Annotated in this window: 50 protein-coding genes, 1 tRNA gene and 1 pseudogene (1 of these 52 only partly in view); 23 read left to right on the top strand and 29 right to left on the bottom strand. The window is 71.4% G+C overall.

The window, feature by feature from the left end:
• Positions 1-2,474, top strand: partial view of a DEAD/DEAH box helicase gene (locus tag ACIBK3_RS27990; RefSeq protein WP_399369928.1) — the 3' portion only. The gene continues 76 nt to the left of window position 1, outside the view; the window shows 2,474 of its 2,550 coding nt (coding positions 77-2,550); the start codon falls outside the window, past its left edge; the stop codon is at positions 2,472-2,474.
• Positions 2,475-2,665: 191 nt separating this feature from the next.
• On the opposite strand, the pseudogene ACIBK3_RS27985 reads toward ACIBK3_RS27990, so the two are convergent.
• The 7 genes and pseudogenes from ACIBK3_RS27985 to ssd form a co-directional block, all read right to left on the bottom strand.
• Positions 2,666-3,049 (bottom strand): annotated as a pseudogene (locus tag ACIBK3_RS27985) (Rv3654c family TadE-like protein); the annotation flags it as partial.
• 26 nt (positions 3,050-3,075) lie between these two features.
• Complete coding sequence (locus ACIBK3_RS27980; RefSeq protein WP_399369926.1) at positions 3,076-3,501, bottom strand: TadE family type IV pilus minor pilin; 426 nt, start codon at positions 3,499-3,501, stop codon at positions 3,076-3,078.
• Positions 3,488-3,697 carry a DUF4244 domain-containing protein gene (locus ACIBK3_RS27975; RefSeq protein ID WP_399369924.1) on the bottom strand — a complete coding sequence of 70 codons (210 nt, stop codon included), beginning with the start codon at positions 3,695-3,697 and terminating at the stop codon, positions 3,488-3,490. Before ACIBK3_RS27975 ends, ACIBK3_RS27980 begins: the two co-directional genes overlap by 14 nt.
• Before the next feature lie 166 nt (positions 3,698-3,863).
• The gene (locus ACIBK3_RS27970) at positions 3,864-4,667 is read right to left on the bottom strand and encodes a type II secretion system F family protein (protein ID WP_399369922.1); all 804 of its coding nucleotides are present in this window, start codon (positions 4,665-4,667) and stop codon (positions 3,864-3,866) included.
• Positions 4,664-5,524, bottom strand: coding sequence for a type II secretion system F family protein (locus ACIBK3_RS27965; protein WP_399370016.1), 861 nt, complete (start codon positions 5,522-5,524; stop codon positions 4,664-4,666). Before ACIBK3_RS27965 ends, ACIBK3_RS27970 begins: the two co-directional genes overlap by 4 nt.
• 144 nt (positions 5,525-5,668) lie before the next feature.
• Complete coding sequence (locus ACIBK3_RS27960) at positions 5,669-6,943, bottom strand: TadA family conjugal transfer-associated ATPase (RefSeq protein WP_399369920.1); 1,275 nt, start codon at positions 6,941-6,943, stop codon at positions 5,669-5,671.
• 107 nt (positions 6,944-7,050) lie between these two features.
• Positions 7,051-8,163, bottom strand: a complete 1,113-nt coding sequence (gene ssd / locus ACIBK3_RS27955) for a septum site-determining protein Ssd (protein WP_399369918.1) — start codon at positions 8,161-8,163, stop codon at positions 7,051-7,053.
• A gap of 617 nt (positions 8,164-8,780) precedes the next feature.
• On the opposite strand from ssd, the gene ACIBK3_RS27950 reads away from it, so the two are divergent.
• Complete coding sequence (locus ACIBK3_RS27950; RefSeq protein ID WP_399369916.1) at positions 8,781-9,614, top strand: HAD family hydrolase; 834 nt, start codon at positions 8,781-8,783, stop codon at positions 9,612-9,614.
• Between the two features lie 393 nt (positions 9,615-10,007).
• On the opposite strand, the gene ACIBK3_RS27945 is transcribed toward ACIBK3_RS27950, so the two are convergent.
• Complete coding sequence (locus ACIBK3_RS27945) at positions 10,008-10,832, bottom strand: oxidoreductase (RefSeq protein ID WP_399369914.1); 825 nt, start codon at positions 10,830-10,832, stop codon at positions 10,008-10,010.
• A gap of 101 nt (positions 10,833-10,933) precedes the next feature.
• On the opposite strand from ACIBK3_RS27945, the gene ACIBK3_RS27940 reads away from it, so the two are divergent.
• Positions 10,934-11,914: an ATP-binding protein gene (locus ACIBK3_RS27940; protein WP_399369912.1), complete on the top strand. Its 981-nt coding sequence runs from the start codon at positions 10,934-10,936 to the stop codon at positions 11,912-11,914.
• Positions 11,915-11,917: 3 nt separating this feature from the next.
• Here ACIBK3_RS27940 and ACIBK3_RS27935 read toward each other — a convergent pair whose 3' ends face one another.
• On the bottom strand, positions 11,918-13,195 hold the full coding sequence (locus ACIBK3_RS27935) for a hypothetical protein (RefSeq protein ID WP_399369910.1): 1,278 nt from the start codon (positions 13,193-13,195) through the stop codon (positions 11,918-11,920).
• Between the two features lie 284 nt (positions 13,196-13,479).
• On the opposite strand from ACIBK3_RS27935, the gene ACIBK3_RS27930 reads away from it, so the two are divergent.
• The 7 genes from ACIBK3_RS27930 to ACIBK3_RS27900 all read left to right on the top strand — a co-directional run bounded on the left by ACIBK3_RS27930 (position 13,480) and on the right by ACIBK3_RS27900 (position 22,205).
• Positions 13,480-15,879 carry a bifunctional SulP family inorganic anion transporter/carbonic anhydrase gene (locus ACIBK3_RS27930; RefSeq protein WP_399369908.1) on the top strand — a complete coding sequence of 800 codons (2,400 nt, stop codon included), beginning with the start codon at positions 13,480-13,482 and terminating at the stop codon, positions 15,877-15,879.
• Between the two features lie 27 nt (positions 15,880-15,906).
• Positions 15,907-16,086 (top strand): hypothetical protein, encoded by a 180-nt coding sequence (locus tag ACIBK3_RS27925; protein ID WP_399369906.1) that lies wholly within the window; start codon positions 15,907-15,909, stop codon positions 16,084-16,086.
• A gap of 612 nt (positions 16,087-16,698) precedes the next feature.
• Positions 16,699-18,660 carry an acetate--CoA ligase gene (gene acs / locus ACIBK3_RS27920; protein ID WP_399369904.1) on the top strand — a complete coding sequence of 654 codons (1,962 nt, stop codon included), beginning with the start codon at positions 16,699-16,701 and terminating at the stop codon, positions 18,658-18,660.
• Between the two features lie 261 nt (positions 18,661-18,921).
• Positions 18,922-20,373, top strand: a complete 1,452-nt coding sequence (gene nhaA, locus ACIBK3_RS27915; RefSeq protein ID WP_399369902.1) for a Na+/H+ antiporter NhaA — start codon at positions 18,922-18,924, stop codon at positions 20,371-20,373.
• Positions 20,374-20,452: 79 nt separating this feature from the next.
• Entirely contained in the window at positions 20,453-20,944 is a 492-nt protein-coding gene (locus ACIBK3_RS27910) for a phage holin family protein (RefSeq protein WP_399369900.1), read from the top strand.
• Entirely contained in the window at positions 20,941-21,891 is a 951-nt protein-coding gene (locus tag ACIBK3_RS27905; RefSeq protein ID WP_030940648.1) for an alpha/beta fold hydrolase, read from the top strand. The genes ACIBK3_RS27910 and ACIBK3_RS27905 overlap by 4 nt, the downstream gene beginning before the upstream one ends.
• Positions 21,892-22,019: 128 nt before the next feature.
• Complete coding sequence (locus ACIBK3_RS27900) at positions 22,020-22,205, top strand: hypothetical protein (RefSeq protein WP_399369898.1); 186 nt, start codon at positions 22,020-22,022, stop codon at positions 22,203-22,205.
• Positions 22,206-22,229: 24 nt separating this feature from the next.
• Here the strand turns inward: ACIBK3_RS27900 and ACIBK3_RS27895 are convergent, their stop codons facing one another.
• From ACIBK3_RS27895 to nth, 3 genes are all read right to left on the bottom strand, one after another.
• Positions 22,230-23,429, bottom strand: coding sequence for a MarP family serine protease (locus ACIBK3_RS27895; protein ID WP_399369896.1), 1,200 nt, complete (start codon positions 23,427-23,429; stop codon positions 22,230-22,232).
• A gap of 48 nt (positions 23,430-23,477) precedes the next feature.
• Entirely contained in the window at positions 23,478-24,173 is a 696-nt protein-coding gene (locus ACIBK3_RS27890; protein ID WP_399370014.1) for an NUDIX hydrolase, read from the bottom strand.
• 88 nt (positions 24,174-24,261) lie between these two features.
• A complete protein-coding gene (nth, locus tag ACIBK3_RS27885; protein WP_399369895.1) occupies positions 24,262-25,323 on the bottom strand; it encodes an endonuclease III in 1,062 nt (353 codons plus the stop codon).
• A 334-nt stretch (positions 25,324-25,657) separates the two neighbouring features.
• Here nth and ACIBK3_RS27880 point away from each other — a divergent pair, with 334 nt between their 5' ends.
• Both ACIBK3_RS27880 and ACIBK3_RS27875 read left to right on the top strand, forming a co-directional pair.
• Positions 25,658-26,332 (top strand): Crp/Fnr family transcriptional regulator, encoded by a 675-nt coding sequence (locus ACIBK3_RS27880; RefSeq protein ID WP_030668030.1) that lies wholly within the window; start codon positions 25,658-25,660, stop codon positions 26,330-26,332.
• Positions 26,333-26,383: 51 nt separating this feature from the next.
• Positions 26,384-27,199 carry a nucleotidyltransferase domain-containing protein gene (locus ACIBK3_RS27875; protein WP_399369893.1) on the top strand — a complete coding sequence of 272 codons (816 nt, stop codon included), beginning with the start codon at positions 26,384-26,386 and terminating at the stop codon, positions 27,197-27,199.
• Positions 27,200-27,217: 18 nt separating this feature from the next.
• Here the strand turns inward: ACIBK3_RS27875 and ACIBK3_RS27870 are convergent, their stop codons facing one another.
• The 4 genes from ACIBK3_RS27870 to ACIBK3_RS27855 all read right to left on the bottom strand — a co-directional run bounded on the left by ACIBK3_RS27870 (position 27,218) and on the right by ACIBK3_RS27855 (position 29,679).
• Positions 27,218-28,048: an MBL fold metallo-hydrolase gene (locus ACIBK3_RS27870; protein WP_399369892.1), complete on the bottom strand. Its 831-nt coding sequence runs from the start codon at positions 28,046-28,048 to the stop codon at positions 27,218-27,220.
• On the bottom strand, positions 28,045-28,914 hold the full coding sequence (locus ACIBK3_RS27865; protein ID WP_399369890.1) for an NUDIX hydrolase: 870 nt from the start codon (positions 28,912-28,914) through the stop codon (positions 28,045-28,047). Before ACIBK3_RS27865 ends, ACIBK3_RS27870 begins: the two co-directional genes overlap by 4 nt.
• A gap of 139 nt (positions 28,915-29,053) precedes the next feature.
• On the bottom strand, positions 29,054-29,524 hold the full coding sequence (locus tag ACIBK3_RS27860) for a RidA family protein (protein WP_399369888.1): 471 nt from the start codon (positions 29,522-29,524) through the stop codon (positions 29,054-29,056).
• Positions 29,521-29,679 (bottom strand): DUF4177 domain-containing protein, encoded by a 159-nt coding sequence (locus tag ACIBK3_RS27855; RefSeq protein WP_003967454.1) that lies wholly within the window; start codon positions 29,677-29,679, stop codon positions 29,521-29,523. Before ACIBK3_RS27855 ends, ACIBK3_RS27860 begins: the two co-directional genes overlap by 4 nt.
• Positions 29,680-29,774: 95 nt before the next feature.
• On the opposite strand from ACIBK3_RS27855, the gene ACIBK3_RS27850 reads away from it, so the two are divergent.
• Both ACIBK3_RS27850 and ACIBK3_RS27845 read left to right on the top strand, forming a co-directional pair.
• Complete coding sequence (locus ACIBK3_RS27850) at positions 29,775-30,752, top strand: ArsA family ATPase (protein WP_399369886.1); 978 nt, start codon at positions 29,775-29,777, stop codon at positions 30,750-30,752.
• A complete protein-coding gene (locus ACIBK3_RS27845) occupies positions 30,749-32,251 on the top strand; it encodes an ArsA family ATPase (protein ID WP_399369884.1) in 1,503 nt (500 codons plus the stop codon). Before ACIBK3_RS27850 ends, ACIBK3_RS27845 begins: the two co-directional genes overlap by 4 nt.
• Positions 32,252-32,361: 110 nt before the next feature.
• Here ACIBK3_RS27845 and wblA read toward each other — a convergent pair whose 3' ends face one another.
• The gene (wblA, locus tag ACIBK3_RS27840) at positions 32,362-32,700 is read right to left on the bottom strand and encodes a transcriptional regulator WblA (RefSeq protein WP_030940634.1); all 339 of its coding nucleotides are present in this window, start codon (positions 32,698-32,700) and stop codon (positions 32,362-32,364) included.
• 408 nt (positions 32,701-33,108) lie between these two features.
• Here wblA and ACIBK3_RS27835 point away from each other — a divergent pair, with 408 nt between their 5' ends.
• The gene (locus tag ACIBK3_RS27835; RefSeq protein WP_399369882.1) at positions 33,109-35,403 is read left to right on the top strand and encodes a transglycosylase domain-containing protein; all 2,295 of its coding nucleotides are present in this window, start codon (positions 33,109-33,111) and stop codon (positions 35,401-35,403) included.
• A gap of 214 nt (positions 35,404-35,617) precedes the next feature.
• On the opposite strand, the gene ACIBK3_RS27830 is transcribed toward ACIBK3_RS27835, so the two are convergent.
• The gene (locus ACIBK3_RS27830; RefSeq protein WP_399369880.1) at positions 35,618-36,082 is read right to left on the bottom strand and encodes a GatB/YqeY domain-containing protein; all 465 of its coding nucleotides are present in this window, start codon (positions 36,080-36,082) and stop codon (positions 35,618-35,620) included.
• Between the two features lie 115 nt (positions 36,083-36,197).
• On the opposite strand from ACIBK3_RS27830, the gene ACIBK3_RS27825 reads away from it, so the two are divergent.
• From ACIBK3_RS27825 to ACIBK3_RS27810, 4 genes are all read left to right on the top strand, one after another.
• Positions 36,198-37,124: a metallophosphoesterase gene (locus ACIBK3_RS27825; protein WP_399369879.1), complete on the top strand. Its 927-nt coding sequence runs from the start codon at positions 36,198-36,200 to the stop codon at positions 37,122-37,124.
• Between the two features lie 113 nt (positions 37,125-37,237).
• Positions 37,238-38,044 carry a Pr6Pr family membrane protein gene (locus tag ACIBK3_RS27820; RefSeq protein ID WP_399369877.1) on the top strand — a complete coding sequence of 269 codons (807 nt, stop codon included), beginning with the start codon at positions 37,238-37,240 and terminating at the stop codon, positions 38,042-38,044.
• A 42-nt stretch (positions 38,045-38,086) separates the two neighbouring features.
• Positions 38,087-38,160: transfer RNA gene (locus tag ACIBK3_RS27815), tRNA-Pro, on the top strand.
• 573 nt (positions 38,161-38,733) lie between these two features.
• On the top strand, positions 38,734-39,339 hold the full coding sequence (locus tag ACIBK3_RS27810; RefSeq protein ID WP_399369875.1) for a DNA-binding response regulator: 606 nt from the start codon (positions 38,734-38,736) through the stop codon (positions 39,337-39,339).
• Here the strand turns inward: ACIBK3_RS27810 and ACIBK3_RS27805 are convergent.
• The 11 genes from ACIBK3_RS27805 to ACIBK3_RS27755 all read right to left on the bottom strand — a co-directional run bounded on the left by ACIBK3_RS27805 (position 39,317) and on the right by ACIBK3_RS27755 (position 52,570).
• On the bottom strand, positions 39,317-40,522 hold the full coding sequence (locus ACIBK3_RS27805; RefSeq protein ID WP_399369873.1) for a sensor histidine kinase: 1,206 nt from the start codon (positions 40,520-40,522) through the stop codon (positions 39,317-39,319). The genes ACIBK3_RS27810 and ACIBK3_RS27805 overlap by 23 nt on opposite strands.
• Before the next feature lie 94 nt (positions 40,523-40,616).
• A complete protein-coding gene (locus ACIBK3_RS27800) occupies positions 40,617-42,092 on the bottom strand; it encodes a SagB family peptide dehydrogenase (protein ID WP_399369871.1) in 1,476 nt (491 codons plus the stop codon).
• A gap of 43 nt (positions 42,093-42,135) precedes the next feature.
• Positions 42,136-44,412 (bottom strand): TOMM precursor leader peptide-binding protein, encoded by a 2,277-nt coding sequence (locus ACIBK3_RS27795; RefSeq protein ID WP_399369869.1) that lies wholly within the window; start codon positions 44,410-44,412, stop codon positions 42,136-42,138.
• Between the two features lie 56 nt (positions 44,413-44,468).
• A complete protein-coding gene (locus tag ACIBK3_RS27790; RefSeq protein ID WP_399369867.1) occupies positions 44,469-44,618 on the bottom strand; it encodes a hypothetical protein in 150 nt (49 codons plus the stop codon).
• Between the two features lie 162 nt (positions 44,619-44,780).
• Entirely contained in the window at positions 44,781-46,088 is a 1,308-nt protein-coding gene (locus ACIBK3_RS27785) for a sulfate adenylyltransferase subunit 1 (RefSeq protein ID WP_399369865.1), read from the bottom strand.
• Between the two features lie 2 nt (positions 46,089-46,090).
• Positions 46,091-47,032, bottom strand: coding sequence for a sulfate adenylyltransferase subunit CysD (gene cysD, locus ACIBK3_RS27780; RefSeq protein ID WP_399369863.1), 942 nt, complete (start codon positions 47,030-47,032; stop codon positions 46,091-46,093).
• Positions 47,029-47,649: an adenylyl-sulfate kinase gene (cysC, locus tag ACIBK3_RS27775; RefSeq protein ID WP_399369861.1), complete on the bottom strand. Its 621-nt coding sequence runs from the start codon at positions 47,647-47,649 to the stop codon at positions 47,029-47,031. Before cysC ends, cysD begins: the two co-directional genes overlap by 4 nt.
• Positions 47,634-49,505, bottom strand: a complete 1,872-nt coding sequence (locus ACIBK3_RS27770; RefSeq protein ID WP_399369859.1) for a M20/M25/M40 family metallo-hydrolase — start codon at positions 49,503-49,505, stop codon at positions 47,634-47,636. Before ACIBK3_RS27770 ends, cysC begins: the two co-directional genes overlap by 16 nt.
• A 299-nt stretch (positions 49,506-49,804) precedes the next feature.
• On the bottom strand, positions 49,805-50,575 hold the full coding sequence (locus ACIBK3_RS27765; protein ID WP_399369857.1) for an SDR family NAD(P)-dependent oxidoreductase: 771 nt from the start codon (positions 50,573-50,575) through the stop codon (positions 49,805-49,807).
• Positions 50,572-51,645 (bottom strand): sulfotransferase, encoded by a 1,074-nt coding sequence (locus tag ACIBK3_RS27760; RefSeq protein ID WP_399369855.1) that lies wholly within the window; start codon positions 51,643-51,645, stop codon positions 50,572-50,574. Before ACIBK3_RS27760 ends, ACIBK3_RS27765 begins: the two co-directional genes overlap by 4 nt.
• A gap of 34 nt (positions 51,646-51,679) precedes the next feature.
• The gene (locus ACIBK3_RS27755; RefSeq protein WP_399369853.1) at positions 51,680-52,570 is read right to left on the bottom strand and encodes a family 3 encapsulin nanocompartment shell protein; all 891 of its coding nucleotides are present in this window, start codon (positions 52,568-52,570) and stop codon (positions 51,680-51,682) included.
• A gap of 280 nt (positions 52,571-52,850) precedes the next feature.
• Between ACIBK3_RS27755 and ACIBK3_RS27750 the strand changes: the two genes are divergently transcribed.
• The 4 genes from ACIBK3_RS27750 (at position 52,851) to argC (ending at position 56,026) form a co-directional block, all read left to right on the top strand.
• Entirely contained in the window at positions 52,851-53,774 is a 924-nt protein-coding gene (locus ACIBK3_RS27750; protein WP_399369851.1) for a LysR substrate-binding domain-containing protein, read from the top strand.
• Positions 53,775-53,894: 120 nt separating this feature from the next.
• Complete coding sequence (locus ACIBK3_RS27745) at positions 53,895-54,077, top strand: lysine biosynthesis protein LysW (RefSeq protein WP_399369849.1); 183 nt, start codon at positions 53,895-53,897, stop codon at positions 54,075-54,077.
• 63 nt (positions 54,078-54,140) lie between these two features.
• On the top strand, positions 54,141-55,004 hold the full coding sequence (locus ACIBK3_RS27740; protein WP_399369847.1) for a RimK family alpha-L-glutamate ligase: 864 nt from the start codon (positions 54,141-54,143) through the stop codon (positions 55,002-55,004).
• Positions 55,001-56,026, top strand: coding sequence for an N-acetyl-gamma-glutamyl-phosphate reductase (gene argC / locus ACIBK3_RS27735; RefSeq protein WP_399369845.1), 1,026 nt, complete (start codon positions 55,001-55,003; stop codon positions 56,024-56,026). The genes ACIBK3_RS27740 and argC overlap by 4 nt, the downstream gene beginning before the upstream one ends.
• Positions 56,027-56,051 lie beyond the last annotated feature (25 nt).

Genomic DNA, 56,051 nt, shown 5'->3' with positions numbered 1-56,051 from the left:
TGCCAATGGCCAAGAATCACCAATCCGATCGACCCTCGGCGCAGCCCGTCTCCCGGCTCACGCCGAGCACGGTCCTGGACCGGCTCGCCGCGGGGCCGAACCGGGCTTCGCGCATCACTCATACGGAGCACTTGCCCCCGCGTGCGGGTCGCCATGCCGTTTGGCCGGACCGGATCCGCTCCGAGGTCATCGCAGCCGTGCAGGCCTGCGGTATCGAGCATCCCTGGGCCCACCAGGCACGCGCGGCCGAGCACGCCCTGGACGGCGAGTCGGTGGTCGTCGCCACCGGCACGGCCTCGGGCAAGTCCCTGGCCTACCTCATGCCGGTCCTGTCCACCCTCCTGGACGGCTCCGAGGCCCCGAACGGCCGCGGCACCACCGCCCTCTACCTGGCGCCCACGAAGGCACTCGCGGCGGACCAGTGCCGCTCGGTGAAGGAATTTTCACAATCCCTGGGCCATTCCGTCCGACCCGCGGTCTACGACGGCGACACGCCGGTGGAAGAACGCGAATGGGTCCGCCAGTACGCCAACTACGTGCTGACCAACCCGGACATGCTGCACCGGGGCATACTCCCGTCCCACGCCCGCTGGTCCTCCTTCCTGCGGTCCCTGAAGTACGTCGTCATCGACGAGTGCCACACCTACCGGGGCGTGTTCGGCTCGCACGTCGCCCAGGTGCTGCGCCGGCTACGCCGCCTCTGCGCCCGCTACGGCGCCTCTCCGGTGTTCCTGCTGGCCTCCGCGACCGCCGCCGAGCCCTCGGTGGCCGCCGGCCGCCTCACCGGCCTCCCCGTGCTCGAGGTCGCGGACGACGCCTCTCCCCGCGGTGAACTGGTGTTCGCCCTCTGGGAGCCCCCGCTCACCGAGATGCAGGGCGAGAAGGGCGCGCCGGTCCGCCGCACGGCCACCGCTGAGACGGCCGACCTGCTCACCGATCTCGCCGTCCAGGGCATCCGTACGGTCGCCTTCGTACGCTCCCGGCGTGGCGCCGAGCTGATCTCGGTGATCGCCCAGGAACGCCTCGCCGAGGTCGACCGCTCCCTGGCCCGGCGTGTCGCGGCCTACCGCGGCGGCTATCTCCCCGAGGAACGCCGCGCCCTGGAACAGGCGCTCCACTCCGGCGAGCTCCTCGGCCTCGCCGCGACGACGGCCCTGGAACTCGGCATCGACGTCTCCGGCCTCGACGCCGTACTGATCGCCGGTTACCCGGGCACGCGCGCCTCCCTGTGGCAGCAGGCGGGCCGCGCGGGCCGCGCCGGCCAGGGCGCCCTCGCCGTATTGATCGCCCGCGACGACCCCCTGGACACCTTCCTCGTCCACCACCCCGAGGCCCTGTTCGACCAGCCCGTCGAGTCCACCGTCCTCGACCCCGACAACCCGTACGTCCTCGCCCCGCACCTGTGCGCGGCCGCCGCGGAAGTCCCGCTGACGGAGGAGGACCTTGAGCTGTTCGGCCCGGCGTGCGAGGAGCTGCTCCCGCAGCTGGAGGCCGCGAAACTGCTGCGCCGCCGTACGAAGGCCTGGCACTGGACCCGCCGGGAGCGGGCCGCCGACCTCGCCGACATCCGCGGCGGAGGCGGCCGGCCGGTCCAGGTCGTCGAGGCCGGGACGGGCCGCCTGCTGGGCACGGTCGACGAGGGCGCCGCGCACTCGACCGTCCACGAGGGCGCGGTCCATCTGCACCAGGGCCGCACCTACCTGGTCCGCTCCCTGGACCTGGAGGACTCGGTCGCCCTGGTCGAGCAGGCCAGCCCTTCGTACGCCACGGTCGCCCGCGACACCACGGCCATCTCCGTCCTGGAGACCGACATCGAGGTCCCCTGGGGCGCCGGACGCCTGTGCTACGGCTCCGTCGAGGTCACCAACCAAGTGGTCTCCTTCCTGCGTCGGCGGCTCATCACCGGTGAAGTGCTCGGCGAGACGAAACTCGACCTCCCTCCTCGTACGCTGCGCACACGCGCCGTGTGGTGGACGGTCACCGAGGATCAGCTGGACGAGGCCCGGATCAACCCGGAGATCCTCGGGGGCGCCCTGCACGCGGCCGAACACGCGTCGATCGGCATGCTGCCCCTCTTCGCGACCTGCGACCGCTGGGACATCGGCGGCGTGTCCATTCCCCTGCACCCCGACACGCTCCTGCCGACCGTCTTCGTCTACGACGGCCACCCCGGCGGCGCGGGCTTCGCGGAGCGCGCCTTCCACACCGCCCGCGCCTGGCTCACCGCCACCCGCCAGGCCATCGCCTCCTGCGAGTGCGAGGCCGGCTGCCCCTCCTGCATCCAGTCCCCCAAGTGCGGCAACGGCAACGATCCGCTGCACAAACGGGGGGCCGTACGACTGCTCACGGTGCTGTTGCGGGCCGCACCGGAGGAGCAGCCGGAGGGGGTGGCCCTGACGCGTCCGGAGGGGACGCCGGGGGAGCGGGAGGACGGGACGGCGCTGGTCCGTCCGCAGGGGGCGTCGGAGGGCTAGGGAGGGCCAGAGAGACTAGGGCTAGGGAGGGCCAGAGAGACTGGGGGCAGCCCTGCTGTGCCTGCGGGGTGCAACAGGGCTGGGTCCGCGCGGGGCGCCCCGGCCGCGTCCGCAAGGAGAGCCCACCTTGCGCCCGCACGCGGCGACCTCGCTGTGCCCGCTGAGGGCGTCGCCAGGATCGGCTCCTGCCCCGGGGCCGGCGCCGGCTCCTGCTCCGCAGGACCCGCCCGCGCCCTGACCTCCGCCTCGAACGGTCCCTGTCCCGACGCCGCCGTCACGTCGGAGATCTCCCCCACGACCACGCACCGCACCAGCCGGGCGCTCTGGGCCCGTGCCACGCGGTCTGCGCGGGCGCAGGCCGCCGTATCGCCGTCCGCCCAGTGGTCCGCGGCCGCGAGTGCCGCGAGATCCGCGCCTCCTGCGGCTCGGTGCCGGGCGACCATGGCCTGCCCCATGGCCAGCACCGCGCCGAACACGACACACAGGACGGCGATCACGGCGACGCTCCAGACGGTCGCGGAGCCGCGGTCCCCACCGGGCGCGGCGAACCGCCGGACCGCATCCCGGACCGTCACTCGAAGGCGAGCCGAGCAGCAAGCGTTCACCTCTCCTCCCCCACGGTCTCCTCGCCGCTCTTCCCCGCGCTCTCCTCCACCGACGCCACGGCCTCCTCCCGTACTTCGAAGGGGAGGCCGCGCAGTACCGGGGACTCCGCCACGACGGTGACCCGGACCCGGTCACCCTCCCTGCCGACCGTGACCCTCGCGTGGCGCGGTGCTGCTCCTCGGGCCACCTCGACGACCGCGTCGGCCGGGTCCTGGCGGGCCGCCGCGCGGGCGCCGGTGCGTGCCGCGTCCACGCACTGGATCTGCGCGGCCACGACCAGCAGCGCCCACACCAGCGCCATCGCGAACATCACCAGCACGGGTAGCACCACGGCCGCTTCCGCGGTGACGAACCCCTGGTCCGAGCGCCTGCTGAACCTCTCCGTCGACTTCCTGCCCAGCTCCCTCTCACATCTGCGCATGGAGAGCCCGCCTCACGATGCCCTGCAACTCCGCGCTGACCTCACCGCTGGAGAGCACCTTGTAAAGGACCACCGCGAACGCCACCGCAGCCACGATTCCCATGGCGTACTCCGAGGTGACCATTCCCGCGTCCCTGCGCGCCGCACGCGCCCTGCACACCAGGACACGCAACCGCGCCCGTACCGCCTTGTACATCTCAACCCCCGTGAGGATCCGTTCCGTTGCCTTCTGGCTTCTGGCTTCTGACTGCTGGCTTCTGGCTTCTGACTGCTGACTGTCTACGGCCGTTTCCTGCAGCCTCTTGGCTACGACCGCTGCTCACTGCTCCTCGCCGGTTGCCCGCCGACACTCGCGCGTTCCGTCATCCACCACCCCCTCTCAGCGCCCCGCCGGCCAGCCCGATCACCACGGGCAGCACACCGACCGTGATGAACGCGGGCAGGAAGCACAGCCCCACCGGCGCGGTGATCAACACGCCCGCCCGCCGTGCCCGTGCTGTCGCGGTGCGGGTCCAGTCGGCACGGGCGTCGGCGGCGAGCCGGGCGACCGGTGCGGCCGCCGGAAGCCCGGATACGTCGGCCCGTTCCAGCAGTCGTGCGAGGGCGCCCGCGCCCGGCGTCGCGGCGAGCCGTCTCCATGCCTCGCCCGGTTCGCCGCCGAGCCGTACCTCCGCCGCGCCACGCGCCAGCGCCGCCCCGACCGGACCGCCGAGAGCCTCGCCCACGGCCTGCGCCGCGATCACCGGCCCGGCACCCGCCGTGATACAGGCCGCCAACAGATCGGCGGCGAGCGGTAGTTGCCGTGCCGCCTCCCGGGTATCGGCATCCGGTCCGATACCGGCGCCAGCGCCGGTACCGGACACCTGCCGAAGACGCCACCGCCACAGCCCAGCGGCCACGACCAGCCCGGCCACGGCACCGGCCACACCTCCGACCAGCACCCACGCGGCGCACGCCACGCCGGTCGGCGGAAGCCATCGCCGCGCCAACTCCCGTAGGTCGAAGCGTGGTCTGACGCGGGCCTGCTGGGAGACAGGCAGCAGCGCGGTCAGCCGCCGGCGCGTCCTCCGTTCGTGCCGTACCGTCCCCGCCCACAGCAGCAGGCACCCGAGGGCGAGCGCCGCCCCCATGGCAACCCCCAGCCTGTGGACAACTTCCGCGCTCATGTCGCCTCCGCTCCCCGCACGATCCGCGTCGCCCACCACATCCCGAGGCCCTCCAGCGCGGCCCCGGCCAGCAGGCACCCCAGTCCGGCGCCGGTGTGCAGCAGCACGTGGAGAGGGTCGGCGCCGAGAGCGGTGCCGAGGAGGAGACCCAGGGCGGGCAGACCGGCGAGCATCACCGCTGTCGACCGGGCACCGGCCAACTGGGCGCGCAGGTCCGCTCGTCGGTCACGGTCGGCACGCAATGCCCCTTCGAGCCGGTCGAGTCCGGCTGCGAGGCCGGCGCCCTGGTCCACGGCCACCCGCCAGCAAGCGGCCAGAGCCCGCAGCCCCTCGGCGCCCGGTTGCCGCGCCGCCGACGCGAGCGCTCCCGGGACATCTCCGCCGAACCGCGCCGCCGCCAGTACCGCCGCCTGCGCGTCACCGAGCCCACCGGAGTCCTGGGCGGCCCGCAACAGCGCCTCGCCCGGTTGCCGCCCCGAGCGCACCTCCCCGGCGAGCGCGCCGCACAGCGCGATCACCGCGTCTCCCCGGCGCGCCCTGGCGCGCCTGGCCTCCCTGGCCAGTCGCACCCGCCGTAACAAGGGCACTCCGGCCAGCCCCGCGACGGCCGGCAGCACCGAGGCCCCCAGCACCGCCAGCGCCAGCCCGGCGACCGCCGACCACCACTCGGCCCGCAGCCGCTCGCAGATGCGCCGCAGCTCGCCCGACAGCTGCCGCCAGGAAGGCGGCCCGACCCCCACCGCTCCACCACCCGCGAGCAACAACTGCGCCCGCCGCGCCCCGGAGCGCCGGCCACCCACCCACCAGACAACCGCCCCCACACACGCCGCGGTCACCACATCCGGCACCGCACTCATCCCGCTCACCACGACCCCCGCCGTCATCACGCTCGCTCCGCTCACCGCGCCACCCCCACCGCCATCGCGCACCCTTCGATCACCGCGTCACTCCTGCCGCTGCCGCACTCGTCCCGACGGTCACGCCACCCCCACCGGAATCCCTCACACACCTCGTTCACCGCCGCGTCCCTCTCCAGAGCCATCACCGCCCCGTCCCCCTCCAGGGGCCTCGGCGCGGAGCAAAGCCCGCAGCCGCTCCCAGCCCTCCTCGTACGCGAACGCATCCGCGCCCCACCGCAGCGCCGGCACCGTTCGCACCAGGCCTGACGGATCACGGTCCAGCACGTGCACCTCGGCGATCCGGCGTCGTCCGGCCCGGTCACGGACGAGGTGCAGGACGACGGACAAGGCGGCGGCCACCTGGCTGTGCAGGGCCGCCCGGTCCAGGCCCGCGGCCGTGCCCAGCGCCTCCAGCCGGGCCGGTACGTCCGCGGCCGCGTTCGCGTGCACCGTTCCGCAGCCGCCGTGGCCGGTGTTCAACGCGGCCAGCAGGGCGGCCACTTCGGGCCCGCGCACCTCGCCCACGACGAGCCGGTCCGGCCGCATCCGCAGTGCCTGTCGCACCAGGTCCTGGAGGGTGACGAGGCCGGCGCCCTCCTGGTTGGCGGGTCTGCTCTCCAGCCGTACGACGTGCGGATGCTCCGGCCTGAGCTCCGCCGAGTCCTCGGCGAGCACGATCCGTTCGTCCGGCTCGACGAGCCCCAGCAGGGCGCTCAGCAACGTCGTCTTGCCACTGCCCGTACCACCGCTGATGAGGAAGGACAGCCCCGCCTCGATCAGCGCGCGCAGCACCAGGTCCCCACCCGGCGGCACCGTGCCCGCCGCCACCAGCTCGTCGAGTGTGAATGCGCGCGGCCGGGCGACCCGTAGGGACAGCGAGGTACAGCCGACGGCCACCGGGGGCAGCACCGCGTGCAACCGGGTTCCGTCGGGCAGCCGGGCGTCCACCCAGGGCCGTGCGTCGTCGAGCCGGCGTCCGGCCACCGCGGCCAGGCGCTGCGCGAGCCGTCGTACGGCCGCGGCGTCCGCGAAGGAGACGGCGGTCAGTTCCAGTCCGCCGCCCCGGTCCACCCAGACCCGGTCAGGGGCGGACACCAGCACATCGGTCACCGACGGGTCCGCGAGCAGCGGTTCCAGCGGCCCGCTGCCGACCAGTTCGGACCGCAACTGTTCGGCAGCGCACAGGACTTCGGCGTCCCCGAGCACCCGCCCCTGCTCGCGCAGCGCCTGTGCCACCCGCGCGGGCGTCGGTTCGCGCCCACTCTCGGCAAGCCACTGCCGGACGCCGTCCAGCAGCCCCGGCGGCACCCCGGGCAGGCCATCGCGCAAGCCCGAGGGCGTCCGCCCCCGCGCACCATCCGCCGGTCCCGAGGGCATCGCCCCGAGAGCTCCATCCGCCCGTCCCGATCCCATCGCCCCCCGCCCACCGGCGAGCGACCCCGCCCACGAGCCCCGACGGCCCCCCGCAAGCTCCGACGGTGTACTCATGCCGCCCTCGCCTCCAGCAACGCCCGCTCCCAGAACCCTTTGCAGAAGCGCGCCAGCGGTCCCCGTCCGGCCGCGCCGGGAGGTGTCCTGCCTCCGTGCGGGCGCAGCAGGTGGGCCTCCACCGGCACTTCTCCGGCGAGTGGCAGCCCGAGCAGCCTGGCGACTTCGCGGTCGTCGAGTCCGGGGGCGTACGGGCCGCGTACGGCGACCCTCAGGTCGCGCAGGACCATGCCGACAGCGGCGGCCACCCGGCCGGCCGCCGCGACGGCCCGCAGTTCGGCGGGGACCACGAGAATTCCCATGTCGAGCTGGGCGAGGACCTCGGCGACCCCGTTGTCCATACGGCGGGGCAGATCCACGACAACCGTGCCGCCCCTGCGACGGGCCGCGGCGAGCACCGCCCGGACTGCCTGGGGCGGGACGGCGACGCAGTCACCACGGTCCCAGCTGAGTACGCGCAGCGAATGCAGTTGGGGAAGCGACTCCTCCAGGGCGCCGCCGCCGACGCGCCCGCGGGAGGCGGCGAAGGCGGGCCAGCGCAGCCCTTCGGCCGTCTCGCCGCCGAGAAGGACATCGAGTCCGCCGCCCAGCGGATCGGCGTCCACCAGGAGTGTGCGCATTCCCTCACGCGCGGAGGTGACGGCGAGGGCGCACGCGAGCGTGGACGCTCCGGCCCCGCCTCGGCCGCCGAGGACGCCGACGGTGAGGGCGGGCCGGCCGACGCCTTCGGCCACGTCGGCGATGCGGTCGACCAGCCACTGCTCGCCGTCGGGGAGCATCAGGACGTGGTCGGCGCCGATCTCCACGGCCCGCCGCCACACCCCGGAGTCGTCCTGGTCGCGGCCGACCAGCACCACGCCGTTTCTGCGGGTGGCCCCCCGCACTCGTCGTACGGCGTCGTCGCCGACCAGGACGAGCGGCGCGGACTCCCAGCCGCCCCGGCCCTCCGGCACCCCGTGATGGACCTCCGGTGTGGCACCGGCCGCCGCGCACAGGCGCAGCAGGTCATCGAGGAGATCAGTGTCCTCCGTGACGATCAACGGTTTGCCCTGCCGCCCTCCGGCAGCGGACGCTGAATCATGTGTGACGGCTGCGGCCATCCTCTCCATCCCCCTTCACTGCGTCTCCCGCGGCCGGCGAGGGCCCGGGATCCGCCTCTGTCGCGCAGCCCCTGCGGCCCCGCGATTCCCAGACGCGTGGAGACCGGCAAGAGGCCTCCATATGAACGGCCGAAACGAACCCGGCCGAACCGCCCGCTCTCACCGGATCCGGCCATGAACTCGACGGCAGCGGGACGCGTTGGAATCACGGTGCAGCGATCCCGGAAATCGTGTGGATCTTGGTCGATAACTGTGGACAACTCGACGGTTGTGAATATCGCCATCACCCATACCGGTGACCCCTGTACCACCCGCTGTGCGACTTCCGCAGAGCACCGCAGCGCACCGCGTCAGCTACGGACAGTGACGGAGCGTGGGCATGCGAAGGAGGCGGCCGCAGCCGCCTCGGTTCGGCCTCACGGCCAGGGGGAGGAGAGAAAAACGCGTCCGGACATGCGACGACCCCCGCCGGGGGGGAGAGCGGGGGTCGTCTTCACGGCCGACTCGGGGGGGGAGGAGTCGGACCGCGTTAGCACGGTCGCGAACGATCCGTGACTTCCATGGTGTACCCGACAGCCCTCTCAGGCAAACCCACGCGCCCACCTTACGCCGAATGGGCTGCGCCTATGCTCGGGCTTGTGGAAAACCACTCGTTGCCCCGCACAGCGGCGTTCTTCGACCTGGACAAGACGGTCATTGCGAAGTCGAGCACGCTCACCTTCGGCAAGTCCTTCTACCAAGGCGGCCTGATCAACCGCAGGGCCGCCTTGCGCACCGCCTACGCCCAGTTCGTCTTCCTCGTGGGCGGCCTCGACCACGACCAGATGGAGCGCACGCGCGAGTACCTGTCCGCGCTCGTGCGCGGCTGGAACGTCCAGCAGGTCAAGGAGATCATCGCCGAGACCCTGCACGACCTCATCGATCCGATCATCTACGACGAGGCCGCGTCCCTCATCGAGGAGCACCACACGGCCGGCCGGGACGTCGTGATCGTGTCCACGTCGGGCGCCGAGGTGGTCGAACCGATCGGTGAACTGCTCGGCGCGGACCGGGTGGTGGCGACTCGCATGGTGGTGGGCGAGGACGGCTGCTTCACCGGCGAGGTGGAGTACTACGCGTACGGCCCGACCAAAGCCGAGGCGGTCAAGGAACTGGCCCGGTCCGAGGGATACGACCTCGAGCGCTGCTACGCCTACAGCGACTCGGCGACCGACCTGCCGATGCTGGAGGCCGTCGGTCATCCCCATGCCGTGAACCCGGACCGCGCTCTGCGCCGCGAGGCCCTGGCGCGCGGATGGCCGATTCTCGATTTCCACCGGCCCGTCCGGCTCAAGCAGCGCTTCCCCGCCTTCTCCGTACCTCCCCGACCGGCGCTCGTCGCGGTAGCCGCCATAGGCGCCGCGGCAGCCACCGCGGGCCTCGTCTGGTACGCGAACCGCCGCCGCTCGGCTCCTGCCTGACCCGCCACCTCTGCGCAGAACGGGTCATTCAACTCCACCGGCGCCTGTTTCACGGCTATTTGAACCCAAAAGTAAAGAAGTGCAACCAGGCCTTCCGCTTGCTTCCGTCCTGGAGTACAAAGGGGTTAACGGCCCGCGAGACCAAGGACATCCGAGAGGATCACCTTAGAAACGCATTTGGCCCCACGGACCGAGCATGAACACCGGGCACCCACGCGACGTCGACCCGTCGATTACGGGCCAGCCGCACCAGGTGACGGGCAAAGTTCCCGGCCTGATGGGCACCATTCGAGGACGCTTGGTACCCCGGTGAACATGCCAGCGGCGGTACGAATTCTCGTACCGCCGCAACCCTTTTCCGCAGTCTGTGACGCCGCCCCGCGCGCGTAGCCCCTACGCCGCCCCGCGCTGCAGCGCCTCGCACACCGCCGTGGACTCACGCGCACCCAACTCGATCGCCCGGCCGCAATGGCCGATCCAGGCGGCCATGCCCCCGGGAGTGCCGGAGACATAACCGTCCAGGGCCGCCAGATAGGACGCGCGGCCCAGTTCGGCATGGCCCACCTCCGCCGGGCAGACGGACTTGGGGTCCAGACCGCTGCCGACCAGGACGATGCGCTCGGCCGCGCGCGCGATCAGGCCGTTGTGGGAAACAAAGGGCCGCAGGGCCAGGAGTTCGCCGTGCACGACGGCAGCCGTGACCAGCGCGGGGGCCGAACCACCCGCGATGATCAGCTCGGCGAGGCCTTCGAGGCGGCCCGAGACCTCGGCCGCACCCGGCAGCGGCAGTTCGATGAGCGGCTCGTCGACCGGCTCACCCTCCTGGCGCGGACGCCCGACCTCGTCGTCGTCGGTCGCGGCCGCCACCAGGTGCAGCCGGGCCAGCACCCGCAGCGGCGACTGGCGCCAGATGGACAGCAGCTGGCCCGCCTCGGCGGTCAGCCGCAGGGCCGCGCCCATGACGCGCGCCTCGTCGTCACCGCTGAAGTCGGAGCGCCGACGCACCTCTTCGAGCGCCCAGTCCGCACCGGACAGCGCCCCCGAGCCGCGAGCACCGCGCAGGGCCGCCTCGGAGGTGATCTCGTTGCTGCGACGCCGCATGACCCGGTGTCCGTAGACCCGGTCCACGGACTTACGGACGGATTCCACGGACTCGGCCACACCGGGCAGCGAGCCCAGGGCGGCGAGCGGATCGGCGTGCGCGCCTGTCGTACTCATAAGTACGACCCTACGCAGCCCGAGCACGCACCCCACGAAGGAGTGGTCTTCTTCACGCAACCCTGCCACGGAGAGCTATAGCGACACTACTCTCGGTAAGCATGAAAATTGCTTTCGTCGGGAAGGGCGGCAGTGGCAAGACCACCCTGTCCTCCCTGTTCATCCGCCACCTCGCGGCCACCGGCGCTCCGGTCGTCGCCGTCGACGCCGACATCAACCAGCACCTGGGCCCGGCCCTCGGTCTGGACGAGGCGGAGGCGGCCGCATGGCCCGCGATGGGCGAGTGCCTGCCACTGATCAAGGACTGTCTGCGCGGCTCGAACCCGCGCATCTCCTCCGCCGACACGATGATCAAGACGACCCCGCCCGGCGAGGGCTCCCGGTTGCTGCGGGTGCGCGAGGACAACCCGGTCCACGACGCCTGTGCGCGGCCGGTGGAACTCGACGGCGGCGCGGTCCGTTTGATGGTCACGGGTGCCTTCACGGACGCCGACCTGGGGGTCGCCTGCTACCACTCCAAGACGGGCGCGGTGGAGCTGTACCTGAACCACCTGGCGGACGGCCCCGACGAGTACGTCGTGGTCGACATGACGGCCGGTTCGGATTCCTTCGCCTCCGGCATGTTCACCCGCTTCGACATCACGTTCCTCGTCGCCGAGCCGACCCGGAAGGGGGTCTCCGTCTATCGCCAGTACAAGGAGCACGCCCGCGACTTCGGCGTCGTCCTGAAAGTTGTCGGCAACAAGGTGCAAGGGCAGGACGACCTCGACTTCCTCCGCGCCGAGGCCGGGGAGGACCTGCTCGCGACGGTCGGACACTCCGACTGGGTGCGCGCACTGGAGAAGGGCCGGCCGCCCCGGTTCGAGCTCCTGGAGGACGCCAACCGCCGCGCCCTGCACCAGCTGCGGACGGCCGTCGACGCGACGTACGCGCTGCGCGACTGGGAGCGCTACACGCGGCAGATGGTCCACTTCCACCTGAAGAACGCCCAGTCCTGGGGCAATGAGCGCACCGGGGCCGACCTGGCGGCACAGGTCGACCCCTCCTTCGTACTGGGTGAGGGCGCCGCGGCAACCGTCTGACGGCTACGGCTGCTTGGCAGCCGGCGCCCCGGGCACGCCCTTCGGGGCCGGGGCCGGGCGGCCCGACAGGAAGGACGCCCAGCCCTGCTTCGGGGCCTCGCCGACTCCCAGGGCACGCAGCTTCTGCAGGGTCTTCGGGTCCTGGGCGTCCAGCCAGTCGGCGAGCTGCCGGAAGGACACACAGCGCACGTCCGGCTTGTTGCAGACCCGCTCGACGACCTCCTCGACGGCCCGCATGTACGTGCCGCCGTTCCAGGACTCGAAGTGGTTGCCGATGATCAGGGGCGCGCGGTTGCCGTCATAGGCCCGGTGGAAGCCGTCGAGCAGACTGTCGCGCATCTGGTCGCCCCAGAAATCGCGTTTCGCGGGGTCGCCCTGGGTCGCGGTGCCGGACTGGTTGACCATGAAGTTGTAGTCCATGGTCAGCTGCTCGTAGGAGTGCCCGGGGAAGGGCACGAGCTGCATCGACAGGTCCCACAAGCCCTGCCTCTTCTTCGGCCACACCTGGTTGTTGACGCCGCTGGTGTCATAGCGGAAGCCCAGTTCGCCGGCTGCCCGCACGAAGTTCTCCTGGCCCTCCAGGCAGGGTGTGCGGCCGCCGACGAGTTCCTTGTCGTAGTCGAAGGGCAGCGGGGCGGCCTTCGTCATGCCGGTGTTGGTCTTCCAGGACTTCACGAATTGCTTCGCCTGGGCGATCTCGTCCTTCCACTCCTCCACCGACCACTCGCCGACCCCGCCGCCGCTGCCGCAGAAGTGGCCGTTGAAGTGGGTGCCGATCTCGTTGCCCTCCAGCCACGCCAGGCGCAGCTGTTTCACGGTGTCGGCGATGCCCTGCTCGTCGTTGAAGCCGATGTCCGAGCGGCCCGGGGAGTGCTGCGGAGGCCGGTAGAGGTCGCGCTTGTCCTCCGGCAGCATGTACACGCCGCTCAGGAAGTACGTCATCGTCGCGTTGTTCGCCTTCGCCACCTTGCGAAAGTGGGAGAACAGCTTCTGGCCGTCCTCCCCCGCGCCGTCCCAGGAGAAGACCACGAACTGCGGGGGCTTGTGGCCCGGCTTGAGGCGTTCGGGTCTGGGCAGGTGCGGCTGCGCTCCGGTGTACGCGGTGGAGCCGTCGCCGATCAGGCGGACCACGCTCTTGGGCGGCGCCTGGACCGGTTTCGCCTTCTGTGGGCCCGAGGCCCCTGCCTTGGCACCGTCGGTACCGATCGTGCAGCCGGCGAGTGACGCGGCACAGGCCGCTGCGACCACGGTGCCCGCGATGATCCTCTGGGTGGCGGCCATGTCCGCCCACCTTCTTCCTTCTCTCGGGCCGACGCCGATGAGGGCGTGTGCGGGTAATGCGCCGCCAAGGTCGCATGAGATGAAGAAGGAATTAGTACGACAAGCCGATCAAAAGATTGATTCGCACTTTACGGTGATTCGTTAGCCCATTTGCCCAGAAAGTCCACGCTGTGGCTTTACTCTGCATTACGATTCATTTACCAAGAATTGATTCATCCCGCCGCTGTACGCCGTGACCCACGGCCGCCGTTCCGCGACCGCGCCGCCCCGGAGGAGACGGGAACATGTCAGCCTGCGTCCCCACCCACGCCACCGACCCGAGTCGGACCCAACGCGACCACCAGCCCCACAGCCCACCGCCGACCGAGCCCCGCCGCTTCCGTATCGCGGGCGCTGACGCGTCGGCCTCCATCGCGGTCTTCCTGATCGCCCTCCCCCTGTCCCTCGGCATCGCCCTCGCCACCGGCGCGCCCCTCCAGGCCGGCCTCGTCGCCGCCGCGGTCGGCGGTCTCGTCGCCGGAAAGCTCGGCGGCTCCCCGCTCCAGGTCAGCGGACCCGCCGCCGGACTCACCGTCGTCACCGCCGACCTCATCCACCGGTACGGCTGGCGGACGACCTGCGCCATCACCGTCATGGCCGGTCTCGCCCAACTGGGCCTCGGCTGCCTGCGCGTGGCCCGCACGGCCCTCGCCGTGAGCCCGGCCATCGTGCACGGCATGCTCGCCGGCATCGGCGTCACCATCGCCGTCGCCCAGCTGCACATCGTCCTCGGCGGCACCCCGCAGAGCGCCGTCCTCGACAACCTCCGCGCCCTGCCCGCCCAGTTGGCGGGCCTGCACCCGGCCGCCGTGTCGGTGAGCGTGCTGACCCTGAGCCTGCTGCTGCTCTGGCCGCGGATTCCCGGCCGGGTGGGGCACCTGCTGCGCAAGCTTCCCGCCGCCCTGGTCGCCGTCGCCGGGGCCACCACCACCGCCTCGCTCGCCGGACTGACCCTGCCCAAGGTCGGGCTGCCGTCCTGGAGCAGCCACGCCCTGGCGGGACTTCCCGAGGGTCCGGTGCTCGGTCTGGTCGCCGCCGTAGTCACCACCACGCTGGTGTGCAGCGTGCAGTCGCTGCTCGGCGCGGTCGCCGTGGACAAGCTCGTGTCCGGCCGCCCCGGTCTGTCGGCCCGCGTCGGACGCGCCGACCTGGACCGCGAGTTGCTCGGTCAGGGTGCCGCCAACATCGTCTCCGGCTCGCTCGGCGGGCTGCCGGTCGCAGGTGTCGCCGTGCGCAGTTCGGCGAATGTCCAAGCGGGTGCCGTCAGCCGGAACTCCACGATGTTGCACGGCGTTCTCGTAGTAGTCGCCGCGCTGCTGATGGTCCCGATCCTGGAGCTCATCCCGCTCGCCTCGCTCGCCGCCCTGGTGATGGCCGTCGGCATCCAGATGGTGTCCCTGCACCACATCCGCACGGTGACGCGCCACCGAGAAGTGCTGGTGTACGCCGTCACCGCACTCGGCGTGGTCCTGCTCGGCGTCCTGGAGGGCGTGGCGCTCGGCATCGCCGTGGCCGTCGCCGTCTCCCTGCACCGCCTCACCCGCACCCGCATCACGCACGACGAGAAGGAAGGAGTCCATCACGTCCACGTACGAGGCCAGTTGACGTTCCTGGCGGTGCCCCGCCTCAGCCGGACCCTGCATCTCGTTCCGCAAGGTACCCGCGCCGTCGTGGAGTTGGACGGTTCCTTCATGGACCACGCGGCGTACGAGGCGCTGCAGGACTGGCAGAAGACACACACCGCTCAGGGCGGCTCCGTCGAACTCACCGGCCGCCGCACCGGGGTCCGCATCGGCGAACCCGGAACCACGGACGACCACCCGATCTCGGCCACGGACGCCGAATCGGCGACCGGCACCACAGGCTGCCGTTGCAGCCCGTGGACGCCCTGGCGCAACCACCAGTGCGACGGCCCGCAGTCCGCGTCCGCACCGGCTCCCGGCGGACAGCCGGGAGAAGCGGGCGTCTCCGGCGAGCCGCGCGGGCATGAACTGGCGCGTGGCATCAGCGCGTTCCAGCGTCACACCGCACCGCTTGTGCGCGGTGAGCTGGCCCGGCTCGCGCGCGAGGGACAGCGGCCCTCCCAGCTGTTCCTCACCTGCGCCGACTCACGGCTGGTCACCTCGATGATCACCTCCAGCGGTCCCGGTGATCTGTTCGTGGTGCGCAATGTGGGCAACCTCGTTCCGCTGCCCGGCCAGGAAAGCGGGGACGACTCGGTGGCGGCCGCGATCGAGTACGCGGTGGAGGTGCTGAAGGTGCGCTCCATCACGGTGTGCGGGCACTCCGGGTGCGGGGCCATGCATGCGCTGCTGAACGCCGAGCCCGGGGGCGCCCAGACCCCGCTCAAGCGGTGGCTGCGGCACGCACTGCCCAGCCTGGAGCGCATGGCCGACGGCAGCCGGCCGTGGGCCCGGCTGGCCGGCCGGGCACCCGCCGACGTGGTGGAACAGCTCTGCCTGACCAACGTGGTCCAACAGCTGGAGCACCTGCGCGCCCACGAGTCGGTGACCCGGGCCCTGCGCGACGGAGCGCTGGAGCTGCACGGCATGTACTTCCACGTGGGCGAGGCACAGGCGTATCTGCTCACCGGAGCGGACGGGGACGTCTTCCACCACGTACGGGCGGCCGGCCTGTCGGCGTGAGGCCTCCGGGCAGGAGCCGGCGCCAGGGTGTGCGACCTCAGCTCCGATCCCGGCGTCGGAGCCGGCGGCCGCTCCGGCTCCGGCTCCGGCTCCCGCTCCCGCTCCCGCTCCCGCTCCCGCTCCGGCTCCGGCTCCGGCTCCGGCTCCGGCTCCGGCTCCGGCATAGGCTCCCGCTCCGGTTCCAGCTCCGGCGTCAGCACCCCGTAGGCGAGCGACCAGCAAGCTCCGGTTGAAGCCCCGGCCCCGCCGCCTGGCCGCCCCCGCTCTCTCTGGCCTGACGCTCGGATCCCGCCCCCGCCCCCGCTCAACCCCCTTCCGGCTCCCGACTCCCTACTCCCGGCTCCCGACTCCCGGCTCCCGACTCCCGCCCCCCAACCCGACCCCCGCCCCAACCAGCAGCCGCGTCAGCGCGCGCCGCCCAGCCACACCCACACCCAACTCACACGCGTGACCCAAACCCTGCCCCTCCCCGTAACCAGAGCCCAGCGCTGCCTCGCCCCGTGCGCCGAGCCCGTGGCCCCAGCTCGCCCGCCCCCAACTGTGAAAGCCGCGACACCCCTGAACTCTCCCCACCCCCCGTCCGTGACTACGAATGACCCGGCCACAGCCGTCAAAGGACACGAGGCACCCAAGACACCGAGACACCCGCACCGCCAGGGCTGTGGACGAGACAGGTCTAAACCAGTTACCCCGTCGACCCTTGTCACCAGCCCCTCGGGTCTGATGAGCTGTGGCCTGGGACACAACGGACACCCTGGGAAAGGCAGATGCCGTGAGCAACGAAAGCCTGGCCATCCTGTTGAAGGAGGAGACGGGACGATGAGCGAGACTTCTTCCCTCTCCAACCTGCTCAAGGAAGAGCGCAGGTTCGCACCCCCCGCCGACCTGGCCGCCCACGCCAACGTCACCGCGGAGGCGTATGAACAGGCCAAGGCTGACAGGCTCGGCTTCTGGGCCGAGCAGGCCCGCCGACTGACCTGGGCCAAGGAGCCGGCCGAGACGCTGGACTGGTCGAACCCGCCGTTCGCCAAGTGGTTCAAGGACGGCGAGCTCAATGTGGCGTACAACTGCGTCGACCGGCACGTGGAAGCCGGGCACGGCGACCGGGTGGCCATCCACTTCGAGGGCGAGCCGGGCGACAGCCGGGCCATCACCTACGCCGAGCTCAAGGACGAGGTCTCCAAGGCCGCGAACGCCCTGCTGGAGCTTGGTGTGCAGAAGGGCGACCGGGTCGCCGTCTACATGCCGATGATTCCCGAGACGGCGATCGCGATGCTCGCGTGCGCCCGGATCGGCGCCGCGCACTCCGTCGTCTTCGGCGGTTTCTCGGCGGACGCGCTCGCGACCCGGATCCAGGACGCCGACGCGCGGGTCGTCATCACCTCCGACGGCGGCTGGCGGCGCGGCAAGCCGTCCGCGCTGAAGCCCGCCGTCGACGAGGCCGTCGAGAAGGCCGGCAACGTCGAGCACGTCCTCGTGGTCCGCCGTACCGGCCAGGAGGTCGCCTGGAACGACAGCCACGACCTCTGGTGGCACGAGATCGTCGAGCGGCAGTCCGCCGAGCACACTCCGGAGGCGTTCAACGCCGAGCAGCCGCTGTTCATCCTGTACACGTCCGGTACGACGGGTAAGCCGAAGGGCATCCTGCACACCTCCGGCGGCTACCTCACGCAGACCGCGTACACCCACCACGCCGTCTTCGACCTCAAGCCGGAGACCGACGTCTACTGGTGCACCGCCGACGTCGGCTGGGTCACCGGGCACTCGTACATCGTCTACGGGCCGCTGGCGAACGGCGCGACACAGGTCATGTACGAGGGCACCCCGGACACCCCGCACCAGGGCCGCTTCTGGGAGATCGTTCAGAAGTACGGGGTCACCATCCTGTACACCGCGCCCACCGCGATCCGTACGTTCATGAAGTGGGGCGACGACATCCCCGCGAAGTTCGACCTCAGCAGCCTGCGGGTCCTCGGCTCGGTCGGCGAGCCCATCAACCCCGAGGCGTGGATCTGGTACCGCAAGCACATCGGCGCCGACCGGACCCCGGTCGTCGACACCTGGTGGCAGACCGAGACCGGCGCGATGATGATCTCGCCGCTGCCCGGTGTCACCGCGGCCAAGCCCGGCTCCGCGCAGACGCCGCTGCCCGGCATCTCCGCGACCGTCGTCGACGACGAGGCGAACGAGGTACCGAACGGCGGCGGTGGCTACCTGGTGCTCACCGAGCCGTGGCCGTCGATGCTGCGCACCATCTGGGGCGACGACCAGCGGTTCCTCGACACGTACTGGTCGCGCTTCGAGGGCAAGTACTTCGCCGGTGACGGCGCGAAGAAGGACGACGACGGCGACATCTGGCTGCTGGGCCGGGTCGACGACGTGATGCTCGTGTCCGGGCACAACATCTCGACCACCGAGGTCGAGTCGGCGCTCGTCTCCCACCCGTCGGTCGCCGAGGCGGCCGTGGTCGGCGCGGCGGACGAGACGACGGGCCAGGCGATCGTCGCCTTCGTCATCCTGCGCGGCACGGCGAACGCCGAGGACGAGGGGCTGGTCGCCGAGCTGCGCAACCACGTCGGCTCCGCCCTCGGCCCGATCGCCAAGCCGAAGCGGATCCTGCCGGTGGCCGAGCTGCCGAAGACCCGGTCCGGCAAGATCATGCGCCGGCTGCTGCGGGACGTCGCCGAGAACCGCCAGCTCGGTGACGTGACCACCCTGACGGACTCGACGGTCATGGACCTCATCCAGGCCAAGCTCCCGGCGTCGCCGAACGAGGACTGAGCAGGACCGAACGGGACCGAACGGGACCGAACCAGCCTGAGAAACGGGACCGAGAGTACGTTCGGCGAGTAGGTACGGCCCTGAAGGGCACCCGGCGACCAGCGCGCCGGGTGCCCTTTTCGCCTCTAACGTTGGGGTCACCGGAATTGAATCCTCCCCGCGCACGTTAGGTAAACTAAACAAAGTAAGCTGAACCTAACAGGTGCGCCGGGAAGTCTGGTCGGCAAGTGTTCCGTCCTGCCCACCGACCGGAGGTCTCCCGTGGCCGCGCCTCGCACCAGCCCCACCCGCAAGGCCCTCGGACGGCTCTCCCTGCCCGAGCGGACCTTCGTCGCGGACGCGCTGCGCACCGAGACCGTCGGTGGCGTCCTGCTGCTCATCGCCGCCGTCGCCGCGCTGATCTGGGCCAACACCCCGGCGCTGCACGACAGCTACGAGAGCGTCAGCCACTTCCACCTCGGCCCCGAGTCCCTCGGCCTGAACCTGTCGGTCGCCCACTGGGCCGCCGACGGGCTGCTCGCGATCTTCTTCTTCGTCGCCGGCATCGAACTCAAACGCGAACTGGTCGCCGGCGACCTCCGCGATCCCAGGGCGGCCGCGCTGCCCGTCGTCGCGGCCCTGTGCGGGATGGCCGTACCGGCGCTGGTCTACACGCTCACCAACCTCACCGGCGGCGGCTCGCTGCAGGGCTGGGCCGTCCCCACCGCCACCGACATCGCCTTCGCGCTGGCGGTCCTCGCCGTCATCGGTACGTCCCTGCCGAGCGCCCTGCGGGCCTTCCTGCTGACGCTCGCCGTCGTCGACGACCTCTTCGCGATCCTGATCATCGCGGTCTTCTTCACGGCGGACATCGACCTCGCCGCGCTCGGCGGAGCGGCCGCCGGCCTCGCGGTCTTCTGGCTGCTGCTGCGGGCAGGCGTACGCGGGTGGTACGTGTACATCCCGCTCGCGCTCGTCAACTGGGCGCTGATGTACAACAGCGGCGTCCACGCCACCATCGCGGGCGTCGCGATGGGCCTGATGCTGCGCTGCACGCGGCGCGAGGGCGAGGAGCGCTCGCCCGGCGAGCGCATCGAACATCTCGTACGTCCGCTGTCGGCGGGCTTGGCCGTGCCGCTGTTCGCGCTGTTCAGCGCCGGTGTCGTGGTCTCCGGCGGGGCGCTCGGCGATGTCTTCACCCGGCCGGAGACGCTCGGTGTCGTCCTCGGGCTGGTCCTCGGCAAGGCGATCGGCATCTTCGGCGGGACCTGGCTCACCGCCCGCTTCACCCGTGCCTCCCTCAGCGACGACCTGGAGTGGGCGGACGTCTTCGCGGTGGCGACCCTGGCCGGCATCGGCTTCACCGTGTCACTGCTCATCGGCGAGCTGGCCTTCGCCGGCGACGCGACGATGACGGACGAGGTGAAGGCCTCCGTACTGTCCGGCTCCCTGATCGCGGCGGCCCTGGCGACAGTGCTGCTGAAGATACGAAACGCCAAGTACCGCAGGATGTGCGAGGCCGAGGAACGGGACGACGACCTCGACGGCATCCCTGACATCTACGAGGAGGACGACCCGGCCTATCACCTGCGGATGGCCGAGATCTACGACAGCAAGGCCGCCGAGCACCGCCGGATCGCCGAGCAGAAGGCCGCCGAGCGGACCGCCGACGCAGGGCGCGGACTTGCCGAAGTGCCGGGCGGGGCAGGCGAGGAGAACGACCGTCCGGCATGATCTGACGGGACGGTACAAAAGACGGAACCGTACGCACTCAGGCAGAAGACGGAACCGTACGCAGAAGAGGGAGACCGCGATGAGCGCACCCGACGGCAGCCCGGTCGGCTCCGAACGCAGCATCGGCCAGTTGTTCGCCTCGGCGACGACCGAGATGTCCGCGTTGGTGCACGACGAGATCGCGCTGGCGAAGGCGCAGCTCAAGCACGACGTCAAGCGCGGCGCGACCAGCGGCGGCGCGTTCATGGCGGCCGGCGTGGTGCTGGTGTTCTCGCTGCCGATGCTGAACTTCGCGCTGGCGTACGGCATCCGGACCTGGAGCGGCTGGAACCTCGCGGTCTGCTTCCTGCTGTCCTTCGCGGCCAATGTGCTCCTGGCCGGCCTCCTCGCCCTGATCGGGGTGGCGTTCGCGAAGAAGGCCAGGAAGAGCAAGGGCCCGCAGAAGGTAGCCGCGTCGATGAAGGAGACGGCGGGCGTCCTGCAGAACGCCAAGCCGCACCCGCGGCCGGCGCTCGAGGACGGGGTTCCGGACGCGAAGGCCATCGAGGCTGTGGCACGCTCGTCCTCATGACGGACCCTGCCGCTCCCTGGGCGCAACCCGCCTCGTTCGTACGCGTCGGCATCCCCGGCGGTACCGAGGTGACGCACCGGGACGTAGCCGCCAACGGCGCGCGTTTCCACATCGCCGAGCTGGGCGACGGCCCGCTGGTGCTGCTGCTGCACGGCTTCCCCCAGTTCTGGTGGACCTGGCGGCACCAGCTGACCGCACTCGCGGACGCGGGCTACCGGGCCGTCGCGATGGACCTGCGCGGCGTCGGCGGCAGCGACCGCACCCCGCGCGGCTACGACCCCGCCAACCTCGCCCTCGACATCACCGGCGTGATCCGCTCCCTGGGCGAGCCGGACGCCGCGCTGGTCGGCCACGACCTGGGCGGTTATCTGGCGTGGACGGCGGCCGCGATGCGCCCCAAACTCGTACGACGGCTCGTGGTCACCTCGATGCCGCACCCGCGGCGCTGGCGCTCGGCGATGCTCTCCGACGTCAAGCAGACCCGGGCCGGCTCCTACATCTGGGGCTTCCAGCGTCCCTGGGTTCCCGAGCGGCAGCTGACCGCGGACGACGGCGCGCTCGTCGGCCGGCTCATCCGGGAGTGGTCGGGCCCGCGGCTGCCGGACGACGAGGCGGTGGAGACGTACCGTCGTGCGATCTGCATCCCGTCGACGGCGCACTGTTCGATCGAGCCGTACCGCTGGATGGTCCGGTCCCTGCTGCGCCCGGACGGCATCCAGTTCAACCGGCGCATGAAGCGGCCGGTGCGGGTGCCGACGCTGCATCTGCACGGCTCCCTCGACCCCGTGATGCGCACGCGGAGCGCGGCCGGGTCCGGGGAGTACGTCGAAGCGCCGTACCGTTGGCGGCTCTTCGACGGTCTGGGCCACTTCCCGCACGAAGAGGATCCGGTCGCCTTCTCCACCGAACTGGTCAACTGGCTGAAAGACCCCGAACCCGATCGGTGACCGGGCCGGTGCGCCCGGTATCCGGACACTGAACACCTGTCCTACGAACAGCCAATTGCCTGGCGCATAGGCCAATTGGGGGGCCTGGGAGCGGTTATCGACCTTGGGGCGGGGGCAGACGTCCGGGTATGGGCTGGACGCACGACTACAGTGACGCAGCACGCAATCGCCGCTCGGCCTCAGGCCTGAGCTCCCACCAACGAGGCGGCGCCCCGGGTGTTCCGGGCGGCACGGACCTCAGGGTGGGGATCCCGCGCATCCTGCGCCGCCGGGCCCGCTGGGTCTCGGTACGCCTGCGTCATCCACGAGGCTGACGCGCCTCTCCCTCTGCGTCTGGTTCAGAGTGCGCAGCTGTCGCTGTCCACCTGCTGGTTCGCGGTGCGTCCCTTGGCGATGTCCTCCTGGATCTCGTCCGCGGTCAGCGCGTACCCGGTGTTGGCATCGTCGAGGGACTTCGCGAAGACCACGCCGTACACCTTCCCTTGGGGGGTGAGCAGCGGGCCTCCGGAGTTGCCCTGGCGGACCATCGCGAAGAGGGAGTAGACGTCGCGGCGGACGGTGCCGCGGTGGTAGATGTCCGGGCCGTTGGCCGTGATGCGCCCGCGCACGCGCGCCGCGCGGACGTCGTACGACCCGTTCTCGGGGAAGCCCGCGACGATCGCGCCGTCCCCTCCGGCCGCGTCCTGTGCGGTGAAGCGCAGCGCGGGCGCGCTCAGGTCCGGTACGTCCAGGACGGCGATGTCGCGCTGCCAGTCGTACAGGACGACCGTGGCGTCGTACTTCCTGCCCTCGCCGCCTATCTGGACGGTGGGCTCGTCGACGCCGCCGACCACGTGCGCGTTGGTCATGACGCGGCGGTCGCCGAAGACGAAACCGGTGCCCTCGAGGACCTTGCCGCAGCTCTCGGCGGTGCCCATGACCTTGACGATGGAGCGCTGGGCGCGGGTGGCGACCGCGCTGTTGGCGAGGGCCGGGTCGGGGGGCCGGACGTCGGTGATCTGCTCGTTCGAGAAGGGGCTGAAGACCTGCGGGAAGCCGTTCTGCGCGAGGACCGAGGAGAAGTCCGCGAACCAGGTGTCGGCCTGGTCGGGCAGCGCCTGCGACACGCCCACCAGCACCTTCGAGCTGCGGACCTCCTTGCCCAGCGTCGGCAGCGTGGTCTGCGCGAGAGCGGAGCCGATCAGCCAGGCCACCAGGAGCATCGCGACGACGTTGACGAAGGCGCCGCCGGTGGCGTCCAGGGCGCGGGCCGGGGACCAGGTGATGTACCGGCGCAGCTTGTTGCCCAGGTGGGTGGTCAGGGCCTGGCCGACCGAGGCGCACACGATGACGACGACGACCGCGACGACGGCGGCGGTGGTGCCCACCTCGGCGTTGTCGGTCAGGGCGTCCCAGATGACCGGTAGCAGATAGACGGCGACCAGACCGCCGCCCAGGAACCCGATCACCGACAGGATGCCGACGACGAAGCCCTGGCGATAGCCGACGATCGCGAACCACACGGCGGCGACCAGCAACAGGATGTCCAGCACGTTCACCGGTTCAGGCCTCGCCTCATCACTTTGCACAGCACGGCAGACACGATGTCACGCACGCCAGTCGAGGGGGACCTGCTTGTCCCGGTCCCACGGCCGCTCCCAGCCCGAGTAGTGGAGCAGACGGTCGATGATTCCGGCGGTGAACCCCCACACCAGGGCTGATTCGACCAGAAACGCCGGACCTCGGTGGCCGCTGGGGTGAACGGTGGTGGCCCGGTTGCCGGGATCCGTGAGATCCGCCACGGGGACGGTGAAGACCCTCGCCGTCTCGTTCGGGTCGACCGCCGCGACCGGGCTCGGCTCGCGCCACCAGCCCAGCACGGGCGTCACGACGAAGCCGCTGACCGGGATGTACAGCTTGGGCAGCACGCCGAAGAGCTGGACACCGGCCGGATCGAGCCCGGTCTCCTCCTCGGCCTCGCGCAGGGCGGCCCTGAGCGGCCCGTCACCCTGCGGATCGCCGTCCTCCGGATCCAGCGCACCGCCCGGGAAGGACGGCTGTCCGGCGTGCGAGCGCAGCGAGCTCGCCCGCTCCATGAGGAGCAGTTCGGGTCCGCGCTCACCCTCGCCGAACAGGATCAGGACGGCCGACTGCCGCCCCGCGCCGTCCGCCGGCGGCAGGAAGCGGCTGAGCTGCGACGGCTCGACCGTCTCCACGGCGTGCACCACCGGGTCCAGCCACCTCGGCAGGCCCTGGCTGCTGAGCGTCACCGGACCGCCCTGTGTGTTGCTCGCGCGTGTCATCGCCACCCCCGTCGTCCTGATCGGTCCAACGCCCGACAGCCCCGAGATCGTTCCTGGGAACGCGCCCGGGAAGGCGTCATACGGCGGGTCACCCGGCCCCCAGCGGCGGCGCGGGTTTCCCGCCCGCGTCCAGATATGCCTGCGGGGGCTTCAGGCGCTGCCCCGGGAAACCGCCCTTCTCGTACTTGAGCAGCTTCTTCGCCTTCTCGGGGTCCGTCTCGCCCTCGCCGTACGCCGGGCACAGCGGGGCGATGGGGCAGGCGCCGCAGGCAGGCTTGCGGGCATGGCAGATACGGCGGCCGTGGAAGATCACGTGATGCGAGAGCATCGTCCACTCGCTCTTGGGGAAGAGCGCACCGACAGCGGCCTCGATCTTGTCGGGTTCGGTCTCGGCGGTCCACTGCCAGCGCCGCACCAGCCGCTGGAAGTGCGTGTCCACGGTGATGCCGGGCCGCCCGAAGGCGTTGCCCAGCACCACGAAGGCAGTCTTGCGGCCCACGCCGGGCAGCTTGACGAGATCCTCCAGCCGCCCGGGAACCTCTCCCCCGAACTCCTCCACCAGGGCCTTGGACAGCCCTATCACCGACTTGGTCTTGGCCCTGAAGAACCCGGTGGGCCGCAGTATCTCCTCGACCTCCTCGGGATTGGCGGCGGCCAGGTCCTCCGGGGTGGGGTACTTGGCGAAGAGGCCGGGCGTCGTCTGATTGACCCTCAGGTCGGTGGTCTGGGCGGACAGAACGGTGGCGACGATCAGCTGGAAGGGGTTCTCGAAGTCCAGTTCGGGGTGGGCGTAGGGATAGACCTCGGCGAGCTCACGGTTGATACGGCGGGCGCGGCGGACGAGGGCGGTGTGCGACTCGTTCTTCGGCGGCTTCACCGCGACGGTCTTCGCGGGGGCGGCCTTCTTCACCGGGGCGGCAGCCTTCCCGGGCGCGACGGTCGCCTTCTTCAGGGGAGCCGTTTTCTTGGCCCGGACAGCAGCCTTCTTCGCCGGGGCAGGACCTTCCGCCGGGCCGGCCTCCTCCGTCGGATCAGCATTCTTCGCCGGACCGGATTCCTCCGTCGGACCGGCCTCCTCCGTCGGACCGGCCTTCTTCTCCGGAGTGACCTTCTTCGCCGGGGTGACCTTCTTGGACGTCGCCTTCTTCACCGGAGCCTTCTTTGTCGCTTTTGCCGTTTTCTTTCCGCCACCGAGGTGCTGTTCGCCCACGGCGGAATCTCGACGTACCACCACCCGCCCAGCCCCCTTGGCCTGTGCTCTCACCGGCGATTTGGACACCCGGCCAGCCTAGAGCCCGGCACTGACATCCGTCCCCGGCCCCTGAGATCGGCCCCAATTGGACCCCTGCCGCTTACCCCGGGACACGTGTACGGCATCCTTGTGACAGATCACACTGTTTGGACCGTCCGGCAAAATGGGGAACACGGTCCCCTGGTACACCGGGGAGCAAGATCCCCTGAGCAGGTCGACAAGGAGAGAACTCGTGGACGACGTTCTGCGGCGCAACCCGCTCTTCGCGGCTCTCGACGACGAGCAGGCCGCGGAGCTCCGCGCCTCCATGAGTGAGGTGACCCTCGCGCGCGGTGACTCGCTCTTCCACGAAGGCGACCCCGGAGACCGGCTCTATGTCGTCACCGAGGGCAAGGTCAAGCTCCACCGCACCTCACCCGACGGCCGCGAGAACATGCTGGCTGTCGTCGGTCCCGGTGAGCTCATCGGCGAACTGTCCCTCTTCGATCCGGGCCCGCGTACGGCGACCGCCACCGCGCTGACCGAGGTCAAGCTGCTCGGCCTCGGCCACGGCGACCTCCAGCCCTGGCTGAACGCCCGCCCCGAGGTCGCCGGCGCCCTCCTGCGCGCCGTGGCCCGCCGCCTGCGGCGCACCAACGACGCGATGTCCGACCTGGTCTTCTCGGACGTCCCCGGCCGCGTGGCCCGCGCACTGCTCGACCTCTCCCGCCGCTTCGGCGTGCAGTCCGAGGAGGGCATCCACGTCGTCCACGACCTCACGCAGGAGGAGCTGGCCCAACTGGTCGGCGCGTCCCGCGAGACGGTGAACAAGGCGCTGGCCGACTTCGCCCAGCGCGGCTGGCTGCGCCTGGAGGCGCGAGCCGTGATCCTGCTGGACGTGGAGCGGCTGGCGAAGCGGTCCCGCTGACGCTGTGCGGGGGGCTGTGTTCAGCCCCCTGCGGAGCTGCGCGGTTACTCGATGGCTGAAACGCCCTCCAGAGGACTCGACGCCCAGGGCCACATCGTGCGCGAGGGCTCCCTCGAACGCGTCCCGCACGCCTTCCGCCCCGTCGTCGCCGCCGCCCGCGACCGGCTGCCCGGCGCCTTCGGGGCCCGGCTGCACAGCGCGTACCTCTACGGGTCGATTCCGCGCGGCACCGCGCGCGTGGGTCGCAGTGACCTGGATCTGCTGGTCGCGCTGTCCGGCGAGCCCACGGACGCGGACCGAGCCGCCGCCCGTGACCTCGACGAGGCACTCGACCGCGACTTCCCGCAGATCGACGGGGCCGGGACGCTACTGGTCAGCCGGGCGCAGACGCTCAGTGACCTGGAGACCCACGACCTGGGATGGTTCGTCGCCTGCCTGTGCACACCGTTGCTCGGCGACGACCTGGCCGAGTTTCTCCCGCGCTACCGCCCCGACACCCTCCTCGCCCGCGAGACCAACGGGGACCTCGCCCTGCTCCTGCCCCGCTGGTGCGAGCGGATCGACATGGCCGACGACACGGAGGAGGCCCGCCGCCCCCTCGTACGCTTCATGTCCCGCCACCTCGTCCGCACCGCGTTCACGCTCGTCATGCCCCGCTGGAACGGCTGGACGAGCGACCTGCACGAGATGGCGGAGGCCTTCGCCGGGTACTACCCGGAGCGGGCCGAGCAGGTGCGCACGGCGGCGGTCCTCGGATACGAGCCGACGGGCGACCCGGCCGTCCTCAGGACGTACGTCGACGACCTCGGCCCCTGGCTCGTCAGGGAGTACGCGCGCGTGCACGGCGTCAAAACGCCCAGGCCTTAGCGGACCCCTGTCCCGGCCCTAGATGAGACCGTGCTCCTCCAGGTACTCCATCTGTGCCCGTACCGACAGCTCGGCGGCCGGCCACAGGGAGCGGTCCACGTCGGCGTACACGTGGGCGACCACCTGACCGGGCGTCCGATAGCCGTCCTCCACGGCCGTCTCGACCTGGGCGAGCCGGTGGGCGCGGTGGGCGAGGTAGAACTCGACGGCTCCCTGGGCGTCCTCCAGGACCGGCCCGTGGCCCGGGAGCACGGTGTGCACGCCGTCGTCCACGGTGAGCGACCTGAGCCGCCGCAGGGAGTCCAGATAGTCCCCCAGACGACCGTCAGGATGCGCCACGACGGTCGTACCGCGCCCCAGGATGGTGTCGCCGGTCACGACGGCCCGGTCGGCCGGCAGATGGAAGCACAGGGAGTCCGCGGTGTGCCCCGGGGTCGGTACGACCCTCAGCTCCAGCCCGCCGACCTCGACCACGTGCCCGGCGCCCAGCCCTTCGTCCCCCAGCCGCAGCGCGGGGTCCAGGGCCCGCACCTTCGTCCCGGTCAGCTCGGCGAAGCGGGCGGCGCCCGCGGCGTGGTCCGGGTGGCCATGGGTGAGGAGGGTGAGGGCGACGCGCTTGTCGGCCTTCTCGGCGGCGTCGACGACGGCGCGCAGGTGTCCGTCGTCCAGTGGCCCGGGGTCGATCACCACGGCCAGATCGGAGTCGGGCTCGGACACGACCCAGGTGTTCGTCCCGTCCAGGGTCATCGCGGAGGCGTTGGGCGCGAGAACGTTGACGGCCCGGGGGGTGGCCGGGCCGGAGAGGACCCCGCCCCGTGGCTGGCCGGGAAGGGCTGCTGCGTCCGTCATGCGGGGGCTCCACCGGTCGGGATGTGCTTGGTGAACTCGTCGTGTCCCGGCCAGGACAGCACGATCTCGCCTTCCTCCAGACGTGCCTGTGCCAGTACGGGGGTCAGATCGCGCTCGGGCGCCGCGACCAGCGCCTCGGCGGCCGTGGCGTACGGCGTCAGCTGACGCAGGGTCGCGATGGTGGGCGGCATCATCAGCAGCTCGCCCTTGTCGTACGACGCCGCCGCCTCGGCCGGCCGGATCCACACCGTACGGTCCGCCTCCGTGGACGCGTTCCGGGTGCGCTGCCCCTTCGGGAGCGCGGCCACGAAGAACCAGGTGTCGTAGCGGCGCGGTTCGAACTCCGGGGTGATCCAGCGGGTCCAGGCCCCGAGCAGATCCGACCGGAGAACGAGACCGCGGCGCTCCAGGAACTCCGCGAAGGACAGCTCCCGCGCGACCAGGGCGGCACGGTCGGCCTCCCACTGCGGACCCGTGGTGTCCTCGACCACGGAGTCGGGGGCCGGCCCCGCGAGAAGGACGCCTGCCTCCTCGTACGTCTCCCGCACGGCCGCACAGACGATCGCCTGGGCCTCCGCCTCACCCACTCCGAGCCTGTCCGCCCACCACGCGCGCGTGGGACCCGCCCAGTGGACGTGGTGGTCGTCGTCACGGGAGTCCACACCACCGCCCGGGTACGCGTACGCACCGCCGGCGAAGGCCATCGAGGCGCGTCTGCGCAGCATGTGGACGACGGGCCCGGCGCCGGTGTCCTTCAGGAGCATGACGGTGGCCGCACGCCTCGGGGTGACCGGGGTGAGCGTGCCGTCCGCAAGGCCTCGGATGAGGTCCGGCCATTCCCGGGGATACCACTGCCCGTTTCCCATGGCCGGAGGCTATCTCCTGACGACCGGATGTTCGAGAGGCCCCCAGCCGACGGGGGGACGGAGCCGCACGGGTGCCGCAGGCGGCCCGTCGCACCCGGACCGCACACAGCACGCCGCACCCGAGCGCACACCCGCCCGCCTACACGGCCTCCGTCAGCTCCACCTGAAGCTCGATCTCCACCGGCGCGTCCAGCGGCAGCACCGCCACCCCCACCGCACTGCGCGCGTGCACGCCCTTGTCGCCCAGCACCTCGCCGAGCAACTCGCTGGCACCGTTCACCACGCCAGGCTGCCCCGTGAAGTCCGACGCCGAGGCGACGAACCCGACAACCTTCACGACACGCGCGACCCGGTCCAGATCACCGGCCACGGACTTCACCGCGGCGAGAGCGTTCAGCGCACACGTACGCGCCAGCTCCTTGGCCTCCTCCGCCGTGACCTCCGCCCCCACCTTCCCGGTCACCGGAAGCTTCCCGTCCACCATCGGCAGCTGCCCGGACGTGTACACGTACACCCCGGACCGCACGGCCGGCTGGTACGCGGCCAGCGGCGGTACGACCGCCGGCAGGCTCAGGCCCAGCTCGGCCAGCCGCGCCTCGACCGCGCTCACGCCTTCTCCCGCTTCAGGTAGGCCACCAGCTGCTCGGGGTTGTTCGGCCCGGGCACGACCTGGACGAGCTCCCAGCCGTCCTCGCCCCAGGTGTCCAGAATCTGCTTCGTGGCGTGTACGAGCAGCGGCACGGTCGCGTATTCCCACTTCGTCATGCGGCCGACTTTAGCCGCTGCCCCACCGCCATCCGCAGCCACGTTGTCCACAGCCTCCGGCGTAGCCCGCACGCGGACTGGTTAGGCTCGAATACGTGAGCAGGCTCCAGGTCGTCAGCGGCAAGGGCGGGACCGGAAAGACCACGGTCGCCGCCGCCCTCGCGTTGGCCCTCGCCACCGAGGGGAAGCGGACGCTTCTCGTCGAGGTAGAGGGCCGGCAGGGCATCGCGCAGCTCTTCGAGACCGAAGCGCTGCCTTATGAGGAGCGAAAGATCGCCGTCGCTCCCGGGGGCGGGGAGGTGTACGCCCTCGCCATCGACCCCGAACTGGCCCTTCTGGACTACCTCCAGATGTTCTACAAACTGGGCGGTGCCGGCCGGGCCCTGAAGAAGCTCGGCGCGATCGACTTCGCCACCACCATCGCGCCGGGTCTGAGAGACGTACTCCTGACCGGCAAGGCGTGCGAGGCCGTGCGCCGCAAGGACAGGAGCGGCCGGTTCGCCTACGACTACGTCGTCATGGACGCGCCCCCCACCGGCCGCATCACCCGCTTCCTCAACGTCAACGACGAGGTGGCGGGCCTCGCCAAGATCGGCCCGATACACAATCAGGCGCAGGCCGTGATGCGGGTCCTGAAGTCGGCCGAGACGGCCGTGCACCTGGTGACGCTGCTGGAGGAGATGCCCGTCCAGGAGACCGTGGACGGCATCGCCGAGCTGCGGTCGGCCCGGCTGCCGGTGGGGCGGATCATCGTGAACATGGTGCGGCCTCAGGTGTTGGACGCGGCCGACCTGGAACTCGTGGACACGGTCCCGCGTACGGCGGTCGCACGCACGCTGTCGGCGGCGGGACTCGGCGGGTCGCGACGCGGCGGGAACGCCGAGCGGCTGGTCGATCCGCTGGTCGCGCAGGCCGGTGAGTACGCCGAGCGGTACGCGCTGGAGCACGAACAGCGGGCCGTGCTGGGCGAACTGGGCCTGCCGCTGCACGAGCTGCCGCTGCTCGCCGAGGGAATGGACCTGGCGGGCCTGTACGAACTCGCCACCGAGCTGCGGGAACAGGGGATGTCATGAGCCCGGCCACCACACACGACCCGTCCCACCCGCACGACCCGTCCCACCCGGACGATGACGCCCCCACCACCACCGCCAACGCTCATCCCCAGGACCACGCCGCCCGCCACCGCCTCACCCCGGCACGCGTGCTGGACCTCGACCCCCTGCTCGACGACCCCACGACCCGCATCGTCGTGTGCTGCGGCTCGGGCGGTGTGGGCAAGACCACCACGGCGGCCGCACTCGGCCTCAGGGCAGCGGAACGCGGCCGGAAGGTCGTGGTGCTCACCATCGACCCGGCCCGCCGGCTCGCCCAGTCGATGGGCATCGACTCCCTCGACAACGTCCCCCGCCGGGTGAAGGGCGTGGACGACTCCGCGAACGGCGAGCTGCACGCGATGATGCTCGACATGAAGCGCACCTTCGACGAGATCGTCGAGGCGCACGCGGATCCGGAACGGGCCGCCGCGATCCTGAGCAACCCCTTCTACCAGTCGCTTTCGGCGGGCTTCGCGGGCACGCAGGAGTACATGGCGATGGAGAAGCTGGGGCAGCTGCGGTCGAGGGACGAGTGGGACCTCATCGTCGTCGACACGCCTCCGTCCCGGTCGGCGCTGGACTTCCTGGACGCGCCGAAGCGGCTGGGTTCCTTCCTGGACGGACGGCTGATCCGGCTGCTGACGGCTCCGGCGAAGCTCGGCGGCCGTGCCGGGATGAAGTTCCTGAACGTCGGGATGTCGATGATGACCGGCACCCTCGGCAAGCTGCTCGGCGGTCAGCTGCTCAAGGACGTCCAGACGTTCGTGGCCGCGATGGACACGACGTTCGGCGGCTTCCGCACGCGCGCGGACGCGACGTACAAGCTGCTCCAGGCGCCGGGGACGGCATTCCTGGTGGTCGCGGCGCCGGAGCGGGACGCACTGCGGGAGGCCGCGTACTTCGTGGAGCGGCTGGCCGCCGAGGACATGCCGCTGGCCGGTCTGGTGCTCAACCGTGTCCACGGCAGTGGCGCCGCCCAGCTGTCGGCCGAGCGGGCACTCGCCGCAGCGGAAAATCTTGAAGAGCCCCGCATTGTCGATCAGGGGGACGGGAAAGCAGTACTTCGTAACTCTCCCGACACGTATGCCAGTTCAGAATCCCCGGCTTCCGAGCCACCGGCGCCCGACACAGGCTCCCCCGCCACCGCGGAATCCGCCGCCACGGAACCCGCGGAGTCCACCGCCATGGACAAGGACGCCGACCAGGCCACGGACCAGGACGCCGACCAGCACGAGCCGCAGGAACGGACCGTGGAACAACTCACCGCAGGCCTGCTGCGGCTGCACGCCGAGCGCATGCGGCTGCTCTCTCGCGAGCAGCGCACGCGTGACCGCTTCACGGCACGCCACCCCGAGGTGGCGGTCGCCGAAGTGGCCGCGCTGCCCGGCGACGTACACGACCTCGCGGGCCTGCGGGACATCGGAAACCGGCTCGCGGCCAATCGACCGGAGCTGCCCGACACCGAGGTCACTGCCTGACCCGAGCCGCCCCAGGCGACTCGAGGTCGGCGTCTACCGAGGCCAGTGCCTCACCCGAGGCCTGTTCTCCGAGGGGACCCCCTCGGCTGACCGCCCCGGGCTCACCGCCCTCAGCTCACCGCCGCATAGCTCTCGTAGACCTCGTCGTCATCGAGAGGCAGGATGCCCGCCCCCCGCTCGTACTCCGTACGCGCGGTCTCCAGCAGCCGGCGCCAGGAGGTCACGGTCGGCCGCCGGCGCAGCAGTGCGCGGCGTTCCCGCTCCGTCATTCCTCCCCACACGCCGAACTCGACGCGGTTGTCGAGCGCGTCGGCCAGGCACTCCGTGCGCACCGGGCATCCGGTGCACACCGCCTTGGCCCTGTTCTGCGCCGCTCCCTGAACAAACAGTTCATCCGGATCGGTAGTGCGGCAGGCCGCCTGCGCACTCCAGTCGACTACCCAGCCCATACCGGCGCCGTCCTCTCCCGAATCGAGGCTCCCCCACGGCGGCAGCGGCATATTCACCGCCGCCAGTTGAGGACGTTACGGAAGGCGGGCACAGCGCAACACCCCCTTCGGGCCCAATCTTGAATGGCCCGAACGGACTATGCGCAAGCGGCAGATCACCCGGGGGAGTGAGCTGGCGACATACGTGATTATCCCGGCAAACCAGGACAGTTGTGTTGCGTCACAACGGGCGCCAGGTGACACACAAGGCGGATTCGGACACGCCCCCATCGAAAAAGTTGGGGAACTTCCGGAACGATTCGGGGTCGCCGGACGTATTGATACGTAGCCCTACAGCTGTGACAGTTGAGAGCAGCTTAGGCCAAGGCCTGTACGCGTGTCCGGAGAATGAGAACGTAGGCTGCCCCTATGCCAAACAAGCGCTCGGGTGGAGGTCTGTCCTCCACGCAGCAGGCCGCCAAGTTCCTCGGTGTCAGTGTGCTCGCGGGAGCCGTCATGGCCGGTATCGCGCTGCCCGCGGCCGGCGCGCTCGGTCTCGCGGCCAAGGGGTCGGTGGAGAGCTTCGACGAACTCCCGGCCAACCTGAAGACACCCCCGCTGAGCCAGCGCACCACGATCCTGGACGCCAACGGCGGCAAGATCGCCACGGTCTACTCGCGCGACCGCACGGTGGTCGCCCTCAAGGACATCTCGCCGTACATGCAGAAGGCGATCGTCGCGATCGAGGACTCGCGCTTCTACCAGCACGGTGCGGTCGACCTGAAGGGCGTGCTGCGGGCGCTCAACAAGAACGCGCAGAGCGGCGGCGTCTCGCAGGGCGCCTCGACGCTCACCCAGCAGTGGGTGAAGAACGTCTTCGTGGAGGAGGCGGGCGACGACCCGACGAAGGTCGCGCAGGCCACCCAGCAGACCATCGGCCGCAAGATAAAGGAACTGAAGTACGCGATCCAGGTCGAGGAGGAGCTCGGCAAGAAGAGGATCCTCGAGAACTACCTGAACATCACGTTCTTCGGGCAGCAGGCCTACGGCGTCGAGGCGGCCGCCCAGCGCTACTTCTCCAAGCACGCCAAGGACCTGACGCTGTCGGAGTCGGCCCTGCTGGCCGGCATCGTCCAGTCCCCCAGCCGTTACGACCCGGTCAACGACGAGGCCGAGGCCACCAAGCGGCGCAACACCGTGCTGCGGCGCATGACCGAGGTCGGTGACATCTCCCCGTCCGAGGCGGACAAGGCGATGAAGGAGCCGCTGGGCCTCAAGGTCAGCCAGCCCAAGAACGGCTGCATCACGGCCGTCAAGGGCGCCAGCTTCTTCTGCAAGTACGTCGAGAAGGTCTTCCTCAGCGACCCGGTCTTCGGCAAGACCAAGGAGGCGCGGGCCAAGCTGTGGAACCAGGGCGGCCTGACCGTTCGTACGACGCTCGACCCGCAGTCGCAGGACTCGGTCGAGGAGTCGATCAAGAAGCACGTCTACAAGAGCGACAAGGTCGCCGCGGCCTCCACGCTGGTCGAGCCCGGCACCGGCAAGATCCTCGCGATGGGCCAGTCGAAACCGTACGGCTACGGCAAGAACGAGACGGAGTACAACTACTCGGTCAACTCGGGGATGGGCGGCTCGAACTTCGGCTTCCCGACGGGTTCGACGTTCAAGCCGTTCCTGGCCGCGGCCGCGCTGGAGGAGGGCAAGCCCCCGACGCAGATCTACCCGGCGCCGTACGAGATGGACTATCCGGACACGGTCCAGACCTGCAGCGGCAAGCCGTGGGTCAACGACGGCAAGCCGAAGTACAAGCTGGAGAACGAGAGCGAGTCCGAGCACGGTCCGTACGACCTGAAGACGGCCATGGCCAAGTCGGTCAACACCTACTTCGTGCAGATGCTCTCCGACGTCGGTATGTGCCCGGTGGTGAAGATGACCGACGCGCTGGGCGTGGTCCAGGGCAACGGCACCAAGGTCCCCGAGGTCCCCTCGTCGATGACGCTGGGCTCCACCGGCCTCTCCCCGCTGACGATGGCGAGCGCGTACGCGGCCTTCGCCAGTCGGGGCACGTACTGCACGCCGGTCGCGATCGAGTCGATCACCCAGACCGTCGCCGGCGCGAAGAAGTCTCTGGCGGTGCCGAAGTCGACGTGCACGCGGGCAATGAGCGAGAAGACCGCGGACACCATAAACACCCTGCTGCGCGGCGTGGTCGACTCCGGTACGGGTCAGCAGGCAGGCCTGTCGGGCCGCGAGAGCGCCGGTAAGACGGGTACGACCGACAGCCGGAAGAACGCCTGGTTCGTCGGCTACACGCCGAACCTGTCGGGCGCCGTCTGGGTCGGCAGCGCCACCCAGAAGGTCGAGATGACCCAGATCACCATCGGCGGTGTCTACCACGAGCAGGTCTACGGCGGAGACACCCCCGGCCCGATCTGGCGGGACGCCATGTCCGGCGCCCTGGACGGCAAGAACGTGGAGACCTTCAACCTCGTCAACATCCCCGACCAGAAGAAGAAGGACCCGGGCAAGGGCGATGGAAAAGGCGACGGCAACGGGAACGGCGACGGGAACGGCGACAACGCCGGCCTCATCGGCGCCCTGACCAACGGCGGCAACGACGGCGGCGCCGACCCGAAGCCCTCGTTCTCCCTCCCGGAGGGCTGGTTCCAGGGCAACGACAACGGCGGGAACAACGGGAACGGGAACGGCGGGAACGGCCCGTAGCGAGAAGGTTCAGCGTTCTCGTACGGCGGTGGGGGCGCCCCTGGTCATCAGGGGCGCCCCCACCGCCGTACGAGCCGACTGCCCACCGTCGTACGAGCCGACCGCCACCGCGTGCGAACCGGTCGTCCCTGCCGTATGAGCCGACCGCCACCGCCGTACGACCCGGCAGCCACCGCCGCACGAGCAGCGCCACCGCCGTCGAACCGGCCGGCTCTCAGCCCGCGAGCAGCTTCTTGACCGCGGCGGCGACGCGGCCGCCCTCGGCCTGACCGGCCACCTTCGGGTTCACGATCTTCATGACCGCGCCCATGGCTCGCGGACCCTCGGCGCCCGCCGCCTTCGCCTCCTCGACGGCCTGGGCGACGATGGTGTTCAGCTCCTCGTCGCTGAGCTGCTTGGGCAGGTACGCGGCGAGTACCTCGCCCTCCGCCTTCTCCCGCTCGGCACTCTCGGCGCGACCACCCTGCGCGAAGGCCTCCGCGGCCTCGCGGCGCTTCTTCGCCTCGCGCGTGATCACCTTCTGCACTTCGTCGTCGGAGAGCTCGCGCTTCTGCTTGCCCGCGACCTCCTCCTTGGTGATCGCGGCGAGCGTCAGCCGGAGCGTCGCGGAGCGGAGCTCGTCACGCTCCTTGATCGCGGAGTTGAGGTCTTCCTGCAGCTTCGACTTGAGCGTGGTCATGACTTGATTGTCGCAGGTGCCGGAGCCCGGACGCCCGTTCATTTAAGGGGATGGTGGCCTTCGTTCAAAGGGATGTGGGGCACTGGCCCCCTCCGAGGTCTGACACGATGGGGATATGCGCGCGCGATACGGAGTACCTCTGTCCCTTGCTGCGGCCGGCGCCGCCGGTCTGGTGTACGCGGCGGGTTTCGAGGCCCGCTCCTTCCGCCTCCGACGAGTGACGGTCCCCGTCCTCCCGTCCGGAATGCGCCCCCTGCGCGTGCTCCAGGTCTCCGACATCCACATGGTCGGCGGGCAGCGCAAGAAGCAGCGCTGGCTGCGCTCGCTGGCGGGCCTGCGCCCGGACTTCGTGATCAACACCGGGGACAACCTCTCCGACCCGGAGGGCGTCCCGGAGGTCCTGGACGCGCTCGGGCCGCTGATGGATTTCCCGGGGGCGTACGTCTTCGGCTCCAACGACTACTACGGCCCCAAATTCCGTAACCCCGCCCGCTACCTGTACGAAAAGGCCCAGGGCCGCCACGGCCTGAACGGCAACGCCGCCGCCGTGAACGCGGTCCACAACCCCTGGGAGGACCTGCGGGACGGCTTCGACGCGGCGGGCTGGCTGAACCTGACGAACACCCGGGACGCGCTGAAGATCGAGGGCATGTCGATCGAGCTGACAGGCCTGGACGACCCGCACATCAAGCGGGACCGCTACCCGGAGGTGGCCGGCGGTCCCTCCGGATCGGCGGACTTCTCGATGGGCGTGGTCCACGCCCCGTACCTCCGGGTCCTGGACTCCTTCACGGCCGACGACTACCCCCTGATCCTGGCCGGCCACACCCACGGCGGCCAGCTGTGCCTCCCCCTCTACGGCGCCTTCGTCACCAACTGCGACCTGGACACGGACCGGGTGAAGGGGCTGTCGACACACACGGCACAGGGGCGTACGTCGTATCTCCACGTGTCGGCAGGCTGCGGCACGAACCGCTACACCCCGGTCCGGTTCGCGTGCCCCCCGGAGGCGACGCTGCTGACGCTGACGCCGCGAGAGTGAGACCGGGCGGCAAGCCGGGGCGCCACCCTGCGACCATCCTGCGACCGCGTAAGAAGTAACCCGCACGGACCGCCCGTATCGCCCCTTATGTCAGCGGCGCCTAGCGTGAGGGCATGACCGCCCCCATACCCCCGATCCCCAGGGACATCCCCGACCTGCCCGCCCTCCGGCGCAGGCCCGCGCTGCCGCCCTCGCACGTCCCCGCCACGGCGGTGGTGACCCCCGTACGCCGCCCCCTGGCCGCCGCCTACCGCCTGCTGGTCGCCCTGGCGGCGGCCGGGGGCGTGACGCTCGACCTGTTCCTCGGCAGCCCGGCCCAGGTCCTGAGCCACTTCACGATCCAGAGCAGCATCCTCCTGACAGTGGTCATGATCATCTCGGCTCGCCGCGCGTGGAGCGCCTGTCGCCCCCTGCCGTCAGCCCTCACCGGGGCAGCCCTGCTCTACATCACGATCGCGGGCCTGGTGTACCACCTGCTGCTGGCCAACGGGGCGAGCCCGTTCGCGACGACGGGCTCCATCACCACCGGGACCGCCGCCCCCACGGGCTGGCACGCCCTCTCGAACCAGCTCCTGCACACGGCGGTCCCCCTCGCCGCCCTCCTGGACTGGCTCCTCCTCACGCCCCCCGGCCGCCTGCACCTCCGCCAAGCCGCCCCCTGGCTCCTCTACCCCCTGGCCTACCTGGCCTTCTCCCTGATCCGCGGCGAACTCCTGCCACCCGGCACCCCGGCCCGCTACCTCTACCCCTTCCTGGACGTGAACCTCCACGGCTACAAGAGCGTCCTGGGCAACGCCCTCCTCCTCGGCCTCGCCTTCTACGCCCTCGCGCTCCTGCTCGCAGCCCTCGATCGCACCCGCCCGAACCCCCCGCACCACCGCACGAAAACCGGATTTCGTCTCCAGCCACCAGTGGGCTAAAGTAAACGACGTCGCCGCGACAAGCAGGACAAGCAGCGACATCGGGGTGTAGCGCAGCTTGGCAGCGCGCTTCGTTCGGGACGAAGAGGTCGTGGGTTCAAATCCCGCCACCCCGACAGTGAAACACCAGGTCAGGCCCGGTGCTGAGAGATCAGCACCGGGCCTGACCTGCTTGGTGGGTCCATTTTGGGAGCCCTTTGGGAGCCGACCTCCGGGAGCGGTTCCCGGACGGCTCCCACAAGTACTGGCAAGAAGGACTTGTGCCAGGGCAAAGATGAGGGTCGCCGCCAGGGCCAGTGACGAGATCCAGTACACGGCGGGGGACGGGTGCTGCCGGTCGCCCCTGGCCCACGCCCTCGTCGACGAGGGGCTGAAAAAGGGCCTGCGCTCCCTCGCGGTGCTCGGCCACGACCGTACGGGACGGGTGGTCGCCGCCTTGGACACCGCGAGCCCGCCGCAGCGCCCAGGAGTACGTGCGCGCCCTCCTGCCCGAGCTGCCGCACAGCTTTCGGCCTGAAATCGGTGCATTAGCCAACGAGTTGCGCCGTACCGGCGGTTCGGCCGGACAGCGGCCACGACTGCGGGTGATCGCTGCAACAGTCGTGCACAGAATGCAAGTTCACCCGTAAAGTTCAGGCCACGCACACAGATCCGACACAGGATCACCGCACTGACACCGGGGGGAATCAGTGATCCGAGTCCTGCTCGCCGAGGACATGGTCATGCTCCGACGGGCCCTGGCCTCTCTGCTGGAGCTGGAGTCCGACATCGAGGTGGTGGCCGAGACCGGGAACGGTGACCAGGTTCTGACGCTGGCACTGGAACACCGGCCCGACGTGGCGGTGCTCGACATCGACATGCCGGGGATCGACGGTATCGAGGCCGCGGGGCTGATCCACCGCAAGCTCCCCTCCTGCCGGACCGCGATCCTGACCACGCTCGGCCGGCCGGGCAATCTGCGCCGCGCTCTGGAGGCCCACGCCTCGGGGTTCCTGCTGAAGGACACCGAGCCCGCCCGGCTGGCGGCGGCGATCCGGGAGGTGGCCGCCGGGGGCCGGGTGGTCGATCCGGAGCTGGCACTCAGCGCCCTGCAGGCCGGGGAGAGTCCGCTGTCCGCCCGGGAGACCGAGGTGCTGCGGCTGGCCGCGCAGGGCGAGGAGGTGCCTGAGATCGCCCGCGCGCTGTTCCTGTCCGCGGGCACCGTGCGCAACTATCTGACCGCCGCGGTGACCCGGCTGAACGCCCGCAACCGGATGGACGCCGTACGGATCGCTAGGGATTCCGGCTGGCTGTGACCGCGCCCTCGTCGTCCTTCCCGGTGGCCAGCGCGGGCAGGACGACGGACAGCTCGAACCAGCCGTCGGCGCGCTCACCGGAGTCGAGCCGGCCACCGAGGGCCGTGGCCCGCGCCGCCAGACTGCTCAGGCCGTTCCCGCCGCACGCGGCAACGCCCGGCACCTCGGCGAAGTGCGCGCTTCGAGCGTCCCTGACGCCGTCCCGCAGACCGTCGTTGGCGATCACCAGGCGCACGGAGCCGTCGGCGGCGGCGGCCTCGATCACACAGTTCTGGGCCTTGCTGTGGCGCAGCATGTTGGTGACGCCCTCGCGCAGCACCGTCGCCAGCACGCCGTCCACCGCCGGCGACACCTCACCCACCGCCACCCGCACCTCGGCATGGATGCCGACCGCGCGCAACAGCGAGGCGGCGGAAGGGACTTCGCGGTCGAGGCTCATCCGCAGATAGCTGCTGGCCACCGAGCGCACCTCGGCGGACGCCTGCCGGGTCGCCTGCACGATCTCGGTGATCTCGCTCTCGGCGCGCTCCGGGTCGATCCGCAGCAGACGGTGGGCGAGTTCGCACTTGAGGGTGATGGTGGAGAGGCTGAAGCCGAGCAGGTCGTGCAGGTCGCGGGCGAAGCGCACCCGCTCGTGCGCGAGGGCCACCCGCACCAGCTCGTCACGGGCGGCCTGCACCTCGGCGATGAGCCCGGTCAGCCGGCTCAGCCCGTACACCACGAGGCCGGTGAGGACGGTCGCCACCGTGTTGTACGGCAACTGGTCCGCGCCGTAGCCCACGAGGAACTGCACGGCGCCCGTCGCCACGACGACCGCTGTGAAGACGACCCAGGCGAGCGCCGGGCGCAGCACCAACAGGCAGGAGGAGCACAGGAATCCGGGCATGCCCAGCCAGGCCGCTCCGAAGATCGTGAACGGAGCGAAGGTGAGCGCCGCCTGGAGGGCCAGGGTCACCCGCTGATGCCGCGCCCACCTCGGCGCCCGCGCCGGGAACGAGTGACAGAACTGCAGGCCGAGCAGCATCAGCATCAGTACACCGAACGCCGTCAGCTCCAGCGCGCCGAAGCCGCCCTTCACCGCGTAGGTGAGCGCCACTCCGAAGAAGCAGAGGATGACGACGGTGGTGATGGCGGACGCCATCCTGGGGGCCAGTTCGACGTTGCTGACCGGTCTGTGCCGCATCGGGCCGGCCGAGACCAAGGGACGGAACCATCGCACTGAAACCCCCCACTCGAATGCGATTTCGGTCGGAGCACAGCATAGGTCCGTCAGGCCGTCATCGTCCCGATTCTGGTCCGGGGAAGGCCGACACCACGAACTCCCCCACCCCCGGCTCGGCCCGCCAGTCGAGGCCGAAGGCACGGGCCACCGTCTCGGTGTCGCCGAACGCCAGCGCGCAGGGCCCGAGCCCCATGGCTGTCGCCACCAGGTACAACGTCTGCTGGAGCGCTCCCACTTCCTTGAGCAGGGCGCTGTAGGCCGTGCCCCGGTAGGAGCCGGCCATACGGCGGTAGCGCGCCGTCATGCTGATCAGTACCGATGGCTCCTGGCTCATCCCCGCGTGGGCGGCGGCATCGCCGAGGAGCCCGTCCACCGACTCCGGCGCCGTGTCCAGCGGCGAGAGCAGATGGCCGTGCGGGTCGTAGTGGTACACCCCGCGCTTGAGGTCGCCGCCGCCGGCGACGGTGAGGTACAACTCCAGCGGATAGCGTGCGCCGAGGCTCGGATACGGCCGCCCGCCCGCGGGACGATCGGCGGCGGAGCGGTGCAGGAGCTCCCCCAACTGGTCGAGGGTCAGCGGCATTCCGTCGTCCACCCGCTCGGAGCGCCGGGCCGCGAGGACCTCGCTCAGGCCGGGCTCCCTCGCGCTCACCCGGACACTGTCGGGTACCGGCAGGGCGATGACCGTGTCGCCGTCGAAGGAGTCGGCGTACCCGCCGCCGTCGATATCGTTGTCCATCTCGTCGTCCAACTCGCCGGTCCTGCCCACCGGTTCGTCGTGCGCGCCCGGCCTGCTGCGCTGGTGCACCAGCAGCTCCCGCGGCGACCAGGGCTCCAGGGGGATGTCGTGATCCTCGGCGAAGGCGAAAGAGGAGGACCCGTCCGCACCGCCGAAGGCCACCTGCGGGACGCCCGGTACCAGCATCCCGGCGGTCTCCAGGTAGCCGACCACCAGAGCTGTCTCCTCCACCGGCAGCCCGAGCATGCGGGCCGCCTCACGCACCGTCGTGGGCCGGGCGTAGCAGCCGACAAGCCAGCCTGCCTGCGGGGTGTGCAGGAGCACCCGGTGGGCGGCGAGCGGCGACTCCGCCACCCATCCCTCGGCCCCGGCCCGCAGGGTGACGAACCTCGACAGCCGGTGCACGGCGTCCGCGTCGGGGCGGCCGGGGGTGAACCGGGCCCGCCGGGCGATGGGCACCACGGTCAGATGGTGGGTGCCCTCCGCCAGCGCGAGGGTGCGCACCACGACGTGCTGGAGTCGTCCGAGGGCAGCGTCCAGGGCGTCGTACTGGGGGCGTTCCCCGGCCGGTCCGGGGCCCTCGGTGAAGCCTGGCAGCACGTTGTCGAGCGAGACCGGGCCATACGTCATGCGTTCCAGCGCCCGGCCGACCGCGGGAGTGCCCGCGTCGAGGCGGATCTCCCCCCAGGGGGTGCTGACGACGCAGGCGCCCGGGTCGTCCGGTAAGGGCCGGAATCCGCAGTCCTCACGCAGCGACCACAGTGGCTTCAGGGACAGGGTGGCGGAATTCATGGCGAGACCTCGGGGCGTGGGGGGATGACAGTGTCGGGCGGTGTCACAGGAACAGTGGGACCGGGTTGAGGTCCTCGTAGCGGATCGGCGTGGACCGGCGGCCCAGGCGAACCGGGACGTCGTAGAGGCGGCCGGGGGCGAAGCGGGCCCAGAAGGGGCGCAGCCCGGGCACCACCACCTTGACCACCGGCAGGCCGGTGTCCGGCCGGGTCTGGTCGAGGACCAGCAGGTCGCTGCCGATTCCGCGGGCGAGGTCGGCGGCTGCCGCCACGTCGTCGGCCAGGTCGGCGCGCGGGACGTAACCGAAGTCCTCGGGGGTGCGGGCCCGTTCGCCGGCACCGGCCAGCAGGTGCGGCTGGTCGGCGGTGGTGGCGGTCCGCCACCAGGTCAGGACGGCTGGGTCGTCGCAGCTGTACCCGGTGCCGTCGGCTCGGGCCTGAGCGACCGGCGGGAGCATCTGGTTGAGCTCCGCCACCGCCCGGCGCAACGCGATCCGGGGGTCGAAGTGGGCGCCGAAGCCGAGCGTGATGTCCTCGGCCGGTTTGTCGGTGCGGGCGGACAGGGCGGCGAAGACCGGGATGCCGAGGTCGCTGGTGAGGTCGAGAACCCACAGCCGCCGGGCGAGGCCCCGGTGTTCGTCGCCCACCCGCCGGACCCAGGGGTCGTCGAAGGCGTCGAGGTCCGCTCCGGGCTGGCGGGTGCGGTTGTACCACCACAGGGCGACGGCGTCGCGTTCGACGAGTTCCAGGAAGCCCTGGACGACGGCGTCCTCGCGGCAGCTGCCTGCCGCCGAGCCGTTGGAGGTCGCGGTGAACGGGGCCCTGTTGCCGGGCGCGTTGTAGTAGAGCATCGCGGTGGGCACCAGGCGGTGCCGGTGGCCGGTCAGGGACCACATCGGGGTCCAGTCGACCGGCGTGTCCTCATCGAAGGGGTCGCAGACGCGGTGTGCCGGGCTGTGCTCGGCGTTCCAGCGGGCACGGTCGGCATACTGGCGGGGGTGGAAGAGCTGGACCGCGTCCGGGTGCACGGCGCGGTCGGCGATGTCCCGGTAAGCGGCCCGTACGGTCGGCTCGTCACCCTGGAAGTAGCCGCTGTGCCGCTCGACGGCCTCGCACAGGGCGCTCACCTTCGCCTGGGTCTCGGTGGTGCCCTTTCCCGAGCTGTGGCTGCGCAGTCCGCTGCGCACCTGGGCGAGTGCAGTGGGCGCGGCGGCCGGGTTGTGCCCGGAGTGGAAGCAGTTGAGGAAGCCGGGACCGCGCCGGTCGCGGCGGATCTCCTTGACCACTCCGGTCAGGTCGTCGACGAGATGACCGTACCGCTGGAGCATCTCCTCCGCCGGCAGCGACCGCTCGCCGGTGCCGGTGCCGGTCTTGGGGCGGCGGGTGATGGCGAACGGCGCCCGGACCTGGCGTGCCATCAGCTCTGGGTCGCCGCAGCAGGGGCACTGCGGGCGGCGTCGTACCGGATGGTGACGGCTCGTCAGGTCGAGGGGGTTGAGCTCCCACAGCGCGGACTGGCCGGGGTGGCGCTGCCCGGCCAGCCACTTGACGGCCTCCAGGCAGGCCAGGTGCAGACCGGCCGCGCGGCCGGCGGCGAGCGCGGAGGGCGGGGTGCGGACCGGGCGGCCGAGGGCTCGGCCGAGGAACGCCTCGGCGGGCCGGTTGCGGCGCAACGGCTCGGCCAGGCAGTGCCAGCAGGGGCCGTCGTCCGGGCGGAACACGGGGCCGATCCAGGGCCGCTCGCCCATCAGCCGGACGAGCAGCCAGGGCGTCCCCGCGGACCGGTACGCGGCGTCCATGTCCGCGAGTTCGGCGTCGAGGTAGCTGTCGCAGAGGACGACGGCGAGGCTCGGGGGTTCGGTGTCCTCGCCGGGGCGGTGCGGGCGCAGGCCGCCCCCGGTGAGCGCGGCGGTCATCTCGTCGACCGCCTGCCGGGCGTGGGAGCCGGTGCAGGCGACAGCGACCGTGGCGATGGCGGTGCGGCGGGCGGCGGCGGGCCCGTCCAGGCCCGCCAGTTCCCAGAACACCTCGTCGGTGGAGGTGGCCGCGTCCCGCGGCCGGCGGGTGAGCAGCCCCGAGTCGAGGAGCCTGCCGACAACCTGCCGCACCTGCGCCGGGAACAGCCCGGCGGGCGCCTCGTCGGCCAGCTGGTCCAGTGTCCGGCTGCCGTCGAGGAGCGGGGCGAGCTCGGTGACTCCGGCGCCGCGCAGCACGGTCACGCCGCGGTCGGACACCAGGAACACCCCTTCTCCCGGCACCACTTCGGCCGTCAGGTGGTGCTTGAAGGCCAGTCCCGGTTCCGCGCTCTGCTGCTTCGTCACTGCCGTTCCCCCCGTTCCCCCTGTGTCGGCTGCCGTCCGTTCGACTGCTGAACGCGTCACTCGGCGAGCGCGCCCTCCGACCAGCAGATGCAGGTGCCCGGCTGGAACGGCTGGGCGGCCGACGCGGCGAGGTCCTCGATGACCAGGCCGTCCATGGCCGGGACGTCGGTGGCGGGGCAGGCGGTGGTGGTGGCGTTGAGATTCATGTCGGCCCTTCCTCGAAGGTGGTGTCGAGCAGTGCTGCTGGTTCGCGTGACGCTGGGTGGTGCCGTGTTCGATGAGGAAGAGTCTTCCGGGACGCGGGCGGGGCCGACAGTGCCAGCGTCACCGGCTCGACATGACGCTCTCATGATCACCCAGGGCGGTTCTCACACTCCTTCCGCGCGGCCCGGGGCGGCCGGGTCCTCCGGAGCGTCGGCCATGCCTGCCGTGAGGGTGCTGCCGTCCTCCGGGTCGATGAGCAGGAACGAACCGGTGCGGCGCAGCTCCGCGTAGCCGTCGAGGGCGACCGGCTCGGCGGTGCGCACCACGATCCGCCCGATGTCGTTGGCGTCGAGCGTCCACGGCCCCGGACGCTCGGTGAGGTCCCGCAGGTCGAGTCGCGAGCCGATCTCCTCGACTCGCGCCCGCACGGTGCGCGTGGTGTGCTTCAGCAGCACCCGCTGGCCGGCCCGCAGCGGGCGTTCGGCCAGATGGCAGACGGTGCCGTGGATCAGCCGGGTGGTGCGGGGCGGGGCGTCGGCGGGGGCCAGCAGGTCGCCGCGGGCGATGTCGATGTCGTCGGCGAGGCGCACCGTCACCGACTGCGGCGCCCAGGCCGCGGGGGCCGTACCCGCCGGGGTGTCGATGGCCTCGACGACGCTGCTGCGGCCGGACGGCAGGACGGTCACCGGGTCGCCGACCCGCAGCAGCCCGGAGACGAGCTGACCGGCGTAGCCGCGGTAGTCGCGGTGCCCGGCGGTCTGCGGCCGGATCACGTACTGCACGGGCAGGCGCGCCGGTTCGGTGCGCGGGTCGACGCCGGTGGGCACCGTCTCCAGGTGCTCCAGGACGGTCGGGCCGCCGTACCAGTCCATCCGGGCCGAGGGCCGTACGACGTTGTCGCCGTCCAGCGCCGAGACCGGGACGGCGGTCACGTGGGCGACACCGAGGGTGCCGGCACAGTCGGCGAACTCGGCGACGATGTCCGCGAAGACCTGCTCCGAACAGCCCGCCAGGTCCATCTTGTTGACGACCAGCGTCACCCGCGGGATGCGCAGCAGCGCGGACACGGCGAGATGGCGGCGGGTCTGCTCCACGACGCCGTGCCGGGCGTCCACCAGGACCAGGGCGAGGTCGGCGGTGGAGGCGCCGGTGACCATGTTGCGGGTGTACTGCACATGGCCCGGGGTGTCGGCGAGGATGAACCGGCGTCGGGGCGTGGCGAAGTAGCGGTACGCCACGTCGATGGTGATGCCCTGCTCGCGTTCGGCGCGCAGACCGTCGGTGAGGAGGGCGAGGTCGGGGGTGTCCTGGCCGCGTGAACGGGATGCGTGCTCGACGGCCTCCATCTGGTCGGCGAGAACCGACTTGGAGTCGTGCAGCAGACGGCCGACGAGCGTGGACTTGCCGTCGTCGACGGAGCCGGCGGTGGCGAAGCGCAGGGTGTCGATGGCCGGGGGCGGGTCGATGGTCATGGCTAGAAGTACCCCTCGCGCTTGCGGTCTTCCATGGCGGCCTCGGAGAGCTTGTCGTCGGCGCGGGTGGCGCCCCGCTCGGTGAGGCGGGCGGCGGCGATCTCGACGATGACCTGATCCAGGGTCACCGCGTCGGAGTCCACTGCGCCGGTGCAGGACATGTCGCCGACGGTGCGGTAGCGGACGAGGCGCTTCTCGACGGTCTCGCCGTCCTTCGGCCCGCCCCACTCACCCGCGGTCAGCCACATGCCGTCGCGCCGGAACACCTCACGCTCGTGCGCGAAGTAGATGTCCGGCAGCTCGATGCCCTCGCGGGCGATGTACTGCCACACGTCCAGCTCGGTCCAGTTGGACAGCGGGAACACGCGGACGTGCTCGCCGGGCGCGTGCCGCCCGTTGTAGAGGTTCCAGAGCTCGGGGCGCTGCCTGCGCGGGTCCCACTGGGAGAACTCGTCGCGCAGCGAGAACACCCGCTCCTTCGCGCGGGCCTTCTCCTCGTCCCGGCGGCCACCGCCGAACACGGCGTCGAAGCGCTCGGCCTGGATCTTCTCCGTGAGGGGCAGGGTCTGCAGGGGGTTGCGGGTGCCGTCGGGCCGCTCGCGCAGCACGCCTCGGTCGATGTAGTCCTGCACGGTCGCGATGTGCAGACGCAGGTTGTGCCGGGCGACCGTAAGGTCCCGGTGGTCGATGACCTCGGGGAAGTTGTGCCCGGTGTCGACGTGCAGCAGGGAGAAGGGGACGGTCGCCGGCGCGAACGCCTTCAGCGCCAGGTGCAGCATGACGATGGAGTCCTTGCCGCCGGAGAACAGGATCACCGGGTTCTCGAACTCGCCCGCCACCTCCCGGAAGATGTGGATGGCCTCCGACTCGACGGCGTCGAGATGGGACAGCGTGTACGGGTTCTCGGCGGGCACGGGGGCCGGTGCGGTGGTCAGGGCGGTCATGCCAGCCCCCGCTCGGTGAGCAGGGCGAGCAGCGCCGCCACGGACCGGTCCACGGACTGGGTGTGCGAGTCGATCCGCAGTTCGGGGGCCGACGGCTCCTCGTACGGGTCGTCCACGCCGGTCAGCCCGCTGATCTCGCCTGCGGCGCGGCGCGCGTACAGGCCCTTGACGTCGCGCACGGAGCACACCTCGACCGGGGCGGCGACATGGACCTCCAGGAACGCGGTACGGCTCTCCCGGTGCAGGTCGCGCACCAGCGCGCGGGAGTCGGCGTACGGGGCGATGACCGGGACCAGGGTGAGGACGCCGTTGCGGGCGAGGACCTGGGCGACGCGGCCGACGCGCTCGACGTTGCGATGCCGGTCCTCGCGGGAGTAGCCGAGGTCGCCGGTGAGCGTACGGCGCAGTTCGTCGCCGTCGAGCACCTCCACGCGGCGGCCGTCACGTCGTAGGACCTCGGCGGCAGCGCGGGCGACGGTGGTCTTGCCGGAGCTCGGCAGCCCGGTCAGCCACACGGTCGCGCCGGGGTAGCAGGTGCAGTAAGGAGCAGGTGCGGAAGGGGAGGTGAGGTCGGGGCCCGGTCGGGTGGTCTGCAGGGTGGTCACAGCGTGCTCCATTCTCGGACGGCGGCGGTCAGCAGGCGCCCGGCCAGCCGGAACTCGGCCGCGGGCAGGTGCTCGGCAGGGGTGTGGTCCAGGCTCGCGTCGCCGGGGCCGTAGGCGACCATGGGGACGCCGTGCCAGGTGGTGGCAAGCGTGTTCATGTCGCTGCTGCCCTTCTTCATCAGGTAGCGGGGCTTCAAGTCCTCCGTGCGGAAGGCCCGTTGGAACGCCTTGACGAGCGGGCTGGTGCGGGGTGTGGCCACGCCCGGGGTGGCACGCAGCACCTCGATGCGAACGGGCTCCGCCACGGCGGCGCGCAGCGCGTCGACGATCGTCTCCACGGCGTGGCCCGGAGGCAGCCGTACGTCGACGACTGCTTCGCCGTCCTGGACGTCGCCCTCGTTGAGGGCGCGGACGCCCAGGGTCGCGGTGAGGGCGTCGGGGGCGACCTCGGCGACCGCTGTGCGTACGGCGGTGAGGGCCTCGACGAGGCGGTCGCCGGCCGTGCGGACGCCCTCGCCGGCGGTGTGGCCGACGCTCTCCCGGGTGTGCAGGTGGACCTTGATCAGGCCGTAGTAGCCGAGAGTGAGGGAAGACGCGCCGCTGGGCTCACCGACGATCACCGCGTCGGCCGGGTAGGCGTCGCGGACGTGGAAGGCGCCGGCCCCGGTGATCTCCTCCTCCACGGCGCCGACCACCCGTAGCTCGACGCCCTCGGGAGGGTCATAGTCGGCGAGGGTCTGCAGGAAGGTCACCAGGCTGCCCTTGGCGTCGACCGAGCCGCGGCCGGAGAGCACCTCGCCGTCCCAGCGGACGGGCCATCGGTAGGGCACGGTGTCCAGGTGGCCGAGCATCATCAGGCGCCGGTCTCCCGCGCCCTTGGTGGCGACCAGGTTGCCGACGGCGTCGATCTCGGACTTCAGGCCGTGGTCCGCGCACCACTCGGCGAGGAAGAGAGCGAGTTCGCGTTCGTCCCGGGAGACGGAGGACAGCTGCACCGCCCGGGAGAGCAGCGTCAGGTCGGCGGCCGGCGCGGTGGCGGCCCAGAAGCGGGTGGCACCCGTCGCGGACAGCGTGTGCGGGCCGGTGATCGCCGTGTCGGAGGTGCCGCCCAGGGCGATCTCGGCGGCCCGCACCTTCTGCCGCATACGGCCCTTCGCGTACCGGCCGCCCTCGCCCTCGGCGAGGTGGCGCAGGGTGCTGGCCGGGTCGGCGGGGTCCAAGAGCAGGCCGGCGGTGCCGGTCACCAGGCGCAGATGGTCGGCGTTCAGGGCGCGGGCCAGGGCGGCGGCAAGGACGTCGGCGTCGACGTTGAGCGGCGTGCCGCCCTCGGTGTCCGCGACCGGCGGGGAGAGGCAGACCACGTCGAAGGCGTCGAGCAGGGCGGTGATGCGGGGCGCGTCGACGGAGGTGACGGTGCCGGCGCGGTGGTCGCGGACGATGCGGACGCGGCCGTTGTCCCGCACCCGCATCGGCCCGTTGGCCGTGGCTGTCACCAGGGAGCCGCCGCGGGCCACCGACGCGAAGACCGACAGGCCGCGCCGGGTCAGCTCCTCCTCCACCAGGGGGAGGGTCACCTCCTCGTACGCGGCGACGATGTGCCGCATCTCCTCGGGCGGGCAGTAGCGGATCTCGTCGCCGTCGCGGGAGACGAGGGTGCGGATCTCGCGTCCGGTGCGGCGGTAGTGCTCGGCGATACCGGCGGCTCCCCCGGCGACGAGGAGCAGGCGCGCGCCGCGCCCGCGCAGGGCCAGCAGTTCGTCGAAGACACGGCTGTGGGCCAGGGTGGCGCTGCCCAGCTTGACCACATAGAGCGCCGGCTGCCGCGCGCTGGCGACTTCGCCCAGGGGCGGGGTTGTTCCCGGGGGCATGTGCGTACTCCTTCGGCTGTGGGGGGCGGATTCGGTGGGCGTCGGGTCGTCGGCAGTGGGCCGAGGCGGGGCGGGCCGGGATGCGTGCGCCCGTCAGGTGACGAGGCGTCGGCCCAGGGTGGGCGGCACTCCCCTCGGGTGACTGGACGCCGGCCGGGTGGCAGGGCGACGGCCGGGGACACCGTCCGTCGGAGCGGGGAGCGGCGGGCCGAGGCCGGCGACGCACCGCCCCGAGGCGGGGCGCCGGTCCGAAGACCGGGCGCGAACCGGGAGGCCGGGCGTCAGCTCGGGCGCCGGTGTCAGACGATGGCCCGGGTGTTGCCGCCGTCCGCGAGCAGCACCGTGCCCGTGACGAAGGCGGCCTGTTCGCTGGCGAGGAAGGCGACCAGGGCTCCCAGGTCCTCCGCGCGGCCGATGCGGCCGACGGGCAGGGAGGCGGCGACCTCGGCGAGGCGTTCCTCGACCTCGTCGCCGTACTGGACGTCGAGGATCGGGGTGCGGTGGAAGCCGGGCGCCAGCACGTTGACCGTGACCCCGGATGCGCCGAACGCGTCGACGAGGCCCTTGGCGAAGCCGAGGACGCCGAGCCGGGCCACCGAGGACAGTCCGCTGCCCGGATGCGGCCGGCGCACCGACTCGGAGGTGATCATCACGATCCGGCCCCAGCCGGCCTCCCGCAGCTGGGGGGCGGCGGCCAGCGACAGCGAGACGTGCGGCAGCAGGTTGTCGTTGACGGCCTCGCGGTACTCGGCGACCTCGAAGTCCTCGACGGGGCCGAAGGGAACACCTCCGGAGTTCGTCACCACGACGTGCAGCGCGCCGAACGTGTCGGCGGTCTCGCTCACCCATCCGGCGGCGGCGTCCTCGTCGCGCAGGTCCACCGACCGGCTGAGCACCCGGCCGGGGCCGCACGCGTCCACCTCCTTGTGGGCTGCGGCGAGCCGCTCGGGATCGCGGCCGCAGATCGACACGTCGGCGCCCTCCGCCGCGAGCACCTTGGCGACCGCGAGCCCGATACCGCTGCTGGAGGCCGCCACGAGCGCGGCTTTGCCGGCGAGTCCGAGGTTCACCAGAGCTCACCCGGCCAGAGGGGGGCGACGAAGCCTTGGCGGGCCGCCGTCTGTGAACTCGCCTTCGGGGACGGGGCGTCGGCCGTACGAGGGTATGCGGTGCCGCCCGCCGGAGTGGGCGGTGTGCCGGACCGGCGGGACGGTGCCACCGGGTAGCCGTACCGGCCGAGCAGCGGCAGCGCCGGGACCGTGGCCGCCGTGATGTCGGCCGGGGACAGGGCGGTGCGCCAGCGCTCGTCGGGGCGGATCTGGGTGACCCCGCGCCGCAGCCGGTCCGGGTTGCCGGTGACGGTGTGATTGACGCCGAGCGTGGCCCGGCCGGACTCGTCGACCGGGACCTCGTCGTCCAGGCCGGCGAAGCGCAGCACCTCGGCCACCGTCTGCCGGGGCCCGGCGCACAGGTCCTCGTGCCGGACGCGCAGGTAGCGGTCGCCCGCCGCCGTGCCGACGAGTTCGGAGGCGAGGTTGAAGGCCGTCCAGTAGCCGCTGGAGCGGGCCGGGGACATCGGGTCGATGTACTCCTTCGCGCTGCGGTACGACAGGGCGGTGGCCCTCGGGTCCCGCACGATGTGCAGCACCCGCACGTCGAGGTCGGACCGGCCCAGCAGGGCAGCGGCCTCCGCCGGGCACTTGGAGCCGTCCACCACCAGCCGGTCGGCGCCGCGGGCGGCGATCCGACGGTAGACGGCGGCCGACTGGTCGAGCAGCTCGGCGACCCCGGGCGCGGCGGGCCGCGTGCCGCGTGTCTCGGCGAGCCGGTCCCGGGTGTGCCGGGTGCGCATCAGCGCGCTCTGGAGACCCAGCATGCGGTGCGCGGTGGTCTCGGTGCCCCCGGCCGGCAGGTCGGTCAGCGCCTGCGACCACAGCGGGCACTCGGTCAGCGGCCGGCCGCAGCCGCAGCTGGAGTTGGTCCCGGTGCCGAGGACGCCGTTCTTCCACAGGAAGTGCAGCTCACCGATGTGCCGTACGCCGGGCAGCTCGTTGAGGACGTTGCCGAGCAGGGTGCTGCCGCTGCGCATCCACCCGGTGATGTAGAGGACACGGACAGGGCGGCGAGGAGGGCCGGACATGGGGTTCCCTTCGTCGGCTGGCGCAGGTCGGGGGTCAGTCGCGGGTCAGCAGCAGGAAGTGCTGGGGCAGGTGGACGGCGAGGCCGACGCGGCTGGTCGCCTCGACGACGTCGGAGCCGTCCGGGCCCTGGCCGCGCAGCAGCGCCAGCGAGGCGACGCCGGGCACCAGCAGGGTGACGGCGGCCCGGAAGTCGCCGAGCAGGACCTGGCCGCGCGGGATCATGCGGGTGCGGGAGACGGTGATGCCCGCCGCCCCCAGCTGGCCGAGGACGCCGGCGCGGACCAGCTCCCAGTAGGTGAAGGGGTGGACGACGATGCCGTCGCAGGAGCCGCCGGTCTCCTCCACCTCGGCGGCCGCCTCCGTGATCGACGCGTACACGTCGTCGCCGAGGGCGCCGTGGCGCGTGCCGGGCAGGTCGAGCAGACCGGTGATGGCCTTGTCGTCGCTGCCGTGCAGCAGGGTCTGGTTCTCCACCACGGACAGCCGCACGAGGACGCGGTAGTCGATGAAGGACGCGAGCAGCGCCGGCTCGTCGAGGAGCCCGGGGGGCAGCGGCACCCGCACCTTCAGGTCGGTCAGCTCGGCCTGCTGCAGACGGGAGGTGAAGGAGCCCTCCGGGGTGGTGCGGTACGACGTTCCGGAGGCGGCCAGGTGCGTGGCCGGCTCGTGCACGTACGGCACCGGGGCGTCGGCGACCGACGCCGTCTTCAGCAGGTGCCGTACGGCGTAGCGGGGCCGGGTCGCGAACAGCGGGAACACGGCCGGGAGATGGGCGCGGAACGGTATGACGCGATCCTCGTCGGCCGCGGCCCCGCGCACCGACCAGGCGAATTCCTCGCCCGGGCTGCGCTCGTCCAGGGACGGGTCGGCGAGGTTTATCCGGACGCCCTGCTGTACTGCCGAGGAAGCGGGTGCTGCCAGCATTTTTTCTCCCTGAGTAGCTACCTGAGTGGACCTGTACGTGCCGCTTGAACGGCCCTTGAGTGGGATCGATGCTAGGCCGTTGCCGGGTATTTCTGCGGAGCAATTCCACGCCCGTTTTTTATGGTCTGAATAAGACGCTGTAATTCCCGTTCGGGACGACTGCACACACCGCACATGAAGATCTCACACACATCCGGTGAGCTGCACCGTGGCCGCCGCGAACCGACCCCTCCTAGGCTGCGGTCAGCTCCAGAATTCCAACCGACAACGGGGTGAGGGAATGCGACACGACCTGCAGATAAATCGCCTGAGGGCATTGGTGGCCGTGGTCGAGCACGGCGGGTTCCGGCGGGCCGCGGAGGCCCTGCACATCACCCAGCCCGCGGTCAGCCAGCAGATCCGCCAGCTCAGCGGCCTCATCAAGAGCCCGGTCTTCGCCTCCACGGGGCGGGAGATGCGGCTCAGCCCGCACGGCGAGGAACTGTTGGAGTACGCCCGCCGGATGGTGGCGCTGAACGACGAGGTGGTCGCCCGGTTCGTGCCCGAGGCCGGCCGGGTGCTGCTGTCGGTCGGCGTGACCAGCCAGCTCGCGGAGGTCCTGCCGGAGTTCCTGCGCCGGGTCAACCGAGGGCTGCCCCAGGTGCAGCTGCGGGTCCGGACGGGGGTGAGCGAGGTGCTGGCCCAGCAGCTCGGCTCCGGTCAGCTCGACGCGGCGCTGCTGTTGCAGGCCGGCGCGCCGGACCCGGGCACGGACGCCCTGGAGCTGGGCAGGATGCGCATGGCCTGGTTCGGCCGGCCCGCCACCCGGGAGCGGGACACGCTCCCGCTGGCACTGTTCCCCGCCCCCTGCACCCTGCGCGGACTGGTCGGCGAGGTCCTGGACGACGCGGGCGTCCCCTGGCGCGTCGCCTACGAGGGGCCCGAGCTGATCGGCCTGCGCTCGGCCGCCAAGGCCGGCCTCGGCATGACCTGCCTGATCGCCAACGGCGACGAGCTGTGGGGGCTGGCCCGCACCGCGCATGCGGGGCTTCCGCAGCCGCCGGCCCCGCTGCCGGTGATCCTGGCGCTGGCCCCCGGCGCCGCCCCGGAGGGCTTCGCCCGGATCGCCGAGAAGGCGTTCCGGCAGGCGCTCCAGGGATATCCGCTCGCGCCCGCGGGCCCCGCGGAGACCCTCATTCCCACGGGCATGAGCAGCCACGCATAAGCAGCCGCGTTCACTCCCATTCGAGCCGGTCATGAAACCCGGCCGAACGGCGGAAAACCCAGGGATACAGTCCTTTCAGTTCCTTGCCCCATCAGATTCCATCACATGAGGAGAATTCCCATGTCCCAGACCCTGACGATCAACGAATGCCTCGAGTGCGACGCGGAGGTGCCCTGGGAGAACGACACCCGGGTCGGCGAAATTCTCGAGTGCCCGGAGTGCCGTACGGAATTGGAGGTCGAATCCGTCGAGCCGCCGCGCCTCATCCTCGCGCCCGAGGTGGAGGAGGACTGGGGCGAGTAAGCAGCCCCGGATCCGACACAGAGGCCAGAGGCCACAGGGACACAGGGGAAGGAGAAGCAGGCCATGAGTTCCGCGGCACCGCAGCTCGGCGTACTCGCCTCGCGAGTCCGCTTCGAGGAGAAACGCATCCTGGCAGCCCTGGAGAGGCGTGGCGCCGCGTGCGAGCAGATCGACCCCCGCGCGCTGTCGGTCCGGGCGGGCTCCGCCTGGACCGGCCCGCGCACCGTCCTCAACCGGGAGGTCGGCCACTACCGGGCGCTGTACGCGGCGAGCGCCCTGGAGTCGACGGGCACGAAGGTGCTCAACACCGCCGCCGCGGCGGCGGTGTGCGGCGACAAGTGGCAGACGTCGGCGGCGCTGGTCGCCCGCGGCCTGCCGACCCCCGAGACCACCCTCGCGCTGACCCCGGAGGCGGCGCTCGAAGCCCTGGAGCAGCTCGGCTACCCGGCCGTGATCAAACCCCTGGTCGGCTCCTGGGGTCGCCTGGTGACCCGGGTGACCGACCCCGCGATGGCCACGGCCGTCCTGGAGCACCTGGCGGCGCTGCCCTCCCCCCAGTCGCACATCGTCTACGTACAGCGCGAGGTCGCCAAGGCCGACCGGGACATCCGGGTTCTCGTGGTCGGCGGACGGGCGGTCGGGGCGACGTACCGGCGCAGCGATCAGTGGCGTACGAACGTCGCCCGCGGCGCGGTCAGCGAGCGCTGTCCGCTCGATGCCGGCCTCACCGAACTCGCGGTGGCCGCCGCGGACACCGTCGGCGCGCACATCGCCGGCGTGGACCTGCTCCAGGACCCCGACGGCCGGCTCACCGTGCTCGAGGTCAACGACCGGGTCGAGTTCCGGGGCCTGCAACAGAGCCATGGGACGGACATCGACGCGGCGGACGCCATCGCCGCCCTGCTGATCAAGGAGGCACAGGCATGATCCGGGCAGCCGTCGTCGGCGCGGCCGGCTACATCGGCGGGGAACTGCTCCGCCTGCTGGTCAACCACCCCCAGGTGGAGGTCGTCGACGCCGTCTCGCGCACCCTGCGCGGGCGGCCGGTCGACAGCGTCCATCCCAACCTGCGCGGCCGCACCCGGCTGACGTTCTCGTCGTACGACCAACTCGGCCACTGCGACGTGCTGTTCCTGGCCACCCCGCACCGGGAGACCATGCAGCGGATGCCCGAGTACCTCGACTCGGCGCGCGTCGTCATCGACCTGTCCGGAGACTTCCGGCTGCGCGACACCGAGGTCTACGAGGACTACTACGGCACCCCGCACGAGACACCCGCTCTGATCGACACGTTCACCCCGGGCATCCCCGAGTTCCACCGCGAGCGGCTGCGCAGCGCCGACCGGATCTCCGTGCCCGGCTGTATGGCCACCGCCGGACTGCTCTCCCTGGTCCCGCTGGCCCGCGCCGGGCTGGTGCGGGGCGACATCACAGTGGACGCCCGTACCGGATCCAGCGGCTCCGGCGCCAAAGCCGGCTCCGAGAACCTGCACGCCGAACGCAGCGGCGCCCTACGGGTGTTCGCGCCCACCCGGCACCGGCACGAGGCCGAGATCGCGCAGGCGACCGGGCACACCATCCACATGACGGCCACCGGCGTCGAGGCGGTGCGCGGAGTGCAGCTGCTGTGCCGGGCGGCGCTGGCCGACGGGGTCGACGAGCGCGCCATCCGCGCCACCTACCGCTCCTGGTACGGCGACGAGCCGTTCGTGCGGATCGTCGCCGCCCGGCGCGGCATGCACCGCTTCCCCGACGCCAAGATCCTTTCCGGCTCCAACTTCTGCGACGTCGGCTTCGCGCTGGACCGCGGGGCCTCCACCGTCACCGTGATCGCGGCCCTGGACAACCTCGTCAAGGGCGGCGCGGGCAACGCCGTGCAGTGCATGAACGTCCGCTTCGGCGAACCGGAGGAGCGCGGCCTGGAGTTCACCGGGCTGCATCCCAACTGACCCCTTGACCCGCCCCCCTACGCCT

Origin of the sequence: Streptomyces sp. NPDC050287, from assembly GCF_044459385.1 — a bacterium.
Classification (GTDB): domain Bacteria; phylum Actinomycetota; class Actinomycetes; order Streptomycetales; family Streptomycetaceae; genus Streptomyces.
Note: the sequence above shows the minus strand (reverse complement) of the source record. Positions and strands in the feature narration are given on the sequence as shown.

Excerpts from the sequence above, each read along its gene's own strand:
- ACIBK3_RS27980 (WP_399369926.1), bottom strand. The coding sequence starts at position 3,501 with ATGCGCAGATGTGAGAGGGAGCTGGGCAGGAAGTCGACGGAGAGGTTC.
- ACIBK3_RS27975 (WP_399369924.1), bottom strand. The coding sequence starts at position 3,697 with ATGTACAAGGCGGTACGGGCGCGGTTGCGTGTCCTGGTGTGCAGGGCG.
- ACIBK3_RS27970 (WP_399369922.1), bottom strand. The coding sequence starts at position 4,667 with ATGAGCGCGGAAGTTGTCCACAGGCTGGGGGTTGCCATGGGGGCGGCG.
- ACIBK3_RS27965 (WP_399370016.1), bottom strand. The coding sequence starts at position 5,524 with ATGAGTGCGGTGCCGGATGTGGTGACCGCGGCGTGTGTGGGGGCGGTT.
- ACIBK3_RS27960 (WP_399369920.1), bottom strand. The coding sequence starts at position 6,943 with ATGCCCTCGGGACCGGCGGATGGTGCGCGGGGGCGGACGCCCTCGGGC.
- ssd (WP_399369918.1), bottom strand. The coding sequence starts at position 8,163 with ATGGAGAGGATGGCCGCAGCCGTCACACATGATTCAGCGTCCGCTGCC.
- ACIBK3_RS27950 (WP_399369916.1), top strand. The coding sequence starts at position 8,781 with ATGCTCGGGCTTGTGGAAAACCACTCGTTGCCCCGCACAGCGGCGTTC.
- ACIBK3_RS27945 (WP_399369914.1), bottom strand. The coding sequence starts at position 10,832 with ATGAGTACGACAGGCGCGCACGCCGATCCGCTCGCCGCCCTGGGCTCG.
- ACIBK3_RS27940 (WP_399369912.1), top strand. The coding sequence starts at position 10,934 with ATGAAAATTGCTTTCGTCGGGAAGGGCGGCAGTGGCAAGACCACCCTG.
- ACIBK3_RS27935 (WP_399369910.1), bottom strand. The coding sequence starts at position 13,195 with ATGGCCGCCACCCAGAGGATCATCGCGGGCACCGTGGTCGCAGCGGCC.
- ACIBK3_RS27930 (WP_399369908.1), top strand. The coding sequence starts at position 13,480 with ATGTCAGCCTGCGTCCCCACCCACGCCACCGACCCGAGTCGGACCCAA.
- acs (WP_399369904.1), top strand. The coding sequence starts at position 16,699 with ATGAGCGAGACTTCTTCCCTCTCCAACCTGCTCAAGGAAGAGCGCAGG.
- ACIBK3_RS27910 (WP_399369900.1), top strand. The coding sequence starts at position 20,453 with ATGAGCGCACCCGACGGCAGCCCGGTCGGCTCCGAACGCAGCATCGGC.
- ACIBK3_RS27905 (WP_030940648.1), top strand. The coding sequence starts at position 20,941 with ATGACGGACCCTGCCGCTCCCTGGGCGCAACCCGCCTCGTTCGTACGC.
- ACIBK3_RS27900 (WP_399369898.1), top strand. The coding sequence starts at position 22,020 with ATGGGCTGGACGCACGACTACAGTGACGCAGCACGCAATCGCCGCTCG.
- ACIBK3_RS27890 (WP_399370014.1), bottom strand. The coding sequence starts at position 24,173 with ATGACACGCGCGAGCAACACACAGGGCGGTCCGGTGACGCTCAGCAGC.
- ACIBK3_RS27875 (WP_399369893.1), top strand. The coding sequence starts at position 26,384 with ATGGCTGAAACGCCCTCCAGAGGACTCGACGCCCAGGGCCACATCGTG.
- ACIBK3_RS27870 (WP_399369892.1), bottom strand. The coding sequence starts at position 28,048 with ATGACGGACGCAGCAGCCCTTCCCGGCCAGCCACGGGGCGGGGTCCTC.
- ACIBK3_RS27865 (WP_399369890.1), bottom strand. The coding sequence starts at position 28,914 with ATGGGAAACGGGCAGTGGTATCCCCGGGAATGGCCGGACCTCATCCGA.
- ACIBK3_RS27855 (WP_003967454.1), bottom strand. The coding sequence starts at position 29,679 with ATGACGAAGTGGGAATACGCGACCGTGCCGCTGCTCGTACACGCCACG.
- ACIBK3_RS27845 (WP_399369884.1), top strand. The coding sequence starts at position 30,749 with ATGAGCCCGGCCACCACACACGACCCGTCCCACCCGCACGACCCGTCC.
- wblA (WP_030940634.1), bottom strand. The coding sequence starts at position 32,700 with ATGGGCTGGGTAGTCGACTGGAGTGCGCAGGCGGCCTGCCGCACTACC.
- ACIBK3_RS27835 (WP_399369882.1), top strand. The coding sequence starts at position 33,109 with ATGCCAAACAAGCGCTCGGGTGGAGGTCTGTCCTCCACGCAGCAGGCC.
- ACIBK3_RS27830 (WP_399369880.1), bottom strand. The coding sequence starts at position 36,082 with ATGACCACGCTCAAGTCGAAGCTGCAGGAAGACCTCAACTCCGCGATC.
- ACIBK3_RS27825 (WP_399369879.1), top strand. The coding sequence starts at position 36,198 with ATGCGCGCGCGATACGGAGTACCTCTGTCCCTTGCTGCGGCCGGCGCC.
- ACIBK3_RS27820 (WP_399369877.1), top strand. The coding sequence starts at position 37,238 with ATGACCGCCCCCATACCCCCGATCCCCAGGGACATCCCCGACCTGCCC.
- ACIBK3_RS27805 (WP_399369873.1), bottom strand. The coding sequence starts at position 40,522 with ATGCGGCACAGACCGGTCAGCAACGTCGAACTGGCCCCCAGGATGGCG.
- ACIBK3_RS27800 (WP_399369871.1), bottom strand. The coding sequence starts at position 42,092 with ATGAATTCCGCCACCCTGTCCCTGAAGCCACTGTGGTCGCTGCGTGAG.
- ACIBK3_RS27790 (WP_399369867.1), bottom strand. The coding sequence starts at position 44,618 with ATGAATCTCAACGCCACCACCACCGCCTGCCCCGCCACCGACGTCCCG.
- ACIBK3_RS27785 (WP_399369865.1), bottom strand. The coding sequence starts at position 46,088 with ATGACCATCGACCCGCCCCCGGCCATCGACACCCTGCGCTTCGCCACC.
- cysD (WP_399369863.1), bottom strand. The coding sequence starts at position 47,032 with ATGACCGCCCTGACCACCGCACCGGCCCCCGTGCCCGCCGAGAACCCG.
- cysC (WP_399369861.1), bottom strand. The coding sequence starts at position 47,649 with ATGGAGCACGCTGTGACCACCCTGCAGACCACCCGACCGGGCCCCGAC.
- ACIBK3_RS27770 (WP_399369859.1), bottom strand. The coding sequence starts at position 49,505 with ATGCCCCCGGGAACAACCCCGCCCCTGGGCGAAGTCGCCAGCGCGCGG.
- ACIBK3_RS27760 (WP_399369855.1), bottom strand. The coding sequence starts at position 51,645 with ATGTCCGGCCCTCCTCGCCGCCCTGTCCGTGTCCTCTACATCACCGGG.
- ACIBK3_RS27755 (WP_399369853.1), bottom strand. The coding sequence starts at position 52,570 with ATGCTGGCAGCACCCGCTTCCTCGGCAGTACAGCAGGGCGTCCGGATA.
- ACIBK3_RS27750 (WP_399369851.1), top strand. The coding sequence starts at position 52,851 with ATGCGACACGACCTGCAGATAAATCGCCTGAGGGCATTGGTGGCCGTG.
- ACIBK3_RS27745 (WP_399369849.1), top strand. The coding sequence starts at position 53,895 with ATGTCCCAGACCCTGACGATCAACGAATGCCTCGAGTGCGACGCGGAG.
- ACIBK3_RS27740 (WP_399369847.1), top strand. The coding sequence starts at position 54,141 with ATGAGTTCCGCGGCACCGCAGCTCGGCGTACTCGCCTCGCGAGTCCGC.
- argC (WP_399369845.1), top strand. The coding sequence starts at position 55,001 with ATGATCCGGGCAGCCGTCGTCGGCGCGGCCGGCTACATCGGCGGGGAA.